The organism is Pseudomonas sp. BF-R-19, from assembly GCF_019956445.1.
Classification (GTDB): Bacteria; Pseudomonadota; Gammaproteobacteria; order Pseudomonadales; family Pseudomonadaceae; genus Aquipseudomonas; species Aquipseudomonas fluorescens_BH.
The window spans coordinates 1-56597 of sequence record NZ_JAHBDN010000011.1 but is presented as its reverse complement, the minus strand read 5'-3'; the positions used below and the strand labels follow the sequence as shown (position 1 = coordinate 56597).

At 60.9% G+C, this 56597-nt stretch carries 51 protein-coding genes and 5 pseudogenes (1 of these 56 running past the window's edge); 35 read left to right on the top strand and 21 right to left on the bottom strand.

Going from position 1 to position 56597, the window contains the following annotated elements:
• From motD to KGB28_RS00500, 6 genes are all read left to right on the top strand, one after another.
• Positions 1-120, top strand: partial view of a flagellar motor protein MotD gene (gene motD, locus KGB28_RS00525; RefSeq protein WP_085716991.1) — the end only. Its footprint begins 771 nt before the window's first position; the window shows 120 of its 891 coding nt (coding positions 772-891); its start codon lies beyond the left edge, outside the window; the stop codon is at positions 118-120.
• A 43-nt stretch (positions 121-163) separates the two neighbouring features.
• Positions 164-952 (top strand): ParA family protein, encoded by a 789-nt coding sequence (locus KGB28_RS00520; RefSeq protein WP_046037687.1) that lies wholly within the window; start codon positions 164-166, stop codon positions 950-952.
• A gap of 126 nt (positions 953-1078) precedes the next feature.
• On the top strand, positions 1079-2035 hold the full coding sequence (locus KGB28_RS00515) for a CheW domain-containing protein (RefSeq protein WP_223441117.1): 957 nt from the start codon (positions 1079-1081) through the stop codon (positions 2033-2035).
• 75 nt (positions 2036-2110) lie between these two features.
• Positions 2111-2596 (top strand): chemotaxis protein CheW, encoded by a 486-nt coding sequence (locus KGB28_RS00510; protein WP_223441115.1) that lies wholly within the window; start codon positions 2111-2113, stop codon positions 2594-2596.
• Positions 2597-2989 (top strand): DUF2802 domain-containing protein, encoded by a 393-nt coding sequence (locus KGB28_RS00505; RefSeq protein WP_223441113.1) that lies wholly within the window; start codon positions 2597-2599, stop codon positions 2987-2989.
• Positions 2990-3341: 352 nt separating this feature from the next.
• On the top strand, positions 3342-3839 hold the full coding sequence (locus tag KGB28_RS00500; protein WP_223441111.1) for a hypothetical protein: 498 nt from the start codon (positions 3342-3344) through the stop codon (positions 3837-3839).
• Positions 3840-3994: 155 nt separating this feature from the next.
• Here the strand turns inward: KGB28_RS00500 and KGB28_RS00495 are convergent, their stop codons facing one another.
• Complete coding sequence (locus tag KGB28_RS00495) at positions 3995-4324, bottom strand: EscU/YscU/HrcU family type III secretion system export apparatus switch protein (protein ID WP_223441109.1); 330 nt, start codon at positions 4322-4324, stop codon at positions 3995-3997.
• Complete coding sequence (locus KGB28_RS00490) at positions 4321-5895, bottom strand: flagellar hook-length control protein FliK (protein ID WP_223441107.1); 1575 nt, start codon at positions 5893-5895, stop codon at positions 4321-4323. Before KGB28_RS00490 ends, KGB28_RS00495 begins: the two co-directional genes overlap by 4 nt.
• 199 nt (positions 5896-6094) lie before the next feature.
• Between KGB28_RS00490 and ccmA the strand changes: the two genes are divergently transcribed.
• The 10 genes from ccmA to KGB28_RS00440 all read left to right on the top strand — a co-directional run bounded on the left by ccmA (position 6095) and on the right by KGB28_RS00440 (position 13465).
• A complete protein-coding gene (gene ccmA / locus KGB28_RS00485) occupies positions 6095-6730 on the top strand; it encodes a cytochrome c biogenesis heme-transporting ATPase CcmA (RefSeq protein ID WP_150724488.1) in 636 nt (211 codons plus the stop codon).
• Positions 6727-7395 (top strand): heme exporter protein CcmB, encoded by a 669-nt coding sequence (gene ccmB, locus KGB28_RS00480; protein ID WP_007980754.1) that lies wholly within the window; start codon positions 6727-6729, stop codon positions 7393-7395. Before ccmA ends, ccmB begins: the two co-directional genes overlap by 4 nt.
• A gap of 73 nt (positions 7396-7468) precedes the next feature.
• Complete coding sequence (locus KGB28_RS00475) at positions 7469-8224, top strand: heme ABC transporter permease (protein WP_223441104.1); 756 nt, start codon at positions 7469-7471, stop codon at positions 8222-8224.
• On the top strand, positions 8221-8397 hold the full coding sequence (ccmD, locus tag KGB28_RS00470) for a heme exporter protein CcmD (RefSeq protein WP_060541438.1): 177 nt from the start codon (positions 8221-8223) through the stop codon (positions 8395-8397). The genes KGB28_RS00475 and ccmD overlap by 4 nt, the downstream gene beginning before the upstream one ends.
• Positions 8394-8849, top strand: a complete 456-nt coding sequence (gene ccmE, locus KGB28_RS00465) for a cytochrome c maturation protein CcmE (protein WP_008052305.1) — start codon at positions 8394-8396, stop codon at positions 8847-8849. Before ccmD ends, ccmE begins: the two co-directional genes overlap by 4 nt.
• 3 nt (positions 8850-8852) lie before the next feature.
• Positions 8853-10841, top strand: a complete 1989-nt coding sequence (locus KGB28_RS00460; RefSeq protein WP_223441101.1) for a heme lyase CcmF/NrfE family subunit — start codon at positions 8853-8855, stop codon at positions 10839-10841.
• Positions 10838-11374 carry a DsbE family thiol:disulfide interchange protein gene (locus KGB28_RS00455; RefSeq protein ID WP_223441099.1) on the top strand — a complete coding sequence of 179 codons (537 nt, stop codon included), beginning with the start codon at positions 10838-10840 and terminating at the stop codon, positions 11372-11374. Before KGB28_RS00460 ends, KGB28_RS00455 begins: the two co-directional genes overlap by 4 nt.
• Positions 11371-11844, top strand: coding sequence for a cytochrome c-type biogenesis protein (locus KGB28_RS00450; protein WP_223441098.1), 474 nt, complete (start codon positions 11371-11373; stop codon positions 11842-11844). The genes KGB28_RS00455 and KGB28_RS00450 overlap by 4 nt, the downstream gene beginning before the upstream one ends.
• Positions 11837-13039: a c-type cytochrome biogenesis protein CcmI gene (gene ccmI, locus KGB28_RS00445; RefSeq protein WP_223441096.1), complete on the top strand. Its 1203-nt coding sequence runs from the start codon at positions 11837-11839 to the stop codon at positions 13037-13039. The genes KGB28_RS00450 and ccmI overlap by 8 nt, the downstream gene beginning before the upstream one ends.
• A gap of 15 nt (positions 13040-13054) precedes the next feature.
• Positions 13055-13465 (top strand): hypothetical protein, encoded by a 411-nt coding sequence (locus KGB28_RS00440; RefSeq protein WP_223441094.1) that lies wholly within the window; start codon positions 13055-13057, stop codon positions 13463-13465.
• Between the two features lie 1162 nt (positions 13466-14627).
• On the opposite strand, the gene KGB28_RS00435 is transcribed toward KGB28_RS00440, so the two are convergent.
• The 11 genes and pseudogenes from KGB28_RS00435 to KGB28_RS00385 all read right to left on the bottom strand — a co-directional run bounded on the left by KGB28_RS00435 (position 14628) and on the right by KGB28_RS00385 (position 24278).
• Entirely contained in the window at positions 14628-15191 is a 564-nt protein-coding gene (locus KGB28_RS00435; RefSeq protein ID WP_223441092.1) for an NUDIX hydrolase, read from the bottom strand.
• 1 nt (position 15192) lies between these two features.
• Positions 15193-15945, bottom strand: coding sequence for a GntR family transcriptional regulator (locus KGB28_RS00430; protein WP_046042558.1), 753 nt, complete (start codon positions 15943-15945; stop codon positions 15193-15195).
• 88 nt (positions 15946-16033) lie between these two features.
• Complete coding sequence (locus KGB28_RS00425) at positions 16034-16423, bottom strand: carboxymuconolactone decarboxylase family protein (RefSeq protein ID WP_007991919.1); 390 nt, start codon at positions 16421-16423, stop codon at positions 16034-16036.
• A gap of 19 nt (positions 16424-16442) precedes the next feature.
• Positions 16443-17894, bottom strand: coding sequence for an NAD-dependent succinate-semialdehyde dehydrogenase (locus KGB28_RS00420; protein ID WP_223441090.1), 1452 nt, complete (start codon positions 17892-17894; stop codon positions 16443-16445).
• 137 nt (positions 17895-18031) lie between these two features.
• Entirely contained in the window at positions 18032-18517 is a 486-nt protein-coding gene (locus tag KGB28_RS00415; RefSeq protein WP_223441089.1) for a flavin reductase family protein, read from the bottom strand.
• Between the two features lie 12 nt (positions 18518-18529).
• A complete protein-coding gene (locus KGB28_RS00410; RefSeq protein ID WP_223441087.1) occupies positions 18530-20011 on the bottom strand; it encodes an aldehyde dehydrogenase in 1482 nt (493 codons plus the stop codon).
• Positions 20008-20841, bottom strand: coding sequence for an alpha/beta fold hydrolase (locus tag KGB28_RS00405; protein WP_223441085.1), 834 nt, complete (start codon positions 20839-20841; stop codon positions 20008-20010). The genes KGB28_RS00410 and KGB28_RS00405 overlap by 4 nt, the downstream gene beginning before the upstream one ends.
• 44 nt (positions 20842-20885) lie before the next feature.
• Entirely contained in the window at positions 20886-21476 is a 591-nt protein-coding gene (locus KGB28_RS00400; protein ID WP_007978708.1) for an amino acid synthesis family protein, read from the bottom strand.
• A 215-nt stretch (positions 21477-21691) separates the two neighbouring features.
• Positions 21692-22012, bottom strand: a pseudogene (locus KGB28_RS00395) (hypothetical protein); the annotation flags it as partial.
• 235 nt (positions 22013-22247) lie between these two features.
• Positions 22248-22880 (bottom strand): response regulator, encoded by a 633-nt coding sequence (locus KGB28_RS00390; RefSeq protein WP_223441081.1) that lies wholly within the window; start codon positions 22878-22880, stop codon positions 22248-22250.
• 33 nt (positions 22881-22913) lie between these two features.
• Positions 22914-24278 carry a cache domain-containing protein gene (locus tag KGB28_RS00385; protein ID WP_223441079.1) on the bottom strand — a complete coding sequence of 455 codons (1365 nt, stop codon included), beginning with the start codon at positions 24276-24278 and terminating at the stop codon, positions 22914-22916.
• Between the two features lie 405 nt (positions 24279-24683).
• Here KGB28_RS00385 and KGB28_RS00380 point away from each other — a divergent pair, with 405 nt between their 5' ends.
• The gene (locus KGB28_RS00380) at positions 24684-26741 is read left to right on the top strand and encodes a carbon starvation CstA family protein (protein ID WP_223441078.1); all 2058 of its coding nucleotides are present in this window, start codon (positions 24684-24686) and stop codon (positions 26739-26741) included.
• Positions 26742-26743: 2 nt separating this feature from the next.
• Entirely contained in the window at positions 26744-26941 is a 198-nt protein-coding gene (locus KGB28_RS00375) for a YbdD/YjiX family protein (RefSeq protein WP_007976534.1), read from the top strand.
• 64 nt (positions 26942-27005) lie between these two features.
• On the opposite strand, the gene KGB28_RS00370 is transcribed toward KGB28_RS00375, so the two are convergent.
• Entirely contained in the window at positions 27006-27212 is a 207-nt protein-coding gene (locus tag KGB28_RS00370; RefSeq protein ID WP_223441067.1) for a hypothetical protein, read from the bottom strand.
• 309 nt (positions 27213-27521) lie between these two features.
• Here KGB28_RS00370 and katG point away from each other — a divergent pair, with 309 nt between their 5' ends.
• Positions 27522-29717: a catalase/peroxidase HPI gene (gene katG, locus KGB28_RS00365; RefSeq protein ID WP_223441065.1), complete on the top strand. Its 2196-nt coding sequence runs from the start codon at positions 27522-27524 to the stop codon at positions 29715-29717.
• 73 nt (positions 29718-29790) lie between these two features.
• Here the strand turns inward: katG and KGB28_RS00360 are convergent, their stop codons facing one another.
• Positions 29791-30381 (bottom strand): TetR/AcrR family transcriptional regulator, encoded by a 591-nt coding sequence (locus KGB28_RS00360; protein WP_223441063.1) that lies wholly within the window; start codon positions 30379-30381, stop codon positions 29791-29793.
• A 148-nt stretch (positions 30382-30529) separates the two neighbouring features.
• Here KGB28_RS00360 and KGB28_RS00355 point away from each other — a divergent pair, with 148 nt between their 5' ends.
• The 4 genes from KGB28_RS00355 to KGB28_RS00340 all read left to right on the top strand — a co-directional run bounded on the left by KGB28_RS00355 (position 30530) and on the right by KGB28_RS00340 (position 36840).
• Positions 30530-30823, top strand: a complete 294-nt coding sequence (locus KGB28_RS00355) for a LysR family transcriptional regulator (RefSeq protein ID WP_223441061.1) — start codon at positions 30530-30532, stop codon at positions 30821-30823.
• 153 nt (positions 30824-30976) lie between these two features.
• Positions 30977-32218 carry a multidrug efflux RND transporter periplasmic adaptor subunit MexE gene (gene mexE / locus KGB28_RS00350; RefSeq protein ID WP_223441059.1) on the top strand — a complete coding sequence of 414 codons (1242 nt, stop codon included), beginning with the start codon at positions 30977-30979 and terminating at the stop codon, positions 32216-32218.
• A gap of 12 nt (positions 32219-32230) precedes the next feature.
• Entirely contained in the window at positions 32231-35422 is a 3192-nt protein-coding gene (locus KGB28_RS00345) for an efflux RND transporter permease subunit (protein ID WP_223441057.1), read from the top strand.
• Positions 35422-36840, top strand: a complete 1419-nt coding sequence (locus tag KGB28_RS00340) for an efflux transporter outer membrane subunit (protein WP_223441054.1) — start codon at positions 35422-35424, stop codon at positions 36838-36840. The genes KGB28_RS00345 and KGB28_RS00340 overlap by 1 nt, the downstream gene beginning before the upstream one ends.
• A 206-nt stretch (positions 36841-37046) precedes the next feature.
• Here the strand turns inward: KGB28_RS00340 and KGB28_RS00335 are convergent, their stop codons facing one another.
• Both KGB28_RS00335 and KGB28_RS00330 read right to left on the bottom strand, forming a co-directional pair.
• Positions 37047-38612 carry an aldehyde dehydrogenase (NADP(+)) gene (locus tag KGB28_RS00335; RefSeq protein ID WP_223441296.1) on the bottom strand — a complete coding sequence of 522 codons (1566 nt, stop codon included), beginning with the start codon at positions 38610-38612 and terminating at the stop codon, positions 37047-37049.
• Positions 38612-39244, bottom strand: coding sequence for an isochorismatase family cysteine hydrolase (locus KGB28_RS00330; protein WP_223441052.1), 633 nt, complete (start codon positions 39242-39244; stop codon positions 38612-38614). The genes KGB28_RS00335 and KGB28_RS00330 overlap by 1 nt, the downstream gene beginning before the upstream one ends.
• A 99-nt stretch (positions 39245-39343) precedes the next feature.
• Here KGB28_RS00330 and KGB28_RS00325 point away from each other — a divergent pair, with 99 nt between their 5' ends.
• Together KGB28_RS00325 and KGB28_RS00320 are read left to right on the top strand one after the other, a co-directional pair.
• On the top strand, positions 39344-39871 hold the full coding sequence (locus tag KGB28_RS00325) for a winged helix-turn-helix transcriptional regulator (protein WP_223441049.1): 528 nt from the start codon (positions 39344-39346) through the stop codon (positions 39869-39871).
• Between the two features lie 183 nt (positions 39872-40054).
• Positions 40055-40507, top strand: coding sequence for a cupin domain-containing protein (locus KGB28_RS00320; protein WP_223441046.1), 453 nt, complete (start codon positions 40055-40057; stop codon positions 40505-40507).
• 13 nt (positions 40508-40520) lie between these two features.
• Here KGB28_RS00320 and KGB28_RS00315 read toward each other — a convergent pair whose 3' ends face one another.
• Positions 40521-41408 carry a LysR family transcriptional regulator gene (locus KGB28_RS00315; RefSeq protein ID WP_223441045.1) on the bottom strand — a complete coding sequence of 296 codons (888 nt, stop codon included), beginning with the start codon at positions 41406-41408 and terminating at the stop codon, positions 40521-40523.
• A gap of 166 nt (positions 41409-41574) precedes the next feature.
• Here KGB28_RS00315 and KGB28_RS00310 point away from each other — a divergent pair, with 166 nt between their 5' ends.
• The 6 genes from KGB28_RS00310 (at position 41575) to KGB28_RS00280 (ending at position 48613) form a co-directional block, all read left to right on the top strand.
• Entirely contained in the window at positions 41575-43023 is a 1449-nt protein-coding gene (locus tag KGB28_RS00310; RefSeq protein WP_411740562.1) for an MFS transporter, read from the top strand.
• A gap of 157 nt (positions 43024-43180) precedes the next feature.
• Positions 43181-45184: an aminotransferase class I/II-fold pyridoxal phosphate-dependent enzyme gene (locus KGB28_RS31585; RefSeq protein ID WP_317853281.1), complete on the top strand. Its 2004-nt coding sequence runs from the start codon at positions 43181-43183 to the stop codon at positions 45182-45184.
• A gap of 27 nt (positions 45185-45211) precedes the next feature.
• On the top strand, positions 45212-45994 hold the full coding sequence (locus tag KGB28_RS00295) for a transporter substrate-binding domain-containing protein (protein WP_223441032.1): 783 nt from the start codon (positions 45212-45214) through the stop codon (positions 45992-45994).
• A gap of 184 nt (positions 45995-46178) precedes the next feature.
• Positions 46179-46892, top strand: coding sequence for an ABC transporter permease (locus tag KGB28_RS00290; RefSeq protein ID WP_223441029.1), 714 nt, complete (start codon positions 46179-46181; stop codon positions 46890-46892).
• Positions 46893-46910: 18 nt separating this feature from the next.
• Complete coding sequence (locus tag KGB28_RS00285) at positions 46911-47609, top strand: ABC transporter permease (RefSeq protein WP_223441026.1); 699 nt, start codon at positions 46911-46913, stop codon at positions 47607-47609.
• Positions 47609-48613 (top strand): DMT family transporter, encoded by a 1005-nt coding sequence (locus KGB28_RS00280; protein ID WP_223441023.1) that lies wholly within the window; start codon positions 47609-47611, stop codon positions 48611-48613. Before KGB28_RS00285 ends, KGB28_RS00280 begins: the two co-directional genes overlap by 1 nt.
• On the opposite strand, the pseudogene KGB28_RS00275 reads toward KGB28_RS00280, so the two are convergent.
• A pseudogene (locus KGB28_RS00275) lies at positions 48569-49054 on the bottom strand (TetR family transcriptional regulator C-terminal domain-containing protein); the annotation flags it as partial. The gene KGB28_RS00280 and the pseudogene KGB28_RS00275 sit on opposite strands and share 45 nt — an antisense overlap.
• 171 nt (positions 49055-49225) lie before the next feature.
• Between KGB28_RS00275 and KGB28_RS00270 the strand changes: the two are divergent.
• A pseudogene (locus tag KGB28_RS00270) lies at positions 49226-50242 on the top strand (succinylglutamate desuccinylase/aspartoacylase family protein).
• Between the two features lie 45 nt (positions 50243-50287).
• On the opposite strand, the pseudogene KGB28_RS00265 reads toward KGB28_RS00270, so the two are convergent.
• A pseudogene (locus KGB28_RS00265) lies at positions 50288-50467 on the bottom strand (DUF6124 family protein); the annotation flags it as partial.
• A 223-nt stretch (positions 50468-50690) separates the two neighbouring features.
• On the opposite strand from KGB28_RS00265, the gene KGB28_RS00260 reads away from it, so the two are divergent.
• The 3 genes and pseudogenes from KGB28_RS00260 to KGB28_RS00250 all read left to right on the top strand — a co-directional run.
• Complete coding sequence (locus KGB28_RS00260) at positions 50691-51149, top strand: hypothetical protein (protein WP_223441019.1); 459 nt, start codon at positions 50691-50693, stop codon at positions 51147-51149.
• 305 nt (positions 51150-51454) lie between these two features.
• Complete coding sequence (locus KGB28_RS00255; RefSeq protein WP_223441016.1) at positions 51455-52498, top strand: DUF3592 domain-containing protein; 1044 nt, start codon at positions 51455-51457, stop codon at positions 52496-52498.
• Between the two features lie 188 nt (positions 52499-52686).
• A pseudogene (locus tag KGB28_RS00250) lies at positions 52687-52943 on the top strand (isochorismatase family protein); the annotation flags it as partial.
• Between the two features lie 197 nt (positions 52944-53140).
• Here KGB28_RS00250 and KGB28_RS00245 read toward each other — a convergent pair.
• On the bottom strand, positions 53141-55651 hold the full coding sequence (locus KGB28_RS00245; protein ID WP_223441013.1) for a putative bifunctional diguanylate cyclase/phosphodiesterase: 2511 nt from the start codon (positions 55649-55651) through the stop codon (positions 53141-53143).
• Between the last annotated feature and the right edge of the window lie 946 nt (positions 55652-56597).

Sequence of the window (56597 nt, the reverse complement as noted above, 5' to 3'; positions counted from 1 at the left end):
GCCCATGCGCAACCGGATGCCGCATTGAAGCGTGCTGGCACACAAACTGCACCGACACCGGTCAAGTCGCCGGTACGAGAGAGCGCCGTCAATTCTCCGTCACCCGCATTAACACGTTGAGCTATTTCTCGGTCGATCCATTCGGTCGGGAGGAACAATCCGAATGAGAGTCTGGGCAGTCGCCAATCAAAAGGGTGGTGTCGGTAAAACCACTTCCTCCATCGCTTTAGCCGGTTTACTGGCGGAGGCGGGCAAGCGCGTGGTCGTGGTCGATCTCGACCCCCACGGCTCGATGACCAGCTACTTCGGCTACGATCCCGACGCCCTGGAGCACAGCAGCTACGACTTGTTCTTGCACAAGGGCAGCGTGCCGCAAGGCCTGCCGGGTCAACTGCTGCTGTCGACCAGTGACGAACGCATCTCCCTGTTGCCCTCCAGCACCGCGCTGGCCACCCTTGAGCGCCAGTCGCCGGGGCAGAGCGGTTTGGGCCTGGTGATTGCCAAGAGCCTGGCGCAACTGTGGCAGGACTTCGATTACGCGGTGATCGACAGCCCGCCATTGCTCGGCGTGCTGATGGTCAATGCCTTGGCGGCCAGCCAGCAACTGGTGATCCCGGTGCAGACCGAACACCTGGCGGTCAAGGGCCTGGAGCGCATGGTCAACACCCTGGCGATGATCAACCGCTCGCGCAAACAGGCGTTGCCATTCACCATCGTGCCGACCCTGTTTGACCGACGCACCCAGGCGTCCCTCGGGACGTTGCGCGTGCTGCGCGACAAATTCCCCGAGGAAATCTGGCAGGGCTACATCCCGGTGGACACGCGCCTGCGCGATGCCAGCCGCGCCGGTCTGACGCCTTCGCAGTTCGACGGCAAGAGCCGTGGCGTTCTGGCTTATCGCGCGTTGCTCAAGCATCTGCTGGCGGCGCAACTTGTTGCGCAGGTGGCGTGACATGACCCCGACCCCTGTAGGAGCGAGCATGCTCGCGATGGTCGTCAACGATGACGCGGGAAACCTGACACCCCGTGGCGCTCTCAGGTTCATCGCGAGCATGCTCGCTCCTACAGGTGCGTGCTCATGAACCGGCCATTGAAGACCACTTCGCGCCCGCAACTGGCATTGCAGTCCTACCTGGACAGCTTGCTGCAGGACGTGACTGAGGAGCTGACGCCGCCAGTAGAGGCGGTGGTCGAGGAGATCGCAGCCGAAGCCGTATTGGACGAGTTCCAGGCTGCGGTACTCGAAGAGCAGGCTCGCGATGCCCGCACAGCGACGGTCATTGCCGCCCCGGTACAGGCATCGGTAGCGCCATCGGCCAAGGCTCCCGTTGCCTTTGCCGTGGCCGAAGCCCCAGCACCCGTCATGGCGCCGGTGTCCACCATCGCTCCGCTGCTGCAAGCGCTGGTGCCGCCACCGGTCGAGGTGCCGCCAGCACTGGAGCCCGACGTCGCCGAGGTACAGCAGACGCTGGTGCCGCCCGTCGTCGAAGTGCGTCTGCCACCGAGCAACACGCCGCCCCCGGTTGAGTCCGACGGTCGTCCGTCCTGGGCTGCCGAGCCCTTCGAATGCCTGCTGTTCGATGTCGCCGGTTTGACCCTGGCGGTGCCGCTGGTGTGCCTGGGGTCGATTTATTCCCTGGCCGGTCACGAGCTGACGCCGTTGTTCGGCCAGCCGGAGTGGTTCCTGGGCATCCTGCCGAGCCAGGCCGGCAACCTCAAGGTGCTCGATACCGCGCGTTGGGTCATGCCCGACCGTTACCGCGACGATTTCAGGCAGGGCCTGCAATACGTGATTTCGGTACAAGGCTACGAATGGGGGCTGGCGGTGCATCAGGTTAGCCGCTCGTTGCGTCTGGACCCGAATGAAATCAAATGGAGAAGCCATCGAGGTCAGCGGCCATGGCTCGCCGGCACGGTGATTGAACACATGTGCGCCTTGCTCGATGTCGCCTCGTTGGCCGAGTTGATCGCCAGCGGCGGCGCCAAGCACATGCCTGGCGGTAAGCCGGGCCAAAAACCGACATCAGTCAAATAAACAAAACAGGCGACGTCACCCTGATGGCGTTGCACGGAACACACACCGCCAGGGCGGTTTCTTGAGGGGCTGGGTATGAATGACAAGGCAACGGCGGCAAAGGGTTCCGAAGATCCGATCCTGCAATGGGTCACCTTCAAGCTGGACAACGAGACCTACGGCATCAACGTGATGCGCGTCCAGGAAGTCCTGCGCTACACCGAAATCGCCCAGGTCCCGGGTGCCCCGAGCTACGTGCTGGGCATCATCAACCTGCGCGGCAACGTCGTCACCGTGATCGACACCCGCCAGCGCTTCGGCCTGATGAATGCCGAGATCAGCGACAACACCCGTATCGTCATCATCGAAGCCGACAAGCAGGTGGTCGGGATCATGGTCGACAGCGTGGCCGAAGTGGTTTACCTGCGTCAGTCGGAAATCGAAACCGCGCCGAACGTGGGTAACGAAGAGTCCGCCAAGTTCATTCAAGGCGTGTGCAACAAGAACAACGAACTGCTCATCCTGGTCGAGCTCGACAAGATGATGAGCGAAGAAGAATGGTCGGAACTGGAGAGTATCTGATTGATTCTCGAGGTTGCGGTCATTGTCCTGTTCCTGTTTTGGGCAGGCACGCTGGCGATGTTCCTGGCGTACATTCGCGCTCAAAAACAGATCGCCGCGCAACAGGCCAAGGGTGATGCGCTGCGTGATCAGCGCATCAAGGACCTGGCCAAGCGCGTCGACGACTACCAGAACGGCAATGTGCGCATGGGCGAAGACCTGCACGAGCTGCGGGCGATCGTTGCGCCGTTGCCGGACAAACTCGCTCAGCTGGAACAGCGTGATCCTTCAAGCCTGTCGTTCGCCCAGGCGGCGCGACTGGTCGGGATGGGCGCCAGCGTCAACGAACTGACCCAGTCCTGCGGCTTGACCCAGGCTGAGGCGGAGTTGATGAGTAAGCTGCACAAGAACTGACAGCTGTAGGAGCGAGCTCGCTCGCGATGGACGTCAACGATGACGCGGGCCTCCTGGAGAAACGCGGCGCTCATACCTCCATCGCGAGCAAGCTCGCTCCTACAGTGGTTCTATGTCGGACACAATATCCGTGTTCACTGAAGATCAAATGTGGGAGCGAGCTTGCTCGCGATGGCGTCTTCGAATGCGCAGCGATCTTCCCCGCGATCCGACTCATTCCTCTCTATCCTCAGACAGGGATTACGCTGTCGTAGTCTCCTGCCTATAACATTCTCAGATCCCACCGTCTTGTGATCGCAACCAGCGATCAGTAGTTTGATCTGCTCAAACATACACAGTGCCAGGAAGGCTTATGATCGACATTTTGCGTGGTACACCGCTGTGGGTTTATGCGGTGTTTTTTATTCTGAGTTACTACGGCGTCATCGCCTGTTTCAGGAGCCACGTATCGAAAAGGTCATTGCAGATATCACCCGTGATATTCGTGGCTTTGTCCCTCGCATCGCTCAATCCCTCCCAGGAAATTGCAATCCAGCTTTCAGTCTATGCATTGGGATTGCTGGCGGGGTGGTTGCTGGCACTGCGTTTTTTCTCGTACAACAATGTGCAGTGCGGGGGGCAACATCTGGTTCTACCCGGTACGATCAAGGTACTGATTGTGTATTGGGGCTTTTTTGCCTGGCGTTATTACGAAGGTTACCAGGCGGCCATGTACCCGGAACTGGCCAATGAAATGTCGGCGGTTGCAGGGGCGGCGCTGGGGGCAGGGCTCATCAATGGTCTGATTGTCGGTCGCAGTTTCAAGCTATTGCGTTTTTTCAAGTTTGAACACGTGACGCCCCGGAGTTGATGAGCAAGTTGCGCAAGAACTGAGTTTTACAGTTCCTTGAGATTGCTATCGCGAGCAAGCTCGCTCCCACAGTAGTTGTATCTCGTACACAAAATACGTGTTCGCTGAAGATCAAATGTGGGAGCGAGCTTGCTCGCGATGGCGGCCTTGAAAACTCAGCAGTCTTCCCCGCGTTCGGTAACATCCTTCTCCACCATTAGCGCATCCGGATCCTGCCCCGCCGGAAACTTCCCCTTCAAATTCCACGCAAACGCAATGATCTCGGCAATCGTCAGATAGAGCTCCTGCGGAATGCTGTCCCCCAGCTCCATCCGCGCCAGCAATCTCACCAGCTCGGCATTTTCATAGATCGGCACTTCGCAGTCGCGGGCAATCCGCAGGATTTCTTCCGCCAGCGCTTCGTCGCCCTTGGCGGCGAGGGTGGGGGCGTGGCTGCCGTCGTATTTGAGAGCGATGGCCTGGCGTGGGGCGTTGGGGTTTTTCATGCGGTTTCGTCGACCCAGCGTTGTTCGAGGCGGGTTTGCGGGCCTTGGGGCGGTGTGCCGAGGTGGCAATCCAGGTCGCCGACGTTCAGGCCGGCGGACAGCAAGCGGTCACGCAGCCCGGCGAGGTTGCTTTCGATCAGGCTGGCGGTGTACGGCCGCTCGGCCCAGAGCTGGCTGGAGAGGCTGCCCTTGATCAGTTGCGCCTGAATTTGCAGCGGCCCCAAAGGCTCCATGGCGAATGCCAGTTCCACGCGCCACAGCTGTTGTTTGGGTTCGCGTTCTTCGCGACGTTCCTTCGGCTGTTCTTTTTCGGGTGAGTCTTCACGCTGGAACTTGACCTGCAAGGGCACGATGTCCTGCATGTTGCGCATCGGGATTTCCAGCTGCCAGGTGCTCATCAGCCGTCCGTCGGCGGTTACGCCGGTCTGTTCCAGGCTCGACAGTTGATGGCTTTGCAGGCGTGAAACCGCGGCGGCGGCCAGGCGCAGCAGGTGGTCGAGGTCGTTTTCACCCTCGGCGCTTTGCAGCAGGCGCTCGGGCAGCGGGAAAACGCTCGGCGACGGTTTGGCACTGACCTGGCCGAGCATGCCCAGGGCATTGCGGACAAAGTTCGGCATGGCCTGGGCCAGGGTATTGGCGGCGATGATCGCGCCGAGGCTGGTGTTGGCCGGCAAGCCCTGACTCAATTGCGCAACCAGTTTGAGCAGGTCGCCTTTCATGTCCGGTGCGAGCGTCGGGTTTTGCCCGGTCAGCAGTTTGCTTTCGAGAAACACACCGCTGCTGGCCAGGGCCTGGGCCAGGCCCTTGGGGGTGCTCAACTGTTGAACGTCCGGCAGGCCGGCGAGCAACCGGGCAGCGGCGCTGCGCAATTCAACGGATGTCTGGTCCGAGGGCGCAAGGTTCTGCAGGAGCTTGAGCAAGCCGTCCAGCGAGCCCTGGCGGCTTTGCTGGTCGAGCAGTTGCCGGGTCACCGCCAGTTGTTCCTGTCGGCTGCTCAGGGGCACGAATTTCACGGTCTGGGCGTCCTGCACCTGAGCGCTCAACAAGGTGCCGATGCGCAAGGGCTGCGGGCTGTCGATGCTCAGGGTGCTGCCGCTCAGTGCGGTGTTGAGCAGGCTCACCATCGAGCGAAACACCATGGGCTGGCCGGGCACCTGGGGCAGCACTTGCGAGGTCAGCACTTTGCCCTGCAGCAGGGTGCCAACGGGCAGTTGCGCGGTGTCGAGGCGGGTGAGGGTGGCGACGTTGGAGGCAATGGCCTGTTGCACCGTCACGGCCAGGTTGCCGGCCGAGGGCTGGGTGACAACCAGCGTGGTGCCTTGGGCCAGCGGTTGATTGCTGCTGGTCTGGACCGTGGTCTGGCGGCCGCTGTCGAGGGTGACCTTGAGCAGCATCTGGAAAGTCTGGTCCGCCTGCTTGAGCGACAACACTTCAGCCTGGGCGGTTTGACCGACGCTGATCAGCCCCTCCACCGGCGTCAGCAACTTGAGCAACTCGCCGCTGACCACCGGCGGGCGCGAAGTCGCCGGGAGGGTTTGCGGTAGCGGGAGGATGTTCATTTCGCCTGTCATACGCGGTCACAACCTGAGGAAAATGCACTCTTTAGAGTAAGGTCTGGCATGTATAATGCCGCGCCGTTGTATCCAAAAATGGCGAAAACTTTGCAATTGTTTGACGCAGCTCTCTAGAACAAGACGTCATTGCATCTATGCTGCATCTCTTTAACGGCCGCGCCAGAGCCGACTTGAACCGTATAAGGCCCGTGAACCCTTGACCAGTCCTGTCCTGCAAACCGTTGCCCTTGCCTGTGAGCGAGACCTTCGGCTGCTCTTCGAAAATCTCGATTTGCGACTGGCCAGTGGCGAAATGGTACAGATCAGCGGCCCCAACGGCAGCGGCAAGACCAGCCTGTTGCGCCTGCTCTCGGGGCTGATGCAGCCGACCGCCGGTCAGGTGCTGCTCAACGGTCAGCCGCTGAACGAACAACGTGGCGAACTGGCGCGCAACCTGCTGTGGATCGGCCACGCGGCCGGGATCAAGGATTTGCTGACGCCGGAAGAGAACCTGAGCTGGCTGTGTGCCTTGCATCATCCGGCGACCCACGAGGCGATCTGGCAGGCGCTGGCCGCGGTCGGGCTGCGTGGATTCGAGGATGTGCCTTGTCACACCCTGTCTGCCGGTCAGCAGCGTCGCGTCGCTCTGGCGCGCCTGTATCTGGACAGTCCGCCGCTCTGGATCCTCGATGAACCCTTTACCGCCCTCGACAAGCAGGGCGTGGCACAGCTTGAATCTCATCTGGCCGGCCACTGCGAACGCGGCGGCATGGTGGTGTTGACCACTCATCACACGCTGAGCCGGATGCCGGCCGGTTATCGCGACATCGATCTGGGGAGCTGGGCCGTATGAGTGTTTTCGGCCTGTTGGTCGCCCGCGAAGCTCGTCTGCTGTTCCGCCGTCCGGCGGAACTGGCCAATCCGCTGGTGTTCTTCGCCATCGTCGTTTCGCTGTTCCCGCTGGCGGTCGGCCCCGAGTCTCAATTGTTGCAAACCTTGTCTCCGGGGCTGGTCTGGGTCGCGGCACTTTTATCGGTCCTGCTCTCGCTGGACGGGCTTTTCCGCAGTGATTTCGAGGATGGATCGCTTGAACAGTGGGTCCTTTCGCCGCACCCCCTGGCTCTTCTGGTTTTGGCCAAGGTGCTGGCACACTGGGCTTTTTCCGGCCTGGCACTGGTTTTGCTCGCGCCCTTGCTGGCGCTGATGCTCGGTTTGCCTGCCGCCTGTCTGCCAGTGTTGCTGCTTTCGTTGCTGCTCGGTACACCGGTACTGAGCCTGCTCGGTGCGGTGGGCGCGGCGCTGACGGTGGGCTTGAAGCGTGGTGGCCTGTTGCTGGCACTGCTGATACTGCCGTTGTACATCCCGGTGTTGATCCTTGGCAGTGGCGCCTTGCAGGCTGCCTTGCAGGGGATGCCGGCGACCGGTTATCTCCTGTGGCTTGGCAGCCTGACCGCCTTGGCGATAACCCTGACACCTTTTGCAATAGCTGCTGGCCTGAAGATCAGCGTCGGCGAATAATGAGGTCTGGTTAAAAAATGACCAGCAAAGGCCCTGGCTCTTCACAGTAAAGAGCAACCGTGATGGAAACAGTATGAACTGGACGTGGTTTCACAAGCTTGGCTCGCCCAAATGGTTTTACGGCATCAGCGGCAAACTGCTGCCCTGGCTGAGCGTCGCGGCGTTGCTGCTGATCAGCATTGGCGTGGTCTGGGGCCTGGCCTTCGCGCCGCCGGACTACCAGCAGGGCAACAGCTTTCGCATCATCTATATCCACGTTCCGGCCGCCATGCTGGCGCAGTCCATCTACGTGATGCTGGCGGTGTGCGGCATCGTCGGCCTCGTGTGGAAGATGAAACTGGCCGACGTCGCCCTGCAATGCGCGGCGCCCATCGGTGCCTGGATGACCGCCGTGGCGCTGGTCACCGGGGCGATCTGGGGCAAGCCGACCTGGGGCTCGTGGTGGGTCTGGGATGCACGCCTTACGTCCATGCTTATCCTGCTTTTCCTGTACTTCGGTCTCATTGCGCTGGGCAACGCGATCAGCAATCGTGACAGCGCGGCCAAGGCCTGTGCGGTGCTGGCGATCGTCGGCGTGATCAACATCCCGATCATCAAATACTCGGTGGAATGGTGGAACACCCTGCACCAGGGCGCGACCTTCACCCTCACCGAAAAACCGGCGATGCCGGCCGAAATGTGGCTGCCACTGCTGCTCACGGCGTTGGGTTTCTACTGTTTCTTCGGCGCGGTGCTGTTGCTGCGCATGCGTCTTGAAGTGCTCAAGCGCGAAGCCCGGGCCAGTTGGGTCAAAACCGAAGTGGAAAACAGCCTGGAGGTCGCTCGATGAGCTTTGCTTCATTCGGCGACTTCATCGCCATGGGCCATCATGGCCTGTATGTCTGGTCAGCCTATGGCATCTGCCTGGCGGTACTGACCCTCAACGTGGCGGCGCCGATCCTGGCCCGCAAGCGGTATCTGCAACAAGAGGCGCGTCGTCTGCGCCGGGAGAACGGCAAGTGAATCCGCTGCGCAAAAAGCGTCTTATCATCATTCTCGCGATCCTGGTCGGGGTCGGCGCTGCCGTCGGCCTGGCCCTGAGCGCCCTGCAGCAGAACATCAACCTGTTTTACACACCGACCCAGATCGCCAACGGCGAAGCCCCGCAGGACACGCGCATTCGTGCCGGCGGCATGGTCGAGGCCGGTTCCTTGCAGCGCTCCGGCGACTCACTGGACGTGAAGTTTGTCGTCACCGACTTCAACAAATCCGTGACCATCACTTATCGCGGCATCCTGCCGGACCTGTTCCGCGAAGGGCAGGGCATCGTCGCCCTGGGCAAGCTCAACGCTGACGGCGTGGTGGTGGCCGATGAAGTGCTGGCCAAGCACGACGAGAAATACATGCCGCCGGAAGTGACCAAGGCGTTGAAAGACAGCGGCCAGTCGGCACCCACTCCCGCGAAAGAGGGCTAACTGATGACAGCTGGAATCTTCATTCCCGAGTTGGGCCACCTGGCCATGATCCTGGCGCTGTGTTTCGCGCTGGTTCAGGCCGTGGTGCCATTGGTCGGTGCCTGGCGCGGTGACCGTTTCTGGATGAGCCTGGCTCAGCCGGCCGCGTGGGGGCAGTTCGCGTTTTTACTGTTCGCCTTCGGTTGCCTGACCTACGCCTTCATGGTCGATGACTTCTCCGTGGCTTATGTGGCCAACAACTCCAACAGCGCCTTGCCGTGGTACTACAAGTTCAGCGCCGTATGGGGTGCCCACGAAGGTTCCCTGCTGTTGTGGGCCTTGATTCTCGGCGGCTGGACCTTCGCGGTGTCGGTGTTTTCCCGGCAGTTGCCGCAGGTCATGCTGGCCCGCGTGCTGGCGGTGATGGGCATGATCAGCACCGGTTTCCTGCTGTTCCTGATCATGACCTCCAACCCGTTCAAGCGCATCCTGCCGCAAATGCCCACCGACGGTGCCGACCTCAACCCCTTGCTGCAAGACATCGGCCTGATCGTTCACCCGCCGATGCTGTACATGGGCTACGTCGGTTTCTCCGTGGCGTTTGCTTTCGCCATCGCGGCGCTGATGGGCGGTCGCCTGGATGCCGCGTGGGCGCGCTGGTCGCGTCCATGGACCATCGTGGCCTGGGCGTTCCTCGGCATCGGTATCACCCTCGGTTCGTGGTGGGCTTACTACGAACTCGGCTGGGGTGGCTGGTGGTTCTGGGACCCGGTGGAAAACGCCTCGTTCATGCCATGGCTGGTGGGCACCGCACTGATTCACTCGCTGGCGGTCACGGAAAAACGTGGCGTGTTCAAGAGCTGGACCGTGTTGTTGGCCATCGCCGCATTCTCCTTGAGTCTGCTGGGCACCTTCCTCGTGCGTTCCGGCGTGCTGACCTCGGTGCACGCCTTTGCCTCCGACCCGGAGCGCGGGGTGTTCATCCTGATTTTCCTGCTGTTCGTGGTCGGCGGTTCGCTGACCCTGTTCGCCCTGCGCGCGCCGGTGGTCAAGAGCCAGGTCGGCTTCAACCTCTGGTCCCGGGAAACCCTGTTGCTGGGCAACAACCTGGTGCTGGTGGTGGCGGCTTCGATGATCCTGCTCGGCACCTTGTATCCGCTGATTCTGGACGCCATGACCGGCGCCAAGCTGTCGGTCGGCCCGCCGTACTTCAACGCGTTGTTCATCCCGTTGATGGCGTTGCTGATGATGGTGATGGCGGTCGGCGTGATCGTGCGCTGGAAAGACACCCCGGTGAAATGGCTGGTGAGCATGCTCACCCCGGTCCTGCTCGGCAGCGCCGCGCTGGCAGTAGTGGCCGGCGTCGCCTACGGCGATTTCAACTGGGCCGTGCTCGCGACCTTCATGCTCGCCGCCTGGGTATTGCTGGCCGGTGTGCGTGACATCTTTGACAAGACCCGTCACAAGGGCCTGATCAAGGGCCTGCCAACCCTGACCCGCAGCTACTGGGGCATGCAGATCGCGCACTTGGGTATCGCCGTGTGTGCGCTGGGTGTCGTGCTGTCGAGCCAGAACAGTGCCGAGCGCGACCTGCGCCTGGCGCCGGGTGAATCCATGGCCCTGGGCGGCTATCAGTTCGTCTTTGAAGGCGCCAAGCACTTCGAAGGCCCGAACTTCACCTCCGACAAGGGCACCGTGCGGGTGATCCGCAACGGCAAGGAAATCAGCGTGCTGCACCCGGAAAAACGCCTGTATACCGTGCAGAACTCGGTGATGACCGAAGCGGGCATCGACGCCGGTTTCACCCGCGACCTCTATGTCGCCCTCGGTGAACCCTTGGGCAACGGCGCCTGGGCTGTGCGCGTGCATGTCAAACCGTTCGTGCGCTGGATCTGGTTCGGCGGTTTGTTGACCGGCTTCGGCGGGTTGCTGGCGGCGCTGGATCGGCGTTATCGGGTCAAGGTCAAAAGCCGCGTGCGCGAAGCACTGGGCATGTCGGGAGCCACTGCATGAAGCGTTGGTTGATGTTGTTGCCACTGGCGATTTTTCTGGTGGTCGCTGTATTCCTTTACCGTGGGTTGTACCTTCGCCCGGCCGAGCTGCCTTCGGCCATGATCAACAAGCCGTTCCCGGAGTTTTCCCTGCCATCGGTGCAAGGCGACAAGACCCTGACCCGCGCTGACATTCTGGGCAAACCGGCGCTGGTCAACGTCTGGGGCACCTGGTGCATTTCCTGCCGGGTCGAGCACCCGGTGCTGAACAAACTGGCCCAGCAGGGCGTGGTGATCTACGGCATCAACTACAAGGACGTCAACGCCGACGCCTTGAAGTGGCTGACGGACTTCCATAACCCGTATGTGCTGGACATTCGTGACGACGAAGGCTCGCTGGGCCTGAACCTCGGCGTGTATGGCGCGCCGGAAACCTTCTTCATCGACGCCAAGGGCATCATCCGCGACAAGTTCGTCGGCGTGATCGACGAGCAGGTCTGGCGCGAAAAACTGGCGGGCAAGTACCAGGCGCTGGTCGACGAGGCCAAGCCATGAAGCGCTGGATCGCTGCCGTTATCCTGGGCTTGAGCCTGGCGGGCGTGGCCCACGCGGCCATCGATACCTACGAGTTCGCCAAGGAAGAAGATCGCGAGCGTTTTCGCGAGCTGACCAAAGAGCTGCGTTGCCCCAAGTGCCAGAACCAGGACATCGCCGACTCCAACGCACCGATTGCCGCCGATCTGCGCAAAGAGATTTTCCGCATGCTCGGCGAGGGCAAGGACAACCAGCAGATCATCGACTTCATGGTCGACCGCTACGGTGATTTCGTCCGCTACAAGCCTGCGCTGAACGCCAAGACCGCCTTGCTCTGGTTCGGCCCCGCCGGCCTGCTGCTGGGCGGTGTCGTGATCATCGCGGTGATCGTCCGCCGTCGTCGCGTGCAACGCGCCGGCACCCCGGGCTCGCTTTCTGCCGAGGAGCGCTCGCGCCTCGACCACCTGTTGGATAAAACCAAGAATGATTGATTTCTGGCTCGCTGCAGGTCTGCTGCTTCTGGTTGCCCTGAGTTTTCTGTTGATCCCGGTGCTGCGCAGCCGTCGCGCCCAGCGCGAAGAGGATCGTACCGCCCTGAACGTCGCGCTTTATCAGGAGCGCGTGGCTGAGTTGCAGACTCAGCAGGAAGAGGGCGTACTCGATGCGGCGCAAATGGACGCCGGTCGCGCCGAAGCCGCCCGTGAATTGCTGGCGGACACCGAGGGCGCTGAAGCGCCACGGGTGTCGCGCCTGGGCAAACCCTTGCCGTTGCTGGCGGCCATTCTGGTGCCGGTGCTGGGCCTGGGCCTGTATCTGCATTTCGGTGCCAGCGACAAGGTCGAACTGACCCGCGAATTCTCCCAGGCACCCCAGTCGATGGAAGAGATGACCCAGCGTCTGGAGCGTGCGGTCGCCGCTCAGCCGGATTCCGCTGAAGGCATGTACTTCCTCGGTCGTACCTACATGGCTCAGGATCGCCCGGCGGACGCGGCGAAGATGTTCGAACGCACCGTGAACCTGGCCGGTCGCCAGCCCGAACTGCTCGGTCAGTGGGCCCAGGCCCAGTACTTCGCCGATGGCAAGAAGTGGTCGGACAAGGTCCAGGCCCTGACCGACGAAGCGCTCAAGGTCGACCCGAAAGAAGTCACCAGCCTGGGCCTGCTGGGCATTGCCGCGTTTGAAAGCGAGCGTTATCAGGACGCCATCGATTACTGGAATCGCCTGTTGGCGCAGTTGCCGCCGGAGGACAAATCCCGCGAGGCGCTGCAAGGCGGGATTACCCGGGCCACGGAGAAGCTGGTGGCCAGTGGCGGCAAGGTTGCGCAAGCACCGGCGGCGAAGGCCGCGGCGCTGCTCAAGGTCAGCGTCGATCTGGCAGCGGACCTCAAATCCAAGGTCCAGCCTGGCGACAGCGTGTTCATCTTCGCCCGTGCGATCTCCGGTCCTCCGGCCCCGCTGGCGGTCAAGCGCATGACCGTGGCCGACCTGCCGGTGACCGTCGAACTGGGTGATGCCGACGCAATGATGCCGCAATTGAAACTGTCGAACTTCCCTGAAGTCCAACTGGTTGCGCGCATTTCCCGTGCCGGCAAACCGACCGCCGGCGAATGGATCGGTCGCAGCCAGCCCCTGGCCAGCAGCACCACCGCGCCGCAAACACTGACCATCGACAGCCCGGACAAATAACAGGAAAACGCAATCATGACCGCATTCGCTCGTATCACCCTGCTCAGCGTCGTTATGGGGTTAAGCGCTTGTGCGGTCCAGCAGCCAACGGAACATCAGGCACCACCACCGCCGTTCCCGCCGTCGCAGCCGAGTCCCACGCCATCGACGTCGCCTGTACCGAGCAAGCCGACCATCCCGGCCAAACCCTCCAAGCCGTTGCCACGCACTTCTGCGAGCTTCGCGCCACCACCTGGGGGGAATAGCCATTGGGATCCGAAGCTTGGGGTGTATGTGCTGGATGATCAGCCCAATACCTTTTATCGCCAGCGTACCTATTACCGCTGGGATAACGGTTGGAGCCGGTCGATCAGTCCTGACGGGCCGTGGGAAGATACTGACATTCACGGTGTGCCGGGTGGCCTGGGGCGGCAATTCGGGCAGTAACGCAAAGAGGCGACCTTCGGGTCGCCTTTTTTGTGCCTGTTGAAATGTGATTGCCGGGGGATTGCTGAACCCTGTGGGAGCGGGCTTGCTCGCGAAGGCTTTGTGTCGGGCGGAGTGTTTTTTGATGGTGTACGTATCCATTCCTGCGGTAACGGCCACTTATGGTTTCGCCCTTACGGCGAGTCACTTTTTTTACAAGCGCCTAAAAAAAGTAGCCAAAAAAACGCTCGCCCCGAACGTACGGCCCCTCGCTAAGGCTCGGGGTTCCTTCGCTCCGGCATTCATCCGGGGGCATCGCCTCCGGTCGGCTTCGCTCGACCTCCTCTCGATGTGTTCGGCTGCGCCGAACGGCGCTGCGCGCCCACCCCCGGATGAACGCCTCCACTCAGCCTGCCGAGGGGGCGGGTGAATCAAGATCAAAAGCTGCAGGCGAGCTAACGCTCGGCCTGATGAGTGGTGAGGGGCGACGCGGTGGTGTGTGCTGCTGTGCTTTTGTTTTTCTGTGGGAGCGAGCTTGCTCGCGATGGCGGCCTGACAGCTGGACTGATTTTGCAGATATCCCCCAATCCTTGTGGGAGCTGGCTTGCCTGCGATTGCGGCCTGTCAGCCAGCATCAATGTCGGATGTGCCGGCCTCTTCGCGGGCAAGCCCGCTCCCACAGGTTCGGTGTCATTCGAATAGTTTGTGTTCGACGCAAATACTGTGGGAGCGAGCCTGCTCGCGATGGCGGCCTGCCGGCCGACCGAAATTCTGCAGAGAGCTCAACCAGCAACCAGGCCGGCCGGTAGGCCACCTCGCTTTTGCTTTGGCTTTTGATCTTGATCTTCTTGCCCCCTCGTGAGGCCGAGTGGAGGTTCTGCGTAGTGGGCAACCCGGCATGGATGCCGGGTTAGCCGCCGCCGGCCATGGATGGCCGATGGCGGCGGGCCCACGGAGCAGGACCGGAGCGAGGGCATGCCGAGCCTAGGCGAGGCACCGAACGTCAGGGGCAAGAGCCCTTGGTTAGTTGGGGCTTTTCCAAGTAACCCGCTGTAAGAGCGGAACCATAAGCGGCCGTTACCGGAGCAACGGATATGTACACCCTCAAAAATCCATATCGCCTGCCAAGCAGCCATCGCGAGCAAGCTCGCTCCCACAGGTGGCAGATCAAAATCCGCAGCTATCAGCGAATAAAGTGAATCTTCCCGCTGTCGTCATTGCCCATATAAATGCCATACACCCCAGCCTGACGCTCCTCGATATAGCGCTCAAGAATCTGCCGGATCGCCGGGTAGTAGATGCTGTCCCAGGGAATGTCCTCAGGCGCGAAGAACTTGTAGTCGAGGGTTTCCGGCCCGTACTGCCCGGTAATCTCCAGCGCGATGGCGCGGAAGATGATGTACACCTCGCTGATCTGCGGCACGCTGAAAATCGAGTAGGGCGAGACGATTTCCGCACGTACGCCGCTTTCTTCCCAGACCTCGCGCAAGGCCGCCTGCTCGGTGGTCTCGCCGCTTTCCATGAAGCCCGCCGGCAGGGTCCAGGTGCCGGGGCGCGGCGGGATGGCGCGCTGGCACAGCAGGTACTTGCCGTCCTGCTCGATGATGCAGCCGGCAATGATCTTCGGATTGATGTAGTGGATGTAGCCGCAGCTGCGGCACATCAGGCGCTCGTGCGTATCGCCCGGCGGCAACTGTGACCTAAGGTCAGCGCTGCCGCACTTGGGGCAAAAGCTCGGGCTGAACATGTCAGCGACCTATGCGCGGTTCTTTCAGCGCGATGGGCTGGGTGATCGCCGGGATGTCGCCGGTTTCTTCCTGTTTGCGCTTGAGGTAGTCCAGGGCCACGGCCGCAGCCGCACGCACGTGGTCGACGCAAGCCTGGTGGGCGGCCAGCGGGTCACCGCCCTTGATCGCCTCGACCATGCGCTCCATTTCCTGGTTGCTGGCGCCGCGACGGTTTTCCTGGGACACCGAGGTCGCGCGCAGGTAGCTGATGCGTGCCTGCAACTGGCGCAGCTGAGTGGCCGCGACATGGTTGCCCGAGCCTTCGAGCAGCACATCGTAGAAACCTTGCACCGAGTCGATGACCTGTTGCAGTTCGCCGTCTTTGAGCGCCTTGCGGTTTTCTTCGAGGGCTTTTTCCAGGGCCTTGATGTCCTTGGCCTTGGCGCGCAGGGTGAACAGTTGCACGATCAGCCCTTCGAGTACGCAGCGCAGCTCGTAGATGTCCACGGCATCGGCCAGGGTAATGATCGCGACACGCGGGCCCTTGGCGTCGGCGAATTCCACCAGGCCTTCGGATTCCAGGTGACGCAAGGCTTCGCGCACGGAAGTACGGCTGACGCCCAGGCGATCGCACAGATCGCGTTCGACCAGACGGTCTCCCGGCAGGAGCTGGAAGTTCATGATGGCGCTTCGCAGTTTATCCAGCACGATTTCGCGCAGGGTAACGGGGTTGCGATTGACCTTGAAGCTGTCGTCGAGTGGCAGGCGTTTCATGGGGTCCGCTCTGATTGTGGCTGTCCATGCAAAAAGAGCACTTCGATTACGGGAATCTGGGTGCCCGGTCAGATCAAACAGCCAAGGGTTAACTGGAGGCCTCGGCATCGGCTTCGGCGAAGGCTTCACGGGCGAGCCGGAAACTGTCTACGGCAGCGGGGACACCGCAGTAAATGCCGACCTGAAGCAGTATTTCGCGTATTTGCTCACGACTCAGGCCGTTACGCAAGGCGCCGCGCACATGCAGCTTGAGTTCATGGGGCCGGTTGAGGGCCGAGATCATCGCCAGGTTGATCATGCTGCGCTCCTTGAGCGACAAACCCTCTCGGCCCCAGACATGACCCCAACAATATTCGGTGACCATTTCCTGCAACGGTCGGGTGAAGTCGTCGGCGTTCTCGATGGAACGATTGACGTAAGCCTCGCCCAGCACCTGCGTGCGGATCTTCAGGCCTTTTTCATACTTTTCGTTGTTCATTTGCGTAGCTCCCGTGGGCTCAGAGGCCGCCCATCAAGGTGTATTTGAGTTCCAGGTAATCCTCGATGCCGTATTTCGACCCTTCACGGCCCAGCCCCGAGGACTTGATGCCGCCAAACGGCGCGACTTCGGTGGAAATCAGCCCTTCGTTGATCCCGACCATGCCGTATTCCAGCGCCTCGCTCATGCGCCAGGCACGGCCCAGGTCGCGGGTGTAGCAGTAGGCGGCCAGGCCGAATTCGGTGTCGTTGGCCATCTCGACGGCCTTTGCCTCGGTGTCGAAGCGGAACACGGCGGCCAACGGGCCAAAGGTTTCATCCCGGGCGACTTTCATCTGCGTGGTGACGCCGATGAGCACGGTCGGCTGGAAGAAGCCGTTGCCCAATACATGACGTTCGCCGCCGCACAGCAATTGTGCGCCGTTTGCCAGGGCGTCTTGCACATGGTCTTCCACTTTGGCCACGGCACGCTCATTGATCAACGGCCCTTGAGTGACGCCATCATCGAAACCGCTGCCGACCTTGAGTTGCGAAACCCGCTCGGCCAGGCGCGCGACAAAGGCGTCGTGGATGCCGTCCTGCACCAGGAAGCGATTGACGCAGACGCAGGTCTGCCCGGCGTTGCGGAATTTGGCGATCAGCGCACCATCGACGGCACGTTCCAGATCGGCGTCGTCGAAGACAATGAACGGCGCGTTGCCGCCCAGTTCCAGCGAGACTTTTTTCAGGGTCGGCGCGCACTGGGCCATCAGCAGCTTGCCGATGGCGGTGGAGCCGGTGAACGACAGCTTGCGAACCTTTGGACTTGCGGTTAGCTCCCCGCCGATGGCGATGGCATCGCCGGTAATTACGTTGAAAATGCCCGCTGGAATGCCAGCCTGTTCCGCCAGTGCGGCCATGGCCAGCGCGGAGAACGGCGTTTCCGGCGCCGGTTTGACGATGCACGGGCAACCAGCGGCCAGCGCCGGGCCGGCTTTGCGGGTGATCATCGCCGCCGGGAAGTTCCACGGCGTGATGGCCGCGACGACGCCAATCGGCTCCTTGCTGACCACGATGCGCGCATCGCCCTTGTGGCTGGGAATGGTGTCGCCGTAGATGCGCTTGGCCTCTTCGGCGAACCACTCGATGAAGCTCGCGGCGTAGAGGATTTCACCCTTGGCCTCAGTCAGTGGCTTGCCTTGTTCGAGGGTGAGGATGTGTGCCAGGGCGTCGGTGTTTTCCAGCATCAAGGCATGCCAGCGCTTGAGCGTATTACTGCGCTCTTTGGCGGTCAGTGCGCGCCAGGCCGGCCAGGCCTTATTGGCGGCCTCGATAGCCTGGCGCGCGTGTTCGGCGCCGAGGTTCGGCACCCGGCCGATGAGTTCACCGGTGGCCGGGTTGAAGATCTCCTGACAGGCGCCATCCGGCGCGTCCAGCCATTGGCCATTGATGTAGGCTTGCTGGCGGAACAGTAACGAGGCTGCTGGGCTCATGCCGGCTCCTGAGTAAAGTGGTGGACCCTGTGGGAGCGGGCTTGCTCGCGAAGGCGGTGGGTCAGGCGCCATCAATGTTGGATGTGCCGGCCACTTCGCGAGCAAGCCCGCTCCCACAGGGGGATTGTGTCGAGCCATCAGGCCAGGGCGGGCAGCGGCCCCAGCTTGCCTTTGTGGTAGATCATCGGCGTCACCGGTTGCGCGGGCAGGATCAGGTTCTTCACCGCGCCGACGATGATCGCGTGATCGCCGCCGTCGTATTCGCGCCACAGTTCGCACTCGATGATCGCCGTGGCCTTCGCCAGGATCGGGTTACCCAGATCGCTCAAGTGCCACTCGATGCCTTTGGCCTTGTCCTTGCCTTTACCGGCGAAGGCATAGGCTTCGGCGGTCTGCTCGGCGGACAGCAAATGAATCGCGAACTGCTTGCTGTCGCGCAGCACCGGGTAGGTGTCGGAGCCGTAGTTGGGGCAGAACAGCACCAGTGCCGGGTCGATCGACAGCGCGCTGAAGGCGCTGGCGGTGATGCCGACGATGCCGCCGTCCGGGTCCAGGGTGGTGACCACCGTGACCCCGGATGGGAACGAACTCATCACGTCTTTGTAAATGCCGGGTTCGATCATTTTCCAGGACTCCTAGCGCATCACGAAGGGATCAGGCATCGGCGCCTGGGACAGGTTGATCCACACCGTTTTCAGTTCGGTGTAGGCCAGCACCGAATCGATGCCGCTTTCGCGTCCATAGCCACTGTTCTTGAAGCCGCCGATCGGCGCCATGGCCGAGACCGCGCGGTAGGTGTTGACCCAGATGATCCCCGAACGCACGTCCCGGGCCAGGCGATGGGCGCGGCCCAGGTCGCGGGTCCAGATGCCGGCGGCGAGGCCGAACTGCGAGTCGTTGGCGATCGCCAGCGCTTCGGCTTCGTCCTTGAAACGGATGACCGAAGCCACCGGGCCAAAGACTTCTTCCTGCATGATCTTCATCGAGTTGTGGTCACACTCGAACAGCGTCGGCTCATAGAACCAGCCGTCGCCCAGATTGGTCGGACGCTTGCCGCCCAGACGCAGGCGCGCGCCTTCGGCGATGGCATCAGCCACCAGGCCTTCGACCACGGCCAGTTGCTGCGCGGTGGCCATCGGGCCCATCTCGCTGCTGTCGTCCCGCGGGTTGCCGATGCGGATGCGCTGGGCGCGTTCCACCAGACGGCCGACGAACTCGTCGTAGATCTCGTCCTGCACCAGCAAGCGCGAACCGGACACGCAGCTCTGCCCGGAGGCGGCGTAGATCCCGGCGATGGCGCCGTTGATCGCGCTGTCGAGGTCGGCATCGGCGAAGATGATGTTCGGCGATTTGCCCCCCAGTTCCAGCGACAGCTTGGCGAAGTTCTCCGCGCTGCTGCGCACCACATGTCGCGCTGTCGCCGCGCCGCCGGTGAAGGCGATCTTGCGGATCAGCGGATGGCGGGTGAGGGCGGCGCCGGTGCTCGGGCCGTAACCGGTAACAACGTTGACCACTCCCGGCGGAATCCCGGCTTCCAGCGCCAGACGTGCCAGTTCGAGGATGGTCGCCGAGGCGTGTTCCGACGGTTTGATCACGATGGTGTTGCCCGCCGCGAGGGCCGGGGCGAGTTTGATCGCGGTCAGGTACAGCGGGCTGTTCCACGGAATGATCGCGGCGACCACGCCCATGGCTTCGTGCACGGTGTAGGCAAACAGGTCCGGCTTGTCCAGCGGCAGGGTGCCGCCTTCGAGCTTGTCCGCCAGGCCTGCGGTGTAGTGGAAGAACTCCGGCAGATAGCCAACCTGGCCACGGGTTTCGCGGATCAGCTTGCCGTTGTCGCGGCTTTCCAGCTGCGCCAGTTGTTCCTTGTTCTCGGCGATCAGGTCACCCAGGCGTCGCAGCAGTTTGCCGCGAGCGGTGGCGGTCAAACCGCGCCATGCCGGGCTGTCGAAAGCGGTTTGCGCGGCTTGTACGGCGCGCTCGACATCGGCTTCGTCGGCATCGGGCAATTCGGCCCAAGGCTCGGCCAGCGCCGGGTTGAGGCTTTCGAAGGTCTTGCCGGACAGGGCATCGACCCATTCACCGCCGATGCACATCTGGAAGCGTGCGAGTGTCATGCAACGATCCCCTTGATCTGGTTTTGTTTGGAATGCGCGGTCTGCAGAAACTCCAGCAACAGCTGGTTGACCAGGCGCGGCGACTCTACGGGCATCATATGCCGTTGCTCGGCGAGCACGGCAACGGTCGCACCGGGAATGCGTTCGGCCAGTTGTTTGGCCATTTCCGGGGTCGAGCCGGGGTCCAGTTCGCCGGTGGCGATCAGCGTCGGCACCTGGATGCTGGCCAGGTCGTCGGCGCGGTACATGTCCTGGGTGGCGAACAGTTCGTAAGTGGTCAGGTAACCCTGCGGGTCATTGCCGGCCAGGGTCTGGCGAATCGCGGCGATCTGCGCCGGGTTCGCGGCCTGGTATTCGCGGCTGAACCAGCGTGATAGCGCCGCTTCGGCATTGGCGTCCGGCCCGTGTTCGGCAGCCTGGCTGGTGCGGGCGATGACCCCGGCGCGCTGTTCGGCGCTGCGGTTGAACACGCTGTTGAGCACCACCAGGCCTTCCAGGCGTTGCGGGTAGTGCAAGGCAAACGCCCGCGCCACCAGCCCGCCCATGGAAAAACCAATCACCGTTGCCTTGGGCAATTGCAGGTGGTCGAGCAGCTCCATCAATTGGTCGGCATAACCGAGCAGCGGCGTGCCGCTTTCCGGGCGCGGGCTGGCGCCATGGCCGAGCATGTCGTAGGCGATGACGCGGTACTGCGTGGCCAGGCCAACGATCTGGCCGCCCCACATTTCTTTGTTCAGGCCCACGCCGTGGATCAAGACCACGGGCTGGCCTTGGCCGGTCGCCAGGTAACTGGTGCCAGCCGGGGTGAGTTCAGCGGTGAGCCGAATCATGGAGCGCTCCTGCAATGCCTTCTTGTTGTCGTTCTGCTGGCCGGTTACTGGGCTTTTTCGGCTGCCAGTTCTTCCAGGTCGATGTAGCGGTTGCCGATGCGCGGGTGCAGGCGGCCGCCGTCGGCGCAACCCAGGACCACGACGATTTCGTCGGCGCGCGGGGCGTCTTCGATCTGCATTTCCAGGGTGATGTAGTGCGAACGCAGGCCTTCGTCGTCCTTGTGCATCATCGGGATCTGGATCGAGGTGCCCGGGCCGCCGCGCTTGTTGGTGAAGCTCAGGTAGCTCTTGGCCTTGACCGCTTCGCGGTAATGGTTGCCGAAGCGCAGGGTGTGGATCACCGCCGAAGCGTGTTCGATTTCGCCGTCGGCGCCGACCACCGCAGCCTTGCCGTAAGCCTCGATTTTCTCGGCACCGCCAATGATGCCTACCAGGCGCTCGACCATCAGCGCGCCGAGGTCGGAGCAGTTGGCGCGGATCTGTGGTTTCAGGTCTTCGACGAAACCGTTGCCCAGCCAGGGGTTTTTCATCACCACGGCCAGACCGACCATGGTCACGGGCTTATCGGTGGCTTTGCCACCTTCAATAAAGGTTTCTTCGACATAGCTGACGATCTTGCGGATTTCGAAACTCATGAGCTGCTCCGTAGAGGATTGGGTGTCTGTGCGTCTGATGGTATACCATAATACCGATTGCACAAGGCCCTGAACGGAGTTTCTGCTCGGACGGCGATAAAATGGCGGCAGGGCGGGGGAAATGCGTCGTACGGGCCGCTCAAAAAAACGCAAAAAAAAACCCGGCTGTTCAGGCCGGGTCTTTCGTCGAGTCTTGCGGTACCGCCATGCATTCAGGCGTTGCGGCTTTCGATCAGGCGGTCGGAACCACCTTCGGCAACACGATTGCCATTCAGATGATCGGAGCCGTCAGCAGCAACACGGTTGCCATTCAGGTGATCAGAACCATCGGCAGCGACGCGTTTTTCGATCAAACGATCAGAGCCACCTTCAGCGACACGTTTCTCGATCAGACGATCGGAGCCACCCTCAGCCACACGGCTTTCAATCAGACGATCCGAGCCGCCCTCAGCGACAACAGGTTGAGCAGCGGTAGCGGCGAAAGCGTTAACTGCAAAAACCGAGAAAGCGATGCCGAGAAGAGTTTGGCGTTTCATGATGGTGTGCTCCGGGGGTGTTATTGGTTGGTATGGAGCAGATGTTACGCCGGGGATTTTTTAAGAGAACTTCATTGAATCAATGGTGACTATCGACGCAGTCAATGATCGAAAGCACCTGTGGGAGCGGGCTTGCTCCGGGCGGCGTTCCGACGAAGGCGGTGTGTCAGTCGCCATCAATGTTGAATGTGCCGGCCTCTTCGCGAGCAAGCCCGCTCCCACAGGGTTTGGGGGGTTAGCGGGAAATGAGTCCGTGATCCAGGGCGTACTTGACCAGTGCCGCCGGCTTGTCGATGTTGAGCTTGCGCCGAATGCTCAAGCGGTGTGTCTCCACCGTGCGCACGCTGATGTCCAGTTCCCGGGCCATTTCCTTGTTGTTCAAGCCTTGCGCCATCTTCGACAGCACCTGGTTTTCCCTCGGAGTCAGTTCGTTGTCGGTGTTCCTGTCGGCGATCAACCTTTGGGCGATTTCGGCGCTGTAGAAGGTTCCGCCGCTGCTGATGGCTTCGATGGCGGCGATGATTTCCCGTGACGGGGCGTTCTTCAGCACGTAGCCGCTGGCGCCGGAGCGCACCGACTCACTGACGTATTCGTAATTGTCGTACATGCTCAGCACCAGCACCTTGAGCGACGGGTACTGGCTGCGCAGCACGCGGGTCAGCTCCAGGCCGTTCATGTCCGGCAGGCTGATGTCGACCAGCAGCAGGTCCGGTTGGCAGCGTCCGACCATTTCGATGGCCTCGGCGCCGTTTTCCGCTTCGCCGACCATTTCCAGGGGCGACATCACGGCCAGCAACGCCTTGATGCCGTCGCGGACCAGGGAGTGATCGTCGACCAGGGCGACGCGGATCGGGGAGGGCAGGTTCATCGCAGCTATTCACTCTTGTAGTTTTGGGCCGGCTCAGGGTTTTACGCCAGGTTTCATTGGCAGCCGTACGTCCAGCTCACTTCTGCCCGGCATCGAGATCAAATCGAAGCGCCCGCCAAAATGTTCGACGCGTTCGCGGATGTTACGCAAGCCAATGCCGGCCTGACGACGTTCAACCTGGGCGACGTTGAAACCGATGCCGTCATCGACCACCGTCAGCCGCACGGATTCGTCGCAGCCGCGCAGGGTAATGGACACGTTCTTCGCCTGCGCATGGCGTTCGATATTGGTCAGGCCTTCCTGGACGATGCGGAACAGCGAAACAGCCGCGCCGTCGACCAGTTGGCAGTCGAATTCATTTTCGTCATAGGTCACGGTCAGCCCGCTGCGCTGTTCGAATTCCGCAGCCAATTGGCCGATGGCCGCCGGCAGGCCGAGGGTATCGAGCAAGGATGAGCGCAGGTCATGGGAGAGACTGCGGACTTCACCGATGGCATCGCCCAGGCGCTCGGTGGCGTCTTTCAGCGTGTCCAAGCCCTTGTCGTGGGCTTGTCCGCGTTCCAGCAGATGGCTGGCCAGTTCAAACTGAAACTTGATCGAGACCAGCACCTGACTGATGCCGTCGTGCAGTTCACGGGATACCCGAGACCGTTCTTCCTCCTGCAGGCTGACGATGCGCTGGGTCAGGCGCTGCAGTTTCTTGTCCGCCAGCCGATGTTCGCTGACATTGAGGGTCATGCCGGTGGCGAACACGAACAGCACCGCGACCAGGGCGACCACGGCAATCGCCATCATGGTCTTGCGGATGCCCATGGCCACTTCGGCGCGGGCTTGTTGGGTGGCGCGCTCGACGTCTTCGAGGTAGATGCCGGTGCCGAGCATCCAGCCCCAGCGATCGAGCATCACTACGTAGGCGAGCTTGTCGGTCACCTGGCCGGAGGAGGGTTTGTTCCAGGCGTAGCGTTGAAAACCTTCGCCCGATTGCGCGCTTTTCAGCAGCGCCTGGATCACCGGCAGGCCGTGGGGGTCTTTCATGTCCCACAGGTATTGGCCCACCAGTTCCGACTGGCGCGCATGCATCAGGCTGCGGCCTTCGTGGTCGTAGACGAAGAAGTAGCCGTTGATGCCGAAGCTGAGCTTGCGCAGTTCTTCCAGCACTCGTTGCTGGGCGTGGGCATCGCCGTGGCCGTCGTCGTACAGCGGCGCGATCAGGCTCTGGGCCATTTCCACGTAGTTTTTCAGCTCCGCGCGCTTGCTCGCCAGAATGCTGTCTTCGATCAGTTGCGCCTGTTGATCGCCCAGTTGGCGGTTGAGGGAAATCACCAGCGCGCAGATGACGGCAATGGCCAGCACCAGCGGCAGGATCCCGAGGGCGACGATCTTGTGTTTGAGCTGCATGTTGACTCCTGCTCGCGCGAAGGCTCGGGATCATATGCCAAAGAGAGGCCCGGTCAGAAGCGCTGCTGGACGGAATGACTGACGGCCGTAATGCCATTCAGTTGAAATGCAGAACCTGTGGGAGCGAGCTTGCTCGCGATGAGGGCGGCACATTCAACATTGATGTGCCTGACAGCCCGCTATCGCGAGCAAGCTCGCTCCCACATTTGATCGGGGGAGGCCCCGGATCCGGTGGTCAACCCACAGGAGATCGGCGTGTTCTACGTAGAACTACGTAGACCCCACGTACGTAGTAACGCGGATTTATTTGTGGACGGCATGCGCAGATATTGGGCCAGCTCCGCACCGCGGACACAATTATAAAAATTACCGCCGCAGTCACTGGCTGTCGGCAGGAGACACGCTATGCCCCGTCTGGCTAAACACCTCGCCTGGTTTGCCGTGGCTGTCCTGGGAGCGATTGCGCTGAGTGTCGTGGCCTTGCGCCGCGGCGAAGCGATCAACGCCCTGTGGATCGTAGTCGCAGCCGTCGCCATCTACCTTGTTGCCTACCGCTACTACAGCCTGTTCATCGCCAATAAAGTGATGCAGCTCGACCCCAATCGGGCCACTCCGGCTGTGCTCAATAACGATGGTCTGGACTATGTTCCGACCAATAAACACGTACTCTTCGGTCACCACTTCGCCGCCATTGCCGGCGCAGGTCCGCTGGTCGGCCCGGTATTGGCAGCGCAGATGGGCTACCTGCCCGGCACGCTGTGGCTGATCGCCGGCGTGGTGCTGGCCGGTGCGGTTCAGGACTTCATGGTCCTGTTCATGTCCACCCGCCGCAATGGCCGCTCGCTGGGCGACATGGTCCGTGAAGAAATGGGCCGCATCCCCGGGACCATCGCGCTGTTCGGCTGCTTCCTGATCATGATCATCATCCTCGCGGTGCTGGCGCTGATCGTGGTCAAAGCCCTGGCCGAGAGCCCGTGGGGCATTTTCACGGTGATGGCGACCATCCCGATCGCGATGTTCATGGGCATCTACATGCGCTACATCCGCCCGGGCCGCATCGGTGAAATCTCGGTGATCGGCGTGCTGTTGTTGCTCGGTTCGATCTGGCTCGGCGGGCAGATCGCTGCTGATCCGGTATGGGCCAAGGCCTTTACCTTTACCGGTATCCAGATCACCTGGATGCTGATTGGCTACGGTTTTGTTGCAGCGGTGTTGCCGGTGTGGCTGATCCTGGCGCCCCGTGACTACCTCTCCACGTTCCTGAAAATCGGTACCATCGTCGCCTTGGCCATCGGCATCCTGGTGACCATGCCCGAGCTGAAAATGCCGGCCCTGACCCAGTTCATCGACGGCACCGGCCCGGTGTGGAAGGGCGGTCTGTTCCCGTTCCTGTTCATTACTATTGCCTGTGGCGCGGTCTCCGGTTTTCACGCGCTGATCGCTTCCGGCACCACGCCGAAGCTGCTCGCCAGTGAAGGGCATGCCCGTTACATCGGTTACGGCGGCATGCTGATGGAATCGTTCGTGGCGATCATGGCCATGGTCGCGGCTTCCGTGATCGATCCGGGTGTGTACTTCGCCATGAACAGCCCAGCGGCTGTAGTCGGTGCCGATGCGGTGGCCGTTGCACAAACCGTCAGCAGCTGGGGCTTCGCCATTACCCCGGAAGCCCTGCAAGCCGTAGCCCACGACATCGGTGAAACCACGATTCTGGCCCGTGCTGGCGGCGCGCCGACCCTGGCGGTGGGGATCGCGCAGATCCTGCACCACGTACTGCCGGGCGAGAACACCATGGCGTTCTGGTACCACTTCGCGATCCTGTTCGAAGCGCTGTTCATCCTGACCGCAGTCGACGCCGGCACCCGTGCCGGGCGCTTCATGCTCCAGGACTTGCTCGGCTCGTTCGTGCCGGCCCTGCGTCGCACCGAATCCTGGACCGCCAACCTGATCGCCACCGCCGGTTGCGTGGCCATGTGGGGGTATCTGCTGTACCAAGGCGTGATCGATCCGCTGGGCGGTATCAACACCTTGTGGCCGCTGTTCGGTATATCCAACCAGATGCTGGCCGGTATTGCGCTGATGCTCGGCACCGTGGTGCTGATCAAGATGAAGCGCCAGCGTTATGTCTGGGTCACCTTGCTGCCGGCGGTCTGGTTGCTGATCTGCACCACCACCGCAGGCTTCATCAAGCTGTTCGACGCCAACCCGGCGATCGGCTTCCTCGCCCTGGCGAAGAAATACAGCGATGCCCTGGCCAACGGTCAGGTGCTGGCCCCGGCCAAGAGCATCGACCAGATGCAGCACGTGATCTTCAACGCCTACACCAACGCGACGCTGACCGCGCTGTTCCTGTTCGTGGTGTTCAGCATCCTGTTCTTTGCGCTCAAGGTCGGCATCGCTGCCTGGGGCACCAAGGAACGCACGGACAAGGAAGCGCCATATCAAGCGCTGCCAGATGCCTGATCATGTTCAATGACCTGAGTCGCCTGGGTAAATACCTCGGTCAGGCTGCACGCCTGATGGTCGGCATGCCCGACTACGACAACTACGTCGAGCATATGCAGACCAAACACCCGGACAAACCGGTGATGGACTATGAGGCGTTCTTCCGCGAGCGCCAGGAGGCCCGTTACGGCAGTAAAGCCGGACCGAAGTGCTGTTGAGTGACATAAAAAAACCGGCTGAATAGCCGGTTTTTTTATTGAGTACGGGAACGCCCTGAATGGCTCAGGCCGCGTGGTAATCCGAATCGTCGTTGCCACCTTTGTCCCGAGGCATGGACGCATTGCCAACGTTTCGTTCAACAGGCTGATGATCCGGCCTGGCGATCTTGAGCGCCCGGTCGGCGACTTTGGCTTTATGCATCAGGCGACAGAACACGGCGGCGATGATGATCGACAGCAATGACCAGATGACAATGGCTTTGAGGAGCATGGCGAAACCTCTCGCGGCAAACAATTCTTACGAGCGCCAGCGTCCTTGCAGCAAAGGCTACCTATCCATTGTGGCAGGTGTTCATGATCTTGCATTTCCTTGCTGATTTGAACTGTTTATCAGCTATCTCCCCAGATGGAGCGACAGTTTCCCGGACCGGTACTTTAATGGATGTTCTGGAGCGACTGATCACTGGGCCGTCATAGCTTTAAGGCTATGGATCCCATACCGAAAAGCTATTTCTTCAATCGGTGATCCGGATCCACGCTTAAGGATGGTTAGCTGAAAACAAAATCAAGAGGAGATGCCATGTCAACTGAATCGAAATGCCCGTTCAATAGCGCCGCTGGCGGTGGCACGACGAACCGCGACTGGTGGCCGAACCAACTGAACCTGAAGATCTTGAGTCAACACTCGCCCAAGTCTGACCCGTTGGGGGGCGACTTCAACTACGCCGAAGCCTTCAAGAACCTGGACTTCCAGGCGCTGAAAAAAGACCTGACTGCGCTGATGACCGATTCCCAGGACTGGTGGCCAGCGGACTTCGGTCACTATGGGCCTTTTTTTATCCGCATGTCCTGGCACGCCGCAGGCACCTATCGCACCGGTGACGGCCGGGGCGGCGCCGGTTCCGGCCAGCAACGCTTTGCACCGCTCAACAGCTGGCCGGACAACGTCAGCCTCGACAAGGCCCGTCGGCTGCTTTGGCCGATCAAGCAAAAGTACGGCAACAAAGTCTCCTGGGCCGACCTGATCGTCCTCGCCGGCAACGTTGCACTGGAGTCCATGGGCTTCAAGACCTTTGGTTTTTCCGCTGGCCGCCCGGATGTCTGGGAACCGGACGAAGACGTCTACTGGGGCTCGGAAAGCACGTGGCTGGGTGGCGACGTGCGTTATGGCAAAGATGCCGGGCAAGCTCCCGTAGAGCGCAATCTGGAAACCCCACTCGCGGCCGTGCAGATGGGCCTGATCTACGTAAACCCCGAAGGCCCTGAAGGCAACTCCGATCCGGTCGCCGCCGGCAAGGACATCCGTGAAACCTTTGCGCGCATGGCTATGAACGACGAGGAAACCGTCGCGTTGATCGCGGGTGGTCACGCCTTCGGCAAAACCCACGGTGCCGGTACTGTCGACCATGTCGGACCTGAGCCCGAAGCCGCCGGCCTCGAACTGCAGGGCTTGGGCTGGAAGAGCACGTTCGGTACCGGTAAAGGTGGCGACACCATCTCCAGCGGCCTGGAAGTGACCTGGACGACCACGCCAACCCAGTGGAGCAACAACTACCTGGAGAACCTGTTCGGTTACGAATGGGAACTGACCAAGAGCCCGGCGGGGGCAAACCAGTGGAAGCCGAAAAACGGCGCTGGCGCCGGCACCATTCCGGATGCCCATGACCCGTCCAGACGGCGTGATCCGACCATGCTGACCACGGACCTGTCGCTACGCTTCGACCCGATCTATGAGCCGATTTCGCGGCGCTTCCTGGCCAATCCAGACCAGTTGGCCGACGCCTTCGCCCGCGCCTGGTACAAGCTGATTCACCGTGACATGGGGCCGCTCTCACGCTACCTCGGCCCGGAAATGCCGAACGAAGAGCTGCTGTGGCAGGACCCGATCCCGGCCGTCGACCATCCACTGGTCAACGACAGCGATGTCGCCGCGCTCAAGGGCAAGATTGCGGCCTCGGGGCTGTCAGTCTCGCAGCTTGTGTCTACAGCTTGGGCGGCGGCTTCCTCTTTCCGTGGCTCCGACAAACGCGGCGGCGCCAACGGCGGGCGTCTGCGCCTGGCACCGCAGAAATCCTGGCAGGCCAACCAGCCGGAGCAACTGGCCCGCGTGCTGGCAAAACTCGAAAGCATCCAGGGCGAGTTCAACAGTGGCGGCAAGAAAATCTCCCTGGCCGACCTGATCGTGCTCGCCGGTGGCGTGGGCGTGGAACAGGCGGCGAAAAACGCCGGCCACAGTGTGACGGTGCCTTTCACACCAGGGCGCATGGACGCCAGCCAGGAACAGACCGATGTCGACTCCTTCGGTTTCCTTGAACCAATTGCCGACGGCTTCCGTAATTACCTGAAGCAACAGTACCGTGTGCCGGCGGAAAAACTGCTGATCGACAAGGCGCAACTGCTGACGCTCAGCGCGCCGGAAATGACGGTGTTGCTGGGCGGCTTGCGCGTGTTGAACACCAATGTCGGCCAGAGCAGACACGGTGTGTTCACCACGCGTCCGGAAGCCTTGACCAACGACTTCTTCACCAACCTGCTGGATATGGGCGTGGAGTGGAAGCCAGTGTCGGATGCCCAGCAAGAGTATGAAGGGCGCGATCGCAAAACCGGTGCAGTGAAGTGGACGGGGACGCGGGTTGACCTGGTCTTCGGTTCCAATGCGCAGTTGCGCGCCCTGGCCGAATTCTATGCCTGCGCCGATGCGCAACAGACGTTCGTCAAGGACTTCGTCGCTGCTTGGACAAAAGTGATGAATCTGGATCGCTTCGATCTGGCGTGATCCAAAAAGCCTGACTTTGCCGCGACCTGAGTGAGATCGGGTCGCGGTCACTTCATCTGCAGGTTGCTCGCGGTCAACATTGGATGTCCGCGTCTTCTACCATTTTTTCGGCGCTTGCCGGCCAGGCATCGATCACCGATTGCAGGAACTGCTCCGATAATCGAGGGTTGTCCAGGGCTCTGGCGATCAGTATGGCCCCGGTTATCGATGACAGGATGCGCAAGGCTTCCTGGTGCTTTTCATCAGCGCTTTCGCCATCGACCAAGGGCAGCAGCGTTTCGATCAGGGTCTGCACGCCTTGGGTGAACGAGTGGCTGACAGCACCGCCATTGCGCGCGACATCGGCCCCCAGGGCGGGGATCGGGCAGCCTTCGGTCCAGTTGCTCAAGTGACTTTGGGTCAAGTAACCCTTGAGCAGTTCGGGGATCGATTTAGCGGCTCGCCATTCTTCGATGTTGGTTTCGAACGTGCGGCTGACCGCCTCTGACACCAACTGCTCCTTGCCACCGGGGAACTGTCCGTAAAAGCCGCCATGGGTCAGGCCCACCGAGCGGGAAAGTTCGCCAATACCGATGCCGTCGATGCCTTTTTCCCGGTACATCTTCGAGGCTGCGCCGAGGATCGCTTCCTTGTTGGCGGCTGCCTGGTCTTTCGTCACTTTCATGAGTGGGGTCCTGTCATCCGATGAGCACCCTGGCAATTTTTTGCTGAGGGGCTGGTATTGATGATGATCATAATATAAATTCGCGGCAATGGCTTTGCAGGTTCCGGGCCCGTGGCTCCAGTCAAAACACCTCACAGGGTGCTGACCCATGAAACGTAATGATCTGCGCAGTATCGACCTCAATCTGCTGGTGGTTTTCGAGGCGCTCATTCAGGAGCGCAATGTCTCCCGCGCCGCAGAAAAGCTTGCCCTGGGCCAGCCGGCGGTCAGCGGCGCATTGAGTCGATTGCGTACGCTGTTCAACGACCCTCTGTTTAAACGCATTGGCCACAAAATGGAACCGACCACCCGTGCCTTGCAGGTGGCGCAAACGCTTGGGCCCGCACTGGACTCCATTTGCTCGGTCGTCAGTCTGACGGCTTGCAGTAAAAAACCCGGTTAATTCATAGGCTTGATCTGAGTATTCATTTTTTTTGTGCTTATACATGATAGTCATCATTAATGATGATAGCCAAGTTCACTCCGTTCAATTCGTCGCTGCCCCCGGTGCGGCCGAAAATTCTCCAACCCCTAAACCGTCAGGCGGACACTACCCATGGAACAGTCACTCAAACCTTTGCGTTATCCCCTTGCTGTCCTGACCCTGGCGGCCATCACGGCCTGCGGTCACGCACCCGATGCCGCCAAGGCTCCTGGTGCGCCGCCTGTCACGGTCGCCAAAGTGCTCGAGCAACCCATCACCGAATGGGATGAAGTCACCGCCCGACTGGAAGCGCCGGAAACCGTCGTGGTTCGCCCGCGGGTCTCGGGGCAGGTCGATCGTGTCGCCTTCACGGATGGCGAGTCGGTCAAGAAAGGGGATTTGCTGTTCCAGATCGATCCACGTCCGTTCGAACACGAAGTGCATCGCCTCGAAGCGCAGTTGCAACAAGCTCGCGCCACGCTGGTTCGAACGGGCAATGAAGCACAGCGTGGCCAGCGCCTGCTGAGCAGCAATGCCATCTCGGCGGAACTGGCCGACACGCGCACCACCACCGCCCAGGAAGCCCGGGCCGCCGTCGATGCCGTGCAGGCGCAACTCGATCTGGCACGCCTGAACCTGAGCTTCACCCGCGTCACCGCGCCGATCAGCGGCCGGGTCAGCCGCGCCGAAATCACCGCCGGCAACATCGTCACCGCCGACACCTCGGCGCTGACCAGCGTGGTCTCCACCGACAAGGTCTACGCCTATTTCGACGCCGACGAGCGCCTGTTCCTCAAGTACGGCCAGCTCTCCCGCCAAGGCCAGCGCAGTCAATCCACGCCGGTGTACATGGGCTTGTCGAACGAGGAGGGCAACAGCCACCTGGGGCAGATGAACTTCGTCGACAACCAGGTCAATCCCAAGACCGGCACCATTCGTGGCCGCGCGGTGTTCGACAACACCGACGGCCAATACACCCCGGGGCTCTACGCCCGGTTGAAACTGGTGGGCAGCGCGGCCTATGCCGGCCTGCTGATCAAGGACGAAGCGGTGGGCACCGACCTGGGCAAGAGGTTCGTTTTGGTGATCGACCAGGACAACAAGGCCGTGTACCGCAGCGTCGATCTGGGGCCGAAGCTCGAAGGCTTGCGCATCGTGCGCAGCGGTTTGCAGAAAGAAGACCGCATCGTCATCAACGGTCTGCAACGGGTTCGTCCCGGCGCGGTGGTCGCGCCTCAGGACGCGCCGATGGCCGACGCGCAAACCGTCGCCACCCTGGCCCGTCAACGCCAGGCCATCGAGGCGGGTAATCAGCCCGTCGCTCCGTCCCCGGCACTGGTGAAAACGGATACAACCGTTTCACCTCGTGGATAAAGGAACACTGTCATGAAGTTCTCCCGGTTCTTTATCACGCGGCCGATCTTTGCCGCCGTATTGTCGCTGCTGATCCTGATCGCCGGCCTCATCTCGCTGTTCCAGCTGCCGATCAGCGAATACCCGGAAGTGGTACCACCCACCGTGGTCGTCCACGCCAACTACCCCGGCGCCAACCCCAAGGTGATTGGCGAAACCGTGGCCGCGCCGCTCGAACAAGCCATCACCGGCGTCGAGAACATGCTGTACATGTCCTCGCAATCCACGGCGGACGGCCGGCTCACGCTGACCGTGACCTTCGCCCTGGGCACCGACCTGGACAACGCCCAGGTCCAGGTGCAGAACCGTGTGACCCGTACCGAACCCAAGCTGCCGGAAGAAGTGACGCGCATCGGCATCACCGTCGACAAGGCCTCGCCCGAGCTGACGCTGCTGGTGCACCTGGTGTCGCCGGACAAGCGCTACGACATGCTCTACCTGTCCAACTACGCGATCCTCAACGTCAAGGATGAGCTGTCGCGTCTGGAAGGCATTGGTGACGTGAAGATGTTCGGCATCGGTGACTACTCGCTGCGCATCTGGCTCGACCCGAACAAAACCGCGTCACGCAACCTGACCGCCACCGACGTGGTCAATGCGGTGCGTGAACAGAACCGTCAGGTGGCGGCTGGCCAACTGGGTTCACCGCCTGCACCCAACGCCACCAGCTTCCAGATGTCGATCAACTCCCAGGGACGCCTGGTCACCGAAGAAGAGTTCGAGAACGTGATCGTCCGCAGTGGTGCGGATGGCGAAATCACCCGCCTCAAGGACATTGCCCGGATTGAACTCGGTTCCAACCAGTACGCACTGCGCGCACTGCTCAATAACCAGGAAGCGGTGGCGATGCCGATCTTCCAGCGCCCGGGTTCGAATGCGATCGACGTTTCCGACCAGGTGCGGGCGAAGATGGCCGAGCTGAAGAAGAGCTTCCCGGAGGGCATGGACTACGAGATCGTCTATGACCCGACCATCTTCGTGCGCAGCTCGATTGAAGCGGTGGTTCACACGCTGTTCGAAGCGCTGATCCTCGTGGTGCTGGTGGTGATCCTGTTCCTGCAAACCTGGCGCGCCTCGATCATTCCGCTGGTCGCGGTGCCGGTGTCGTTGATCGGGACCTTTGCCGTGATGCATTTGCTCGGGTTCTCGCTCAATGCCCTGTCGCTGTTCGGTCTGGTGTTGGCCATCGGCATCGTGGTCGATGACGCCATCGTGGTGGTGGAGAACGTCGAGCGCAACATCGAGTCGGGACTTGAACCGGCCGAGGCCACCCAAAAGGCCATGGGCGAGGTGACCGGGCCGATCATCGCCACGGCATTGGTGCTGTGCGCGGTCTTCGTGCCGGCAGCTTTCATTTCCGGCTTGACCGGGCAGTTCTACAAGCAGTTCGCGCTGACCATCGCCATCTCCACGGTGATCTCGGCGTTCAACTCCCTGACCTTGTCGCCGGCATTGGCGGCGGTGTTGCTCAAGGCCCACGGCGCGCCGAAAGACCGTTTCTCCAAAGTGCTGGATCGGCTGTTCGCAGGCTGGCTGTTCAAACCCTTCAATCGACTGTTCGAAAAGGCCGGCAATGGCTACGTGGTGGCGGTGGCCAGGGTCATTCGCGGCAGCAGCGTGGCCCTGCTGGTTTACGCTGGCCTGATCGCCTTGACGTACATGGGTTTCAGCACCACGCCGACCGGTTTCGTGCCGACCCAGGACAAAAAGTACCTGGTGACTTTTGCGCAATTGCCCGATGCGGCCAGCCTTGACCGCACCGAGTCGGTGATCCGGCGCATGAGCACCGTCGCCATGAACGAACCGGGTTTCGACAGCGCCGTGGCGTTCCCCGGCCTGTCGATCAACGGTTTCACCAACAGCCCGAATGCCGGCATCGCGTTCATCGGCTTGCGTCCTTTCGATGAGCGCAAAGACCCAAGCCTGTCCGCCGGGGCGATTTCCGCTTCGCTGAATGCCAAGTTCGGCGGCATTCAGGATGCCTACATCGCGGTGTTCCCGCCGCCACCGGTGCAAGGCCTGGGCACCATCGGCGGGTTCCGCCTGCAGATCGAAGACCGGGGCAACCTGGGCTACGAAGAGCTGTACAAGGAAACCATGAACATCATCGGCAAGGGGCGCAGTGTTCCGGAACTGGCCAACCTGTTCACCAGCTACACGGTCAACGTGCCGCAAGTCGAAGCCGCCATCGACCGTGAAAAAGCCAAGACCCATGGCGTGGCGATCAACGACATCTTCGACACCTTGCAGGTGTACCTCGGCTCGCTGTACGCCAACGACTTCAACCGTTTTGGCCGTACCTATCAGGTCAATGTCCAGGCCGAGCAGCAGTTTCGTCAGGAGCCGGAGCAGATCGGCCAGTTGAAGGTCCGCAACGACCGTGGAGAGATGATTCCACTGGCCACGTTCGTCAAGGTCAGCCCAACGTCGGGGCCGGACCGGGTCTCGCACTACAACGGGTTCGTCACCGCTGAAATCAACGGCAGTGCAGCCCCCGGCTACAGCTCCGGCCAGGCGCAAAAAGCCATCGAGAAACTGCTCAAGGAAGAACTGCCCAACGGCATGACCTACGAGTGGACCGACCTGACCTACCAACAGATCCTGTCCGGCAACACCGCGCTGTTGGTGTTCCCGCTCTGCGTCCTGCTGGCGTTCCTGGTACTGGCCGCGTTGTATGAAAGCTGGAGCCTGCCGCTAGCGGTGATCCTGATCGTACCGATGACCCTGTTGTCGGCGATTGCCGGGGTGATCATCTCCAGGGGCGACAACAACATCTTCACCCAGATCGGCTTGATCGTGCTGGTGGGCCTGGCGTGCAAGAACGCGATCCTGATCGTCGAGTTCGCCAAGGACAAACAGGACCAGGGCCTGTCGCCGCTGGACGCTGTACTGGAGGCTTGCCGCATGCGTCTGCGGCCGATCCTGATGACGTCGTTCGCCTTCATCATGGGCGTTATTCCGCTGGTGACTTCCACGGGAGCCGGTTCGGAAATGCGCCGGGCCATGGGGGTCGCGGTGTTCTCCGGGATGCTCGGGGTGACGTTCTTCGGGTTGCTGCTGACGCCGGTGTTCTTTGTCCTGATTCGTCGCTACATCGAACGTAAAGCTGCGCGCAAGGCGGCTCGGGTTCACGCGCTCAACGTTATTGATTCGGAGGCACACTGATGAACGCTTTCAAGCTGTTTTTACCGAGTCTGTTGGTCACCGCGTTGGCGGCATGCACGGTCGGGCCGGATTATAAAACCCCGGACACGGCGCCTGCCCATGTCGTCTCGGCGCAAGGGGCCAACTACGATCAAACGCGTTTCGAAACGGTGTGGTGGCAGCAGTTCGACGACCCCACGCTGAATCAGCTGGTCGGCAAAGCGCTCAACGGTAACCGTGATCTGCGCGTGGCCTTCGCTCGCTGGAAAGCCGCCCGGGCCATCCGCGATGACGTCAGCAACGACAACCTGCCGGTGGTCACCAGCCGGGTCAGCAGCCAGCAGGGCAAGTCGCAGGTGCCGGGGCTGACCGAGAGTCGGGTCAATACCGAGCGTTACGACCTGGGTCTGGACATGGCCTGGGAGATCGATCTGTTCGGGCGCATCCAGCGTCAACTGGAATCCAGCGATGCCCGGGAAGACGCCGCGGCGGCGGACCTGTACCAACTGCGGGTGACCATGATCGCCGAACTGGTGGACGCCTATGGTCAGCTGCGGGGGGCGCAACTGCGGGAAAAAATCGCCCTGGCCAACCTGAAGAATCAAAGCGAATCGCGCGCTGTGACGGTGAGCCTGCGTGACGCTGGCGTGGGTAACGAACTCGACGTGGTGCGTGCCGATGCCCGGTTGGCGGCGGTCGAGGCGAGTGTGCCGCAACTGCAAGCGGAACAGGTACGCGACAAAAACCGCATCGCCACGCTGCTGGGCGAACGCCCGGACACCCTGAGCATCGACTTGAGTCCAAAGGACCTGCCGGCCATCGCCAAGGCATTGCCGATTGGCGATCCCGGCGAGTTGTTGCGTCGGCGCCCGGATGTGCTCGCGGCAGAGCGCCGGTTGGCGGCTTCAACGGCCGATGTCGGCGTGGCCACCGCCGACCTGTTTCCACGGGTGAGCTTGAGCGGGTTTCTCGGGTTCACGGCGGGGCGTGGTTCGCAAATCGGTTCCAGTGCCGCCCGCGCCTGGAGTCTGGGGCCAAGCATCACCTGGGCCGCGTTTGACCTGGGCAGTGTGCGGGCGCGTATTCGTGGCGCAAACGCCGACGCCGAGGGTGCATTGGCGACCTATGAGCAACAGGTGTTGCTGGCACTGGAAGAGTCGGAAAACGCCTTCAGCGACTATGGCAAACGCCAGCAACGCTTGCTGTCGTTGATCAGGCAAAGCGAGTCGAGTCGCGCAGCGGCCGATCTGGCGGCGACGCAATACAAGGAAGGGGTGGTGGACTATCTGGTGTTGCTGGATGCGCAACGTGAGCGCCTGAACGCCGAAGATGCCCAGGCACTGGGTGAAACCGATCAGTACCGCGCCATTGTGGCGATCTACAAATCCCTGGGCGGTGGTTGGGACAGTGGTGAAGCGAAGCTTGCGAAACTCGACTGACTGACCGTTGTGGGAGCGGACTTGCTCGCGAAAGCGGTAGTTCAGCCACCGATGATGTTGGCTGTGCGGACGCCTTCGCGGGCAAGCCCGCTCCCACAGGGATTTTCAGTGGGCAAAAGAACTGTGTTTGGTACAACACCAATGTAGGAGCAGTCTCGCTCCTGCAGTCAACGGAATGGTTTTACCAGGCCGGAGACGTGGTTCGCTCAATGACCATCCACTATGCGCGGCAGCCCCAACGGATTGCCCTCGCGCAGAGGCTCCGGCAGTAGCGCATCGGGAAAGCCCTGGTAAGCCACCGGGCGCAGGAAGCGCTCGATGGCGGTCATGCCCACCGAAGTAAAGCGACTGTCCGAGGTGGCCGGGAACGGCCCGCCATGCACGGTGGCGAAACACACTTCCTGCGGATGGGCGAAGGCATTGACCACGATGCGTCCGGTGCGTCGCTCCAGGGGTGGCAGCAAGCGACGGGCCAGCGGCAAATCGTCCTGTTCAAGATGCAGGGTCGCGCTGAGTTGCCCTTTGAATGAACGCGCGACCCTCAACAGCTCATCTTCATCCCTGACCTTCACCAGCAGCGCGGACGGGCCGAATACCTCCTGCGAAAGCAACGGCTCGGCGAGAAAATGTTGGCCATCGACCTCGAACAGCGCCGAGCGGCCATCGACCTCTGCGGTGGATGTCGAGCCAACGGCGACGAGTCGGGCGCCGGCGTTTTCCATTGTGCACAAACCCTTCAGGTACGCCCCGTGGATGCCCGGTGTCAGCATCGTGCGTGCCGGTGCTTCGCTCACGCGTTTGCCCATGGCGTGGCGCAGTGCTGCAAACCCCGCACCTTCGACGGCCACCAGAATCGCCGGTTTGAGGCAGGCCTGCCCGACATTGACCAGCATGCGCTCGACAAAGCCATTGCCAATCTGCGCGCCGCGTTCGGCGAGAGCCCGGGGCAGGATGAAGGTCGGGTTGACGCTGGTCATTTCGGCGAAAACCGGAATCGGCTCGGGACGCAACTGTGCACGCCGATACAGCGCCATGCCGCCTTGTTCGGAACCGGTGAAGGTCACGGCCTTGATCAGCGGATGATCGACCAGCGCTTCGCCGATGGCATTGCTGGAGCCACGCACCATCGAGAACACGCCTTCGGGCAATCCACTGTCTTGCACCGCTTGGCGGATGGCTCGGGCCTGGATTTCCGAGGCGCCGGGATGCGCGTTGTGCGCCTTGAGAATGACGGTCGAACCCGCCGCCAGCGCCGACGCGGTATCGCCGCCGGCCACCGAGTAGGCGATGGGGAAGTTGCTCGCGCCGAAAATCGCCACCGGGCCGATGGCGATTTTTTGCAGGCGATGGTCCATGCGCGGGCGTGGCTGACGCTCCGGTTGTGCAGGATCAATGGCCAGTTGCAGGAAACGGCCGCTGCGCACGACATCGGCAAACTGGCGGAACTGGGTGGCCGCCTTGATTGCCTCGCCTTCCAGTTGCGCTTGTGGCAGGCCGGTTTCGAGGGCGGCCCGTGCGGCCAGCGCTTCGCGAACACTATCGAGATTGTCGGCAATGCGTTCGAGAAACGCCGCACGCACGGCGAGCGAGGTATGGCTGTAGACATCGAATGCTTCATCGGCCAGGGTCGCAGCCCGGTCGACGTCGGCCACACCACCCAGTGCGAACGCCGGTTCAATCGGCTGGTTGGTCGCGGGGTTGAGCGCCTTCAGGGTGCCTTCGCTGGCGGCGACATCGCTGGCGCCGATCAGCAGGTTGCCGGTCAATTGCATCACGCACCTGCCTGTGCCAGCGCGGCAACCAGTTCATCGGTGGTCAGGATGGCGTGAACGAAGGTCGGACCGTTCAGCTCATGGGCCGAATGCATCATTTCCGGCTTGAAGGCGGCGGTCGCATCCCGTACCAGGGTGACGTGATAGCCGAGTTCCTGAGCGTAACGGGCGGTTGCCTCGATGCAGGTATTGGCCAGCAGGCCGACGATGATCACGTGGGTGATACCCTTTTGCTTGAGGCGAAAATCGAGGTCGGTATTGGCAAAACCGCTGGAGCCCCAATGTTCCTGCACGACGATGTCGCCGTCCTTCGGCGCGAAGTCGGGGTGCCATTCACCGCCCCATTCCCCCCGTGCGAAGTGGTGCATATGCATGACCTTGCACTGGGTGGGACTCGGGTGATCCCAGTTTTCGTAGTCGCCTTTTTCCCAGCGGCGGTGCGGTACGATGACCACCGGGATGTTGAGCGCACGAATGGTGCGATCAAGCGTACGCAGGTTGTCGAGCAGGCCGACTTGCTTGGCAATGGGCTCGATCAAGGGGTAGATTTTTCCGCCATCCGACAGAAAGTCGTTGTAGGGGTCGACCAGCAGATAGGCAGTCCGGTCAAGAGGGTAGGTGGCGTTGGGCATGACGGTTCTCCGCAAGACAATCCGTGGATGGTGAAGTGTAGTTGCTCAGGATCTACGTTGATATGATAATCATAGTAACTAGGAAAGAGGCAATACCGCATGTCGGTGAAAACAACCGTTTCTGAAACCCTGTGTCCGATTTCCCGGGCCGAAGCCGTCGTGGGCGACCGCTGGACGGTGCTGGTCTTGCGTGAGTTGTTCATGGGCAGCCATCGCTTTGATGACATCCAGGCGCAGACCGGCGGTACGCCGCAAATGGTCGCGGCGCGCTTGAAGAGCATGGAGGCCGACGGGCTCGTGGAGCGCCGCGCTTACAGCGAACGGCCAAAACGCTACGAATATCACCTCACGGAAAAAGGCGACGCGTTCTACTCGGTGGTCCTGGCGTTGCGGGCCTGGGGTGAAACCTGGTGCAAATCCCCCGAGGAGGGCCTGGCGGTGGTGTATACCCACCGCAGTTGTGGCGAGCCTGCCGGGCTCGGACCGCTTTGCACCCATTGCGGACAGCCCTTGCGCCGCGCCGACCTGATCAGTGAACCGAGTGCCGCCTATGTCGCCGAACGAAGTGCCCGGCGCGACGCGTTCAAAGGCAGTCGCGGGGCCGATCCGGTAGCAGCGAGGGAATAAGACCAACGACGTGCCCGCCGCTGCGGGTTTGTATCCGCAGGTATCCGCAACACCCGCCGTTACCCGGGCATACAAAACCGCCGTTTCCCGACACCCGGGCGATACACGGCGGCCTTCAAATGGAACCACCGGCATCGCGCCACTTTCGGCGCGGCCTGGCGTGGTTCAACTGGAGGAAAGACAATGTTGCGTACCCACCCCCGTCACACCATCGGCAAGCTTGGCCTCGTCCTGGCCGCCGCAGGTCTCGCCACCGCAGCGAGCTTCTCTCAAGCCCAGGAAGCACAGCCGGCCCCGGCAATGAAAAGCTGGCAGCAGGGCCTGCATCGCACCGACCTGGTACGCGAAGACCTGGGCGCCGCGGATCGCGAAGTCCTTCAGGTGCTTGTGGACTTCGATCAGGGCGTGACGTCGCCCAAACATGCTCACCCGGGCGTAGAAGTGGCGCACGTGATCAGCGGCACTTTCGAGTATCAACTGGAAGGGCGGGCACCGGTAACGCTCAAGGCCGGTGATTCGTTGTACATCCCCGAAGGCGTCGCCCATGTGGCGAAGAACGTGGGCCAGGACAAGGCCTCGGAGCTGGCAACCTACATCGTGAAGAAAGGCGAGCCGCTGCTGATCCTGAAGGAATAGGCGGGCCATCGGGTCATTGCCGGCTGCAAACCTCCCACACACAACCGCGCAGCCAGCGATGCGCCGGGTCGGCGTCCATGCGCGGGTGCCACATCATCGAAACCGTGATGGGTGGCGTGGGGAACGGCAGGGCAAAGCAATGCATTCCCTGGCACAGGTTGCCGACGTGCCGCTGCGGTACGCTGGCGACCAGGTCTGAAGCCCGCGCCAATGCAATCGCCGAAGAGAAACCGGCGACAATGGTGGCGATGTCCCGCTTCAGTCCCAGCTCATTCAAGGCGTCGTCCATGACGCCTTTTTCGTGGCCCCGGCGTGAAACCAGAATGTGCCGGGCGGCGGCATAACGAACAGGCGTCATCTCGCCACGAGCCAGTGGATGGCCCTTGCGCACGACGCCCACGAACCGGTCGCGAAACAGCATCCGGGTCCGCACTTCCGGGCTGGTCGATTCGCCGATCACACCGGTTTCCAGGTCCACAGAACCTTCGCGCAGCAAAGTGCTGTCCTTGTTCAGCTTCTGCACGAAATTCAGGCGGACACCGGGTGCCTCCTGATGGATGCGGGCAATCAGTGGCGGTCCGAAATTTTCCACGAAGCCATCGCTGGTGCGCAGGGTGAAGGTGCGCACCAGTTGATCGAGATCGAGTGCCTCGGCGGGGCGCAGGACGGCTTCGGCGTCCTGCACCAGCGCGCCGACGCGTTCACGCAATTCCAGCGCCCGGGGCGTGGGAACCAGTCCGCGCCCGGCCCGCACCAAAAGTGGATCGCCCGTGGTTTCGCGCAACCGCGCCAATGCCCGGCTCATGGCCGACGGGCTCAGGCGCAAACGCTGCGCGGCGCGGGCCACGCTGCCTTCTTCGAGCAACACGTTCAGGGTGATCAACAGATTCAGGTCTGGCATCGGAAATACCTGTGGGAGCGGGCTTGCTCGCGAACGCGGTGTGTCAGCCAACGTTAATGGTGAAGCTGACGGCCTCTTCGCGAGCAAGCCCGCTCCCACACTGGGTTGTGGATAGATGGCGTGATATGCACGTATAAAGTGCAAATGCTGCGTCTTCCGCCATGTTATGGCCGGGCTTAGGCTTCGGACAACCTGTTTGCGGAGTCGCGAGAAAATGAAGTCCATATCGATTCGGGGTGCCTTGGCCAGCCTGTCGCTTTCCATGCTGCTGTCGTCCCTGGGCACCAGCATTGCCAACGTGGGTTTGCCGACACTGGCCGAGGCGTTTTCAGCATCGTTCCAGGCCGTGCAGTGGGTGGTCCTCGCCTACTTGCTGAGCATCACCGCGCTGATCGTCAGCGTCGGCCGGCTCGGCGACCTCCTGGGGCGGCGGCGATTGCTGCTGATCGGCATTGCGCTGTTCACCGTCGCCTCTCTCCTGTGCGCCCTGGCGCCCAATCTGTGGCTGCTGATTGCCGCCCGGGCCTTACAGGGCGTCGGCGCGGCGACCATGATGGCGCTGGCCATGGCGCTGGTGAGCGGGGCGGTGCCCAAGGACAAAATGGGCAGCGCGATGGGCATACTCGGCACGATGTCGGCGATTGGCACCTCACTGGGGCCGACGCTTGGCGGCGTGTTGATTGCCCAGGTGGGCTGGCAGGGGATTTTTCTGCTGAACCTGCCCTTGGGTGTCTTGGCGATCGGACTGGCCTGGCGCTTTTTGCCGCAGGATCGCCACGAGATGACCTCCACTCGACCCGATTTCGACGCGCTTGGCACCCTGGTATTGGTCCTGACCCTGTTGGCTTACGCGCTGGCAATGACCCTTGGACGCGGCAGCTTCGGCCCGCTCAATACGGCGCTGCTGCTGGTCGCGGTGATTGGCTTGATGGTGTTCGTGTTCGTCGAGCAGACCGCCGCGTCGCCGCTGGTCAAACTGGCGATGTTGCGCAATCCGCTGCTCAGCGCAGGGCTCGCCATGAGCACCCTGGTGACCAGGGTGGTCATGGCCACCCTGGTGGTCGGGCCGTTCTATCTGTCGGGTGCACTGGGGTTGAGTGCGGTGAGTGTCGGCCTGGTGATGTCGGCCGGTCCGCTGGTGGCGGCATTGGCCGGCGTACCTTCCGGGCGGCTGGTGGACCGATGGGGCGCACAGCGTTCGAGCTCGGTCGGGCTGATCGCCATGTTGACCGGCGCTTGCATCCTGCCGGCCCTGCCGATGGCGTTCGGTGTGCCCGGCTACATCGTGCCGCTGGCTGTCATTACCGCCGGTTATGCGCTGTTCCAGGCGGCCAACAATACCGCCGTCATGCTGGAAATCGAGGCGCAGCAGCGTGGTGTGGTATCCGGTTTGCTCGGGTTGTCGCGCAATCTCGGGCTGATCACGGGCGCCTCGGTGATGGGCGCTGTGTTCGCCTTCGGCACGGCCAGCGACGATATTTTGCAGGCGCAACCTGAGGCCATCGCGCAGGGGATGCGGTTGACGTTTGCGGTGGCTGCGGGGCTGATTCTCGTGGCTCTGGTGCTGGGAGCGGTCAGCAAAATCGTTTCACGTCGCTTGATCGCGCCGTGCTGAAAAACGGCGCGACTGTCGTGAAAACGACCTGTTTGCGCTGAACGCGAAGCCTCGCCAGTTTTCTGTTGAACGAGTGTTCAGTCTGGACTATGTTGGGGGCCACCTTCCCCCGGCTGGTTGCGGGCTTGCGTTTCTTCAATTCGAACGAGGCACTGGCATGCGGTTTTCACCCTTTGTTGAACGGATCAGTGGCCAAGGCGTTGCCGCCTGGGATATCCACTACGCGGCGAGCGCAGCACAGCGCAAAGGCGAGGACGTGATCATCCTCAGCGTCGGCGACCCGGATTTCCCCACCCCCGATTTCATTACCGATGCCGCCATCCACGCCTTGCATGAAGGGGATACCCACTACACCGAGATCGCCGGTCGCCAGGCCTTGCGCGAGGCCATTGCCGGCCGCTACAGCCAGTTGATCGACCGCGAACTGCAGGCGTCGAACGTCATTCTCACGGCAGGTGCGCAGAACGCCTTGTTCGCCACCTCGATGTGCCTGCTCGGTGCCGGCGACGAAGTGATTGCCTTCGATCCGATGTACGTGACCTACGAAGCGACGCTCAAGGCGTCCGGCGCCACGCTGGTGCGGGTGCCCTGCGCGGCGGACGCGGGTTTTCGCCTTGATGCCGCGGTGTTGGCCAAGGCCATCACCCCGCGCACCCGGGCGATTTTCTTCTCCAATCCGAACAACCCCACCGGCGTGGTGCTGGGTCGCGAAGAGCTGCAAGCCATCGCCGACCTCGCCATCGCCCATGACCTGTGGGTGGTGGTGGACGAGGTCTACGAGAGCCTCGCCTACGAGCGTGAACACCTGAGCCTGGCGGCGTTTCCGGGCATGGCCGAGCGCTGCGTGGTGATCGGCAGCCTGTCCAAATCCCATGCCATGACCGGTTGGCGCATCGGCTGGGTCGTGGCCAATGAAGCCCTGGTCAATCATGTCGAAACCCTGGTGCTGAGCATGCTGTACGGCTTGCCCGGGTTTGTCATGGAGGCGGCGCTCAAGGCCGTGCAATCCCATGACGAAGTCACCCACGGCATGCGCGAGATCTATCGTCGGCGCCGTGATCTGGTGGTGTCCGGCCTGGCGGATTGCCCGGGCATCAGCGTGCTCAACCCCGATGCCGGCATGTTCGTGCTGGTGGACGTGCGCGGCACCGGCCTGACCTCGCTGGAATTCGCCTGGCGTCTGCTGCGCGAAGCCGGTGTCTCGGTGCTGGATGCGGCGGCATTCGGCGAACCGGCCCAAGGGTTTGTACGGCTTTCGTTCACCCTCAGTGACGAACGCCTGGCCCAGGCCTGTCAGCGCATTCGTGGCTTTGTCCAGGTACTCAATGGTGAAGCGCCGCGGCCGGTGACCGGCACGGTGACCAGCGCCGCGCCCGTCGAACCGGTCGCGATCAAGACCATGATCGAAGTCGATGGCCTGCACAAACGTTTCGGCAATATCGAAGTGCTCAAGGGCGTTTCCCTGACTGCCCGCGAAGGCGACGTGATCTCCCTGATCGGTGCCAGCGGCTCGGGCAAGAGCACCTTGCTGCGCTGCATCAACATGCTCGAAGTGCCGGATCAGGGACGCATCCTGGTCGATGGCGAAAGCATTCACCTTAACCAGAATCGCCCCGGCGCACCGCTGGTGTCGGACGCCAAACAGCTTGTGCGCATAAGGTCGAGCCTGGGCATGGTGTTCCAGAACTTCAACCTCTGGCCCCATCGCACGGTGCTGGAAAACCTCATCGAAGCGCCGACCCAGGTCCTGCGTGAAAGCCGTGCGGAGGCCACTGAACGGGCCGAGGCCCTGCTCGAACGCGTGGGGCTGGCGGCCAAGCGCAACGAGTACCCGGCGTTTCTCTCCGGGGGACAGCAACAACGGGTGGCCATCGCCCGGGCCCTGGCCATGCGGCCCAAGGTCATGCTGTTCGATGAACCCACCTCGGCACTCGACCCGGAACTGGTCGGGGAAGTGCTGCGGGTGATCCGCTCCCTCGCCGAAGAAGGCCGGACCATGATCCTGGTGACTCATGAAATGGCTTTCGCACGCGATGTCTCTTCCAAAGTGGCCTTTTTGCATCAAGGGCTGATCGAGGAAACCGGTTCGCCGGACGAAGTGTTCGTACACCCACGCAGCGAGCGTTGCCGACAATTTGTCAACGCTCATCAGACTCGCTAACTCATCATAAAAAGACGGGAAAACAACATGGGAAATCGACGTTTTGCAAACTGGTTGACCGGTGCGGCCTGCGTATTGCTGGCCGGTATGAGTGCTGCCCAAGCGCAACCGATCAGGTTCGCGGTGGCAGCGGAACCCTATCCGCCGTACACCGAAAAACAGGCCAACGGCGTGTGGAAGGGCTTCGAAGTCGACCTGATCCACAAGCTGTGCAGCGAAATGAAAGCCGAATGCGAGATCAAGGAAGTGGCGTGGGACGGCATCATTCCGTCGCTGCTGGCGAAGAAGATCGACGTGATCTTTTCCTCGATGTCGGTGACCGAAGAACGGGAAAAACAGATCGCCTTCAGCAAGGCCTACTACGACTCGGTGATTGCTCTTGTCGGCCCGAAAGAGGCGGCGGTGAAGAAGTACCCGGATGACCTCAAGGGCAAGATCATCGGCGTGCAGAACTCGACCGTGAGCGCCAGTTACCTGAAGACCTACTACGAAAAAATCGCCGACGTTAAGTACTACGACACCCAGGACTCGGCCAATGCCGACCTGATTGCCGGGCGCATCGACCTGATGATGGCCGACGGCACCGCCATGGCCGCGTTCATCAAGACCCCGGATGCCAAGGACCTGGCCTACCTCGGCACCGTGCCGTATGACCCGATCTTCGGCAAAGGCGTGGGCGCCGGCCTGCGCAAGGACGACACCGAGCTCAAGGCCAGACTGGACAAGGCCATCCAGGAATTGCTGGCGAGCAAGGACTACGACGAGCTGTCCCAGAGCTACTTCGGCACCAGCGTGAAGCCTGCGTTCTGATGGCTGGCTAAACGCAAGTCCTGAGGAAAAGCAGATCCCTGTGGGAGCGAGCTTGCTCGCGATAGCGGTGGTTCAGTCAGCATTGATATTGACTGGCATGGCCTCATCGTCGGAACGCCGCCCGGAGCAAGCTCGCTCCCACAGGATCCGGCGGTGTGTTCACGACCGCATACTGGAGACTGATATGCCGGCAATGTTCGATCTGATCAATTTCACCGAGCAGGGATGGGGCAGTGCGCTGTTGAAGGGGCTCTGGATGACCCTGCAGATTTCCGCCGGGGCCTTTGTGCTCGGGCTGGCCATCGGGTTGGTGGTGGCGTGCCTCAAGCTTGGCGCGCCAAAGCCGATTGCAGCGCTGATGCGCGGCTACACCACCTTGTTCCGGGCGGTTCCGGAATTGCTGCTGATTCTGTTGCTGTACTACGTCGGCTCCATGCTCCTCAATTCGCTGATGACCCAGCTCGGCTATGGCGTGGTCAATGTCAGCGGACCGCTGGCGGCCATCGTGGTGCTGGGGCTGGTGCAGGGCGCCTACGCCTCGGAGATTTTCCGCGCGGCGATCCAGGCGATTCCCTTCGGCCAGATCGAAGCGGGCAAGGCGTTCGGCCTCAGCGGTTTCGGGCTGTTCCGTCGGGTCACGCTGCCGATCATGGCGCCGTATGCGATGGCCGGGATGGCCAACCTGTGGATCAACCTGATCAAGGACAGTGCGCTGATCAGCGTGGTCGGCACCAACGAGCTGCTGTACACCGCCAAGCAAGGCGCGGGATCGACGCGCCACTATCTGTTGTTCTACCTCACGGCCGCGGCGCTGTATTACGCGGTGACGCTGGTGTCCAACTACCTTTCGGGACGGTTGGAGCGACGCATTCGTCGCTGGATGCCTCTTGTTGACTGAACCGGCAGAGAGAATGAAATGATTCCAGCGTGGATAGTTGAATACGCGGCACTGTTGGGCCGGGGGCTGCAAACCACCCTCGCGATCCTGTTGATCTCCAGTGTGTTCGGTTTTGTCCTGGCGGTGTTGGTAGCGCTGGCGCGGATCTCGAAAAACAAGGTGATCGCCAGGGTCAGCCTGTTCTACACCAGCGTCACCCGCGGGACGCCTTTGCTGATCCAGATCTACATTTTCTACTACGGCCTGGGCAGCCTGTTTGCCCAGTTCCCGCTGATTCGCGGCAGTTTCCTCTGGCCGTACCTGCGCGACGGTTACTGGTACATCGTGTTTGCCCTGGTGGTGTCGGTGGGGGCTTATGTCGGCGAAGTGATTCGCGGTGGCCTGCTGGCGGTGCCCAAGGGTGAAATGGAGGCGGCCTCGGCCTTCGGCATGACCGCGCGCCAGTCCTTGCTGCGGGTACGCTTGCCCCGGGCGATGCGCCTGCTGCTGCCGACCCTGGCCGGGGAAACCGTGATGCTGCTCAAGTCCACGGCGCTGGCCTCGACCATTGCCGTGATCGATCTGCTCGGCGCCGCCAATGTGGTCCGCGCGCAGACCCTGCAGGTGTACGAACCCTTGTTGCTGGTAGCCGGAGTCTATGTTTGCCTGACGTTCCTGATCGAGGCGTTGTTTGCCTTTGCCGAACGGTGCGGGACGCCGGTACGCAGGTCGGCCTGATGAGTTCGCCACGGGTTGACCGGTCGTTGCAGGGCATTGGCCTGTGCACCTTGGGTTACGCATTCCTGTCGTTGCAGGATGCGGTCATCAAGTGGCTGGTGGCCGACTATTCGGTGGTCACCATTCTGTTCTGGCGCGCCGCCGTGGTGGTCGTGGCGGTGCTGCTGGCGGGGCGCCTGCGCCTGATCCAGCGGGCCTGGCGCTCGCCGAGCCGGCGCCTGCTGGTGGTGCGCGGTTTGCTGTCGATTGTCGCCTGGGTGCTGTACTACACGGCGGCCCGGGACCTGACCCTGGCCGAGATGACCACCCTGTATTTTTCCGCGCCGATCATGGTCACGGTGCTGGCGGCGGTGATTCTCAAGGAGCGCGCCAGCGGCTGGCAGTGGTTCAGCCTGATCATCGGTTTTGTCGGGGTGGTCATTGCCTGTCGCCCCGACAACATGACCGATCCGTTGCCGATCGTCCTGACCCTGCTGGCGGCGATGTGCTGGGCGTTCACTTACATCCAACTGCGCCAGGTGGATGAGCAGACCTCAGTGCTGGAGCAGATGCTGATCACCAACGTGGTGTTTGTGATTTGCATGGCGGTCACCTTGCCCTGGACCCACACGCCCGCGCCGATGCCCGCCTGGCTGGGCATGCTCGGCGCCGGCCTGGTGGGCGGCATCGGCCAGTTCCTGTTGTTCGCCAGTTTCCGCCGCGCCACCGCGACCTTGCTCGCGCCGTTCGAATACACCGGGCTGATCTGGGCGTTTGCGCTGTCGAGCCTGGTCTGGGGCACGCTGATGGACATGTCGCTGATGATCGGCGCCGGGCTGATTGCGGTCAGCGGCACGCTGGCGATGATCTTCGGCCGGCATCCGTCACAGGACGTCGTCGGTGCTGAATGCTCCGTGACGCAACCCCTTTATCCAGCAACGGCAGATGTGCAGTCCGTTGGCGGCGCTGAAGGTCTCGGGGTTCAGGCACCACTCGAGCCAGAGACCGTCGAGCATCGCCGATAAGCCGATGGCGGCCAGGCGCGTGTCGTGAATCACGAAGCCTTCGCTGGCGGCCAGCCCGTCGAGCAACTGGCGGATCAGATCAAGGTAGGCGCGGTAACTTTTTTCGTGGGACTGGCTGACGTGTTCGGAGTGACGGATCAGGCTCCAGAACACCACCCACACGCCGAGCAGTTTCGGGTCCATGACCCTGGGCGAGAACGAGCCTTCGAGGAAGGCATCGACCTTTTGCGCAGGTGTCACGACCTGCTCGATTTCCTGGAGCAGGGCCGTGGTCAGTTCGCTGGCGAGCCGCTGGTAGGTGTCGGCGATCAGTGCCTCGATGCTGCCGAAGTGGTGGTTGAGCAACCCCACGGACACCCCGGCTTCGGTGGCAATGCGCCGTACGGAAATCCCGGCGTGACCGTCGCGGCCCAGGCAGCGCAGGGTGGCGGCCACCAGCATTTCGCGACGGTCTTCGGGTTCGGCGCGGCGGTTTTTCGGGGCATCGGTTGTCACAAGGCTGTCCTTGGATGAGGTTCCACGATGCCGAGCTTAGTTGAACGTCTGTTCAATCACCAGTCTCGGCAGCAGCGATACAACGTTTTTCAACGTTTATGACGGGAGGGAAAGCCAATGCCGCAGGATATTTCGTTCAGTGTTCGCAACAACAACGGTGATGCCGTGCGGGTCGGTGCCTGGCGCTATGCAGGCGACGACAGCGGGCCAAACGTGCACCTGCAGGCCGGCGTACATGCCGATGAAATCGCCGGGATGCTGGTCCTGCACCTGCTGATGCAACGACTGCAATCCGCCGAAACCCAGGGCCGGCTCAAAGGCAACATCACCGTCGTGCCGCAGGCCAACCCGCTGGGCATCGGGCAGTTTCGCCAAGGGCGGATCCTCGGCCGTTATCACGACGCTACCGGGCATAACTTCAACCGCGCGTTCGACCAGTCGGCGGCCATGGAGCGACCTTCGACCTGCGTTCAGCAATGGCAAAAGCAACTGGTGCAACTGGCTGCCCCGGCCGACGTAATGCTCGACCTGCACACCGATGACGAGGCCTTGCCGTACCTCTACGTACACCGCAGTTTCTGGCCCCGTGGCCGCGAACTGGCGGCGGCGATGAAGATGGACGTGGCGATCATCTGGGATGACGGCGGCGATGGCTCCTTCGAGGAAACCATCATTGCCCCGTGGATACGCGACGGGGTCACTGCGGGACGCATGGCTGCGACCCTGGAGCTGCGCGGGTAGGGCGATGTCAGTGATCGTTACGCCGAGTCGGATGCAGAAGGGCTGTACAACTGGCTGTGCGGTTGCGGTGTCATCGATGAGTCAGTGGCGCCCGTGGACTGGCCCGTCGAAGCCGTGGAAATGGGCCATATGGAAACCATCATCGCCCCGCAACCCGGGGTGCTGATCTTCGAAAAGGAGCTGGGGGATTTCGTCGAGGAAGGCCAGCGCTTTGCACGGATTCTCGGGCGGCCGGGCGACCCGTCTTCCGAAGTGGTGTTGCATGCCGAACAAGCGGGGCGCCTGGTGACGCGCTATCGCGATCGCCTGATACCCCAGGGCATGGGGGTGGCGAAATTCACCGGTAGCCGGGTGTCGCGAAACTGGAGTGGTGGGTTGCTGGATCCGAACTGAGCCTCGCCCTCGCCACAGGGCCAGCGTTAGCCACAGATTCAGTAATTACTCGGGCGGGTCGATTTGGTCCAGCACCCGGTTCGCCGTGATTTCCGCCAGCATCACGCTGTTGGAAATCCCCAGCGGGGCATTTCGCGATCCGCCGTCCAGATGATCCGCCAACTGGTGCACCATCACATCGATCGAGGTCAGGGTCTCGACCAGATACACCATCAGGCTTTCGCTGTGATCAACTGACTACCGGCTTTCGTGTATCGCTGTGTATCAGGGCACCGGATCCGCGTACAGCCATACAAAACCAGCGCCTTACGGATACAGCCGGGATACACCACCGGGGCCAAATAGACCTGGCAAAGCGAGATGCACAACGTACCTCGCAACCAGGTTTATCAACCCTTGTGGTACGACCAATAACGGTCCAGCCGCGCAAATGATCCGGAGTATCAACATGTCTCGTTTCCAGTCGAACAAAACCCGTATTGGCCTGATCGCTGTTGCACTGGTCGGTGGTATCAACTTCGCGTCCTCGGCGTTTTCGGCCGACGCCTTGCCTCAGGGCTATCAGCTGGCTTCCGCGGAGAAGACCAGCGAAGGCAAGTGTGGCGAAGGCAAGTGCGGTGCCGAAGCCGGGGCACAAAAGACCCAGGCCGAGGGCAAGTGCGGTGAAGGCAAGTGCGGCGATGCTTCTTTCGCGCGCACCGACACCGATGATGACGGCCGCGTGTCGCTCAAGGAACTGCTGGCCGTGGCGCCCAAGGGCACTGAGGAATTCAAGGCGATGGACACCAACGGCGACGGTTTCCTGTCCGAAGGTGAGGTGTACAAGTTTCGCACCAACCAGTTCATCTCTAACGGCAAGAAAGTGCCTACCGAGCTGTTCACCAAGTTGAGCCAGGCTAAAGACTGATCGGCCGCAAACAAAAAAACCTTCCTGTGTTGAAACGCAGGAAGGGTTTTTGGCGTGTGCAGTACTGGTTTGGTCGTCAGGCGCGAAATTGCACTGTACTTGAGCACCGATTACATCGGATTTAACCAGCAGGCTCTGTAACCATGACCGGCAGAGAACGGCCAAGAGCGCAAGCGCGGGAAGTTGCATTGCATTTGAGTATCTACGAACTGACCTCAGTGCATCATTACACCGCGTGCAGGGGGACTTGCCGCCAAGGTGTCATTTCCCAACTGACCTCCATTTCACGTTGGCCAAGGAGCCTTATGAAGACCTTCTTGCTAAGGACGGCCCTGTTCGTTGTTTTATTTTTCTTTGCCTTGCTCTGCCTTCTCGTGTCTCTTTCCTCGTACAAGGAGGTGGACGAGACGAAGACTTGGCAGAAGTTGAATGCCACTGTCGCCACTGTCTCCATTTCTGAGGAGATGCGCAGTAAGGGTATGACCTATTGCCCTCTGGTTAACGTGACCTTTGAGTTGAACGGACAGCAATACACTTATCCGCTCGAAATATCGCAGCGGCCCTGTAGGACCAGCCTGGAGTCGGTCGAAAGATCAGTTGCAACACTCAGGGAGGGAAAAGCGATCGAAATTCTTGTCGACCCTGCAAAGCCGGGTAGAGTGAAGCCAGGTACTTACTCACTCGGTGGGTTTTTTTACTTCGGCGTTTTCTTGGGCACGCTAGCCTTTATCGGGGCCGTAGCTGTCCTGGTGTTTCCTGCTAAGAAATCTGTCAAGTTGACGCAAAGAGAAAGTATTTCACATTCAACTTTGAGCAAGAAAGAAGTTCAGAGAAAAGTTAGCGAGCTACTCGCTGCCGGCACTGCAAAGTCGGAAGTGTTTTCACAACTCTCCGGGCGGGGTGTAAAAGACAGTCATCTTGCCTACTTTATAGCCTCGTATGCAGATCCAATTCGTTGTGACGAGCACGATCGCAAGGTCAATATTCTCATTACGATAATACTCGCCCAGGCTTTGATTGCATTCTTTCTGGGATTGGATATCGGCGCCAGGATGGGCCCAACGGCCAAATGGGTTATGGGTGTTTCAATGACCTTGATTCCCTTGTTTTTGGTATGGGGCTTCTACAACCATCGCGTCGGCGCCTACAACGCGTACATACTCCTTGCGCTTCCCCAATTCCCAAAATCGTTTGCGGGGTTTACATCGAGTCCGGCAACAACCACTATCGCATTAGCTACAAGTATCGTTATCCTGGCTTTTGTTTGGTACGTCCGAGGAAAAATCTTTCCAGACTTCGTCTTCGTCAATCCCAGGAAAATCAAAGGCAAGTACTTTTTTACGGGCTGATCCATCATGCCGCCGGACCTGCCCGAACGGCTGTCCAGGCCTTTGAGTTCAATCGTTAGCGAAGACTGCTTCGGGTCGAAGTCCAACTTTCAACTAAAAACAAGGCCACAGAATGATCTGGCACCTAACAAGCGTTAGATTCCCATTGTATTAGAAGACAGCCCCTTACGAGCTCATCGCCTGAGATGTTGTTTATCGTCAACGCCATGGACGATGAGAACTTCGCCTCAGCGGTCAAAGATACGGGGCGCAAGAAACTGATCATCGCCGGGGTCACCAATGACGTCTGCACGGTCTATCCGGCGCTGAGCCTGGTGCGCGATGGTTATGAAGTACAGGTGGTTGCTGATGGCGGCGGATCCCCTGGCGTAATGGCGGATGATATCGCCCTGCGCCCGAAGGTGGTCAGTTGGTACAAGTCCTGATGACGGCACTTCAAGGCTAAATACACCTGTGAGCGATTTGCAGAACCATGATGTGTGGTTCTGCAAATCCTCAGGTGGGCAAGAAGGCTCGCTCCTACTAGCTGTTCGAGGCTACCTCCGGCAGTTGCGGGTGCGAGCCACATTTGAGTCGACCTCTCATCGTCCGCATTGGGTTGAATCCACAGCCGAAAGCGGACGTTCCCAGGCACCTGCGAAGTTATGGCGATTTAGTCTTGGTCCGTGGGAAATCAGTGCTCGCCATTAATCTTTCGTGAACATACTCCTCAAATTGTTCGGCTGGCAGTGGCGGGGAAAACAGGAAGCCCTGGTAGGTCTGGCAGCCATGCTTGACCAGAAAGGTGCGCTGAGCTTCTGTCTCCACACCTTCTGCAATCACCGAAAGCCCCAATATCTGGCTCAGGCTCACAATCGCGCAGGCGATGGCGGCGTCGTTGGGATCAACCAGCACATCTCTGATGAAGGACTGATCGATCTTGAGTTGATCCAGCGGAAGGCTCTTCAGGTATGACAGTGACGAGTAGCCGGTTCCGAAATCATCCAGCGAAAGGCCTATGCCGATCTCTTTCAACTCGATCATTTTGGCGACAGTACCTTCCATATCCTCTATCAGCAGGCCTTCGGTCAGTTCCAGTTTCAATTTCTTCGGATTGGCCCCCGTGTATCTCAGTACTTGCAGTACCTCCTCGACGAAGTCCGGATGGTGAAACTGGCGGGCGCTGACATTCACAGCCATACCCAGTCGGGCGGTTTCCGAATGCTTTGCCCAGGCAACCAGCTGAGTGCAGGCTGTCTGCAGCGCCCAACGGCCTAACGGCAGAATCAACCCCGTGTCCTCTGCCAATGGAATGAACTCGCCTGGTAACACGACCCCGCGCTCAGGATTCTGCCATCTCATCAGTGCCTCTGCGCCAATGATACGGCCCTCACTATTCACCTGCGGCTGGTAATGAAGAAGGAATTCGTTGTTTTGCAAGCCTTGGCGCAAGTCTACTTCCAGTCTGGCGCGTGCCGTGGCAACCGCCTGCATTTCCGGATCGAAGAAGCGCATGGTATTGCGGCCCGCCGCTTTGGCGCGATACATCGCCAGGTCAGCGCGCTTCATAATATCGTCCACTGTGCTCAGCTGCCCCTGGAACAGCGCAATGCCGAGGCTGGGGGTGCTGTGGTGCTCATATCCATCCAACTGGTAGGAAATGTTCAGAGAGTTGAGAATCTTTTCGCCAATAGCCTTGGCCTGGATAGCTGCTTCTGGAGGATTTTCATTAAGGCCATCCAGCAGGACGACGAATTCGTCTCCGCCCAGGCGAGCCACGGTGTCGCTCTCGCGTATGCAGCCGCAAAGGCGCAGAGCAACTTGCTGCAGCAACATGTCGCCTCTGTCATGCCCCAGCGTGTCGTTCAGTGCCTTGAAGTTATCCAGGTCAATGAGAATTATCCCGTTCGTCTGCAGGCTACGGGAGCTGCCCGCCAGCAGATGCTGTAACCGGTCCAACATGAGCCGCCTGTTGGCCAGCCCGGTCAACTGATCGTAGAAGGCCAAACGCTGGACCTCTTGCTCAGCGGTCTTACGGTGGGTGATGTCAGTATTTATCGACAGAACGGATTGCGGCTGGCCATCATCGTCTCGCACCAGGGTTCGATGACTTTCGAGCGTGATGGTGCAGCCATCCCGGCGTCGAAGTGTAACTTCGTCCGCCCAGTCACCCGTTTCTATCAGGCTGTTAGTGGCCGCATTGAAAGCGGCGCTACCCTGGTAGATCAACTCCTGTGCCGATTTGCCGAGTGCCTCTTCCTTTGACAGACCGTAGAGACGCTCGGCACTTTTGTTCCAGTACAGGATGCGGTTATCCATCCCGTGAACGACAATGGCGTCCTGGGCCTTGTCCAGCAGCGATGCTTGCTGGCGGGCCTGCTTCTCGCTTTCGCGCAGCACTGCCAGATAACCTTCCCTTTCGGCTGCTTGCGACTCCATTTCGCGCCTGATCTTGCCCCCGTAGATAACGGCCGCACTGACCATCAGTAGCACGAACACCACGATCGCGTATTCGACCCGGCGCAGTTCTTCGACCGACTCAAGCTCCTCCTCCAGGAGCTTGCTTTGAATCAGGCCAACGCGATCCCGCACGGTACTGAGTGAGGCGAGCAACAGGGCAAACTTCCTGTCCATCGTTGCCATGCGTTTACCGGCATTATCCGACTGCTCCTCCCTGAAGTAGGAAAAGATCAGCAAGGCCTCGTTCACCATTTCGACCATCGCGGCATCAACTGCACCCACCTCATCCTTCAATGCATGGGTAAAGGCTTGTATATCTGCACTGTGTTCAGCCTCATTGGCGATCCGTACTTCCAACTGTTTTTTGGCCATTGCCAAATGCTCGTTGAAGGCGCGCAAGGCTTCATTCATGTTCCGCGATTCGGCTTCAACATTATGTGTATCGAACACATTATTGCCCGGCGCATTGACTGTGGAAGCCAGGCTGCCCAGCGTTGAATAGCTCGACAGCTGTTGGACCCACGACTGGTTTGCCTTGATGGAGCGGTGATAGGTATCGACGATCAGGTGATTCAATAGCACGCTCAGCACAACAACCAGCACGTCGAATCCCGCAAGAAAAAAGTACATGCGGTGCCATTTGGTCGAGCGCGGCTTATTTGAACTGGTGGGTATGGCTTGCTTTGCGGCGCTTTTATTCCTGAAAGAATCCATTTCACAATCTCCAAACATAATCCTTCTAAATTGAGCAATAGAAGCGGTATTCGGAAACCAATTAACCTTTTGTGCCGACACCTGAACCTGAGAACACATCGCATGTAGCATTAGCCAAATTTTTTCTCTGTTCTGGATTCACGCTGGTTTTCGTGAGCGAAGCTCCCGAGACAAGCAATCGCTACCGAAGCTATACGTCTTAAGTGTCACGCCAACCAACTATTCGACACTAAGCAATGCATTTGGCGATGCTAATTTCATGGTGAAATTTTTTACTCTCGGAAGCAGTCTCTTAACATTTCGGCGATAAAACGAAATCATTTTCATTTGTTGTGTTTGACATCATCGTTTCAGGTAACGATTCTCCTCGCTCTCCATTGTAGAACTGAACGTCGGCAATCACTTTTGCCAGATGTTCTGTTCCTTTCAATTTCCTCAGCCTCGTTCTGCGCCTCTGGCGAGCGTGCAGACCTTGGCCAGCATGTCTGGGGTGAGCATATCCCCGTTTTCGCAGTGCCCAGCCGCACCGTAGCGAAAGTCGATTCGATCCTGAGTGATCCCAACAGAGCTAGTCCAAACCCTGCGCCTGCAGGTGCAGGGTTCGCTCCATGTCTTCCCGAGTGTCGTTGCGGATTTGCGCCCCTGAACTGGATGCTTCACGCAGAATAGTCGGGTGACACAGGGCACGTTGCGGGTCATTTCCGCGCAGCCTGCCGGACTGCCTGATCAGTTTCGACAGCAGACCAAGCATAGCCGCTAATTTGCCATTATTCTGTTCGCCGACTGCTCCAGGTCGGTAGCAGCCCTTGATGGTCGGCAGCTTTCGGCCCAGAGTGTGTAAAAACGCTCATTGCTTCATCGTCTTGGCGCATCGACGTTTGTCGGCTGATCTATCGCATCGTCAGCGTCACGGCTTGCATCGGTAACGACCTGGAGCACGCGAACG

Bases quoted from the DNA above. Each gene is read 5' to 3' on its own strand.
- KGB28_RS00520 (WP_046037687.1), top strand. From the start codon at position 164: ATGAGAGTCTGGGCAGTCGCCAATCAAAAGGGTGGTGTCGGTAAAACC.
- KGB28_RS00515 (WP_223441117.1), top strand. From the start codon at position 1,079: ATGAACCGGCCATTGAAGACCACTTCGCGCCCGCAACTGGCATTGCAG.
- KGB28_RS00510 (WP_223441115.1), top strand. From the start codon at position 2,111: ATGAATGACAAGGCAACGGCGGCAAAGGGTTCCGAAGATCCGATCCTG.
- KGB28_RS00500 (WP_223441111.1), top strand. From the start codon at position 3,342: ATGATCGACATTTTGCGTGGTACACCGCTGTGGGTTTATGCGGTGTTT.
- KGB28_RS00495 (WP_223441109.1), bottom strand. From the start codon at position 4,324: ATGAAAAACCCCAACGCCCCACGCCAGGCCATCGCTCTCAAATACGAC.
- KGB28_RS00490 (WP_223441107.1), bottom strand. From the start codon at position 5,895: ATGACAGGCGAAATGAACATCCTCCCGCTACCGCAAACCCTCCCGGCG.
- ccmB (WP_007980754.1), top strand. From the start codon at position 6,727: ATGAGTGTTTTCGGCCTGTTGGTCGCCCGCGAAGCTCGTCTGCTGTTC.
- KGB28_RS00475 (WP_223441104.1), top strand. From the start codon at position 7,469: ATGAACTGGACGTGGTTTCACAAGCTTGGCTCGCCCAAATGGTTTTAC.
- ccmD (WP_060541438.1), top strand. From the start codon at position 8,221: ATGAGCTTTGCTTCATTCGGCGACTTCATCGCCATGGGCCATCATGGC.
- KGB28_RS00460 (WP_223441101.1), top strand. From the start codon at position 8,853: ATGACAGCTGGAATCTTCATTCCCGAGTTGGGCCACCTGGCCATGATC.
- KGB28_RS00455 (WP_223441099.1), top strand. From the start codon at position 10,838: ATGAAGCGTTGGTTGATGTTGTTGCCACTGGCGATTTTTCTGGTGGTC.
- KGB28_RS00450 (WP_223441098.1), top strand. From the start codon at position 11,371: ATGAAGCGCTGGATCGCTGCCGTTATCCTGGGCTTGAGCCTGGCGGGC.
- ccmI (WP_223441096.1), top strand. From the start codon at position 11,837: ATGATTGATTTCTGGCTCGCTGCAGGTCTGCTGCTTCTGGTTGCCCTG.
- KGB28_RS00440 (WP_223441094.1), top strand. From the start codon at position 13,055: ATGACCGCATTCGCTCGTATCACCCTGCTCAGCGTCGTTATGGGGTTA.
- KGB28_RS00435 (WP_223441092.1), bottom strand. From the start codon at position 15,191: ATGTTCAGCCCGAGCTTTTGCCCCAAGTGCGGCAGCGCTGACCTTAGG.
- KGB28_RS00430 (WP_046042558.1), bottom strand. From the start codon at position 15,945: ATGAAACGCCTGCCACTCGACGACAGCTTCAAGGTCAATCGCAACCCC.
- KGB28_RS00425 (WP_007991919.1), bottom strand. From the start codon at position 16,423: ATGAACAACGAAAAGTATGAAAAAGGCCTGAAGATCCGCACGCAGGTG.
- KGB28_RS00420 (WP_223441090.1), bottom strand. From the start codon at position 17,894: ATGAGCCCAGCAGCCTCGTTACTGTTCCGCCAGCAAGCCTACATCAAT.
- KGB28_RS00415 (WP_223441089.1), bottom strand. From the start codon at position 18,517: ATGATCGAACCCGGCATTTACAAAGACGTGATGAGTTCGTTCCCATCC.
- KGB28_RS00410 (WP_223441087.1), bottom strand. From the start codon at position 20,011: ATGACACTCGCACGCTTCCAGATGTGCATCGGCGGTGAATGGGTCGAT.
- KGB28_RS00405 (WP_223441085.1), bottom strand. From the start codon at position 20,841: ATGATTCGGCTCACCGCTGAACTCACCCCGGCTGGCACCAGTTACCTG.
- KGB28_RS00400 (WP_007978708.1), bottom strand. From the start codon at position 21,476: ATGAGTTTCGAAATCCGCAAGATCGTCAGCTATGTCGAAGAAACCTTT.
- KGB28_RS00390 (WP_223441081.1), bottom strand. From the start codon at position 22,880: ATGAACCTGCCCTCCCCGATCCGCGTCGCCCTGGTCGACGATCACTCC.
- KGB28_RS00385 (WP_223441079.1), bottom strand. From the start codon at position 24,278: ATGCAGCTCAAACACAAGATCGTCGCCCTCGGGATCCTGCCGCTGGTG.
- KGB28_RS00380 (WP_223441078.1), top strand. From the start codon at position 24,684: ATGCCCCGTCTGGCTAAACACCTCGCCTGGTTTGCCGTGGCTGTCCTG.
- KGB28_RS00375 (WP_007976534.1), top strand. From the start codon at position 26,744: ATGTTCAATGACCTGAGTCGCCTGGGTAAATACCTCGGTCAGGCTGCA.
- KGB28_RS00370 (WP_223441067.1), bottom strand. From the start codon at position 27,212: ATGCTCCTCAAAGCCATTGTCATCTGGTCATTGCTGTCGATCATCATC.
- katG (WP_223441065.1), top strand. From the start codon at position 27,522: ATGTCAACTGAATCGAAATGCCCGTTCAATAGCGCCGCTGGCGGTGGC.
- KGB28_RS00360 (WP_223441063.1), bottom strand. From the start codon at position 30,381: ATGAAAGTGACGAAAGACCAGGCAGCCGCCAACAAGGAAGCGATCCTC.
- KGB28_RS00355 (WP_223441061.1), top strand. From the start codon at position 30,530: ATGAAACGTAATGATCTGCGCAGTATCGACCTCAATCTGCTGGTGGTT.
- mexE (WP_223441059.1), top strand. From the start codon at position 30,977: ATGGAACAGTCACTCAAACCTTTGCGTTATCCCCTTGCTGTCCTGACC.
- KGB28_RS00345 (WP_223441057.1), top strand. From the start codon at position 32,231: ATGAAGTTCTCCCGGTTCTTTATCACGCGGCCGATCTTTGCCGCCGTA.
- KGB28_RS00340 (WP_223441054.1), top strand. From the start codon at position 35,422: ATGAACGCTTTCAAGCTGTTTTTACCGAGTCTGTTGGTCACCGCGTTG.
- KGB28_RS00335 (WP_223441296.1), bottom strand. From the start codon at position 38,612: ATGCAATTGACCGGCAACCTGCTGATCGGCGCCAGCGATGTCGCCGCC.
- KGB28_RS00330 (WP_223441052.1), bottom strand. From the start codon at position 39,244: ATGCCCAACGCCACCTACCCTCTTGACCGGACTGCCTATCTGCTGGTC.
- KGB28_RS00325 (WP_223441049.1), top strand. From the start codon at position 39,344: ATGTCGGTGAAAACAACCGTTTCTGAAACCCTGTGTCCGATTTCCCGG.
- KGB28_RS00320 (WP_223441046.1), top strand. From the start codon at position 40,055: ATGTTGCGTACCCACCCCCGTCACACCATCGGCAAGCTTGGCCTCGTC.
- KGB28_RS00315 (WP_223441045.1), bottom strand. From the start codon at position 41,408: ATGCCAGACCTGAATCTGTTGATCACCCTGAACGTGTTGCTCGAAGAA.
- KGB28_RS00310 (WP_411740562.1), top strand. From the start codon at position 41,575: ATGGCCGGGCTTAGGCTTCGGACAACCTGTTTGCGGAGTCGCGAGAAA.
- KGB28_RS31585 (WP_317853281.1), top strand. From the start codon at position 43,181: ATGCGGTTTTCACCCTTTGTTGAACGGATCAGTGGCCAAGGCGTTGCC.
- KGB28_RS00295 (WP_223441032.1), top strand. From the start codon at position 45,212: ATGGGAAATCGACGTTTTGCAAACTGGTTGACCGGTGCGGCCTGCGTA.
- KGB28_RS00290 (WP_223441029.1), top strand. From the start codon at position 46,179: ATGCCGGCAATGTTCGATCTGATCAATTTCACCGAGCAGGGATGGGGC.
- KGB28_RS00285 (WP_223441026.1), top strand. From the start codon at position 46,911: ATGATTCCAGCGTGGATAGTTGAATACGCGGCACTGTTGGGCCGGGGG.
- KGB28_RS00280 (WP_223441023.1), top strand. From the start codon at position 47,609: ATGAGTTCGCCACGGGTTGACCGGTCGTTGCAGGGCATTGGCCTGTGC.
- KGB28_RS00260 (WP_223441019.1), top strand. From the start codon at position 50,691: ATGTCTCGTTTCCAGTCGAACAAAACCCGTATTGGCCTGATCGCTGTT.
- KGB28_RS00255 (WP_223441016.1), top strand. From the start codon at position 51,455: ATGAAGACCTTCTTGCTAAGGACGGCCCTGTTCGTTGTTTTATTTTTC.
- KGB28_RS00245 (WP_223441013.1), bottom strand. From the start codon at position 55,651: ATGGATTCTTTCAGGAATAAAAGCGCCGCAAAGCAAGCCATACCCACC.